The sequence below is a fragment of the Pseudomonas sp. GW821-FHT09E04 genome (genome assembly GCF_059416185.1).
On sequence record NZ_JBWKOR010000002.1, the window covers coordinates 113,468 to 171,138 of the forward strand.

Sequence of the window (57,671 nt, forward strand, 5' to 3'; positions counted from 1 at the left end):
CTTTTGCGGGAACGGGGAATAGAGCGATTTGAACAGTTTTATGGCGCGCACTTTACGACTTGGTGGCCGCAAGGATCTGTTGTGGAGGGATATCCCCAAATTGCAGTCCTGTGGGGTTTATATACAAGGTGCCTTCACGCATCTGCGTATCGCCGACCGGAACCATATCCTCCCCCATATACCCCAAAGTCCCACGCTCGAAAGGCGCGTCTTGCGCCGGGTCATCATGAGCCTCGAAAAGCGTGAAGGCCCATTCGAACAGCATTAGAGGAAGGTCTTTGATTGTGATTGGAGGTGATGTGGACTGCCCCTCCAGCGGAGGGAATTTATATTTGCGGCCCGCAGTGATGACCAAAGGGTTTTGCATCAGGCCGAACCGAGGTTTGGCGACATACATTTGAAACGGCCACGAGGTAAACCAGTCCGCATCGTAATACAAGGGATCGCTGATCAAACCGAACAACGCCGCGGCAGAATCGATTGACCTTGTGACATCAGCGTACGTCCCAAACACCCCTAGCCCGGTCATCGGAACCCTGATCCTGTTGAGCCCGGAGTCGAAATACGCGGGGATCAATTCATTGGCCGCTTCCTTGAAGTAAGTAAAATCCAGAAAGGCGTGAAACGTCATCGTGTAACCAATAGCCGCCTCGTCTGGATAATCCTTCAGTTCGCCCGCCACAAATTGCAACTTCATGCCTTTGAGCTGTTTGTACTCGGACACGCTCATGATCCACACCTCCAAACGCCGGGGTAATTCCCGACACTCAGCAGACGCCGAGGGACACCAAACGTCTACTGTCAGAACTTACAGGTTCAGAGGTTGATCAGACGAACGGCACTGCGTGGAGATATCAGGATGCGGCCTGCTCGCGAGGAGCTCAGAGAGGGCAGCAAAAAGTGTCTTTTAAACTCAGGTGTTTAAAAGACACCTTCAGACACGCCTTACAGGCTACGAATCCTTGCGCCGTTGCCTACAGCTACGCCAGAATCCGCCGGCTTGTGCGCCTTGGGGGCGGGTTCTATTGTGGGTCGGTCGCTGACGAATCAGCGATCGGGTTTAGCGACTCGAATCATAAATAGGTGCACCAGCGCTCCATGCCTTGTCGCAGACTCGATGTCTGCAACTCCGCTATGGTGGCTGTATGCGGGAGACCCTCGGGTCTGCCGGGTGCCTATAACCGGTTCGCTAACCTGCGTACAGCCGCCACCTTTCTGTTTAGCGACAGTTCAGGGCGGCTCCACCTTATAGGAGCTTCACCATGATCAAACCAACACCCAATCCACCCGAAACCGACCCCGCCTCGCCCTACGAATCCCTCGATTCCAGAAAGCTTCACGAAGCCGCCGACCGCGCCCTCGATCACTATCTCTGCCCGCCCGGCTCCACGCCACCACCGCGCAAAACCCGCAGAATGTATGCCGTCACCGCGGACTTCAAAAACGAAGAGCTGCTGGTCGAGCTCTGCGAAACCCTCGCTTCCGCCAGAACCATCGCCAATGACTTCGCCCATCTCATGCCCGCCTCGCAGCGCAGGACATTGATGGGCATCGGGCAACTGATCATGCTCGGGGAGCTGGCAGCGAATCGAGTGCTGAATAATCTGGAACTACCGCCGTCGCAGATGTGATGTGTCGTGGCTGCTGATCGCGAAAGCGACCGCACAAGCAACACAGGTCACCAGGCATAAAAAAACCGCCACCGGGTTCAACCCGAGGCGGTTTTTTTACTTCATCACCATCAGGAATCGCGCCGCAGATCCGGCGGGATAGGCAGATCGTCCTTGAGCGGTTCCGGGAACTTGCCCTTGCCTGCGCGGTGCTGGCGGATCTGGTAGACGTAGGCCAGTACCTGAGCGACCGCCAGGTACAGACCGCCGGGAATTTCTTCTTCCAACTCGGTGGAGTAATAGATCGAACGCGCCAGGGCCGGCGATTCGAGCAGCATGACGTTGTTGGCCACGGCGATTTCGCGGATTTTCAGCGCCAGGAAGTCGCTGCCCTTGGCCAGCAGCATCGGCGCCCCGCCCTTCTCCGAGTCGTATTTGAGCGCCACGGCGTAGTGCGTCGGGTTGGTGATGACCACGTCGGCATCCGGGATCGCCGCCATCATCCGGCGCTGCGACATCTCGCGCTGGACCTGACGAATCCGCTGTTTGACCTCCGGCCGACCTTCCTGATCCTTGTGCTCGTCGCGCACTTCCTGCTTGGTCATCTTGAGCTTTTTAATGCTCTCCCAGAGCTGCACCGGGACATCGACTGCCGCGATGATGATCAAACCGCAGGCCATCCACAAAGTGCTCCAGCCCACCAGTTGCAGACTGTGAATGATCGCTCGGTCCAACGGTTCATGGGCAATGCGCAACAGGTCGTCGACATCCCCGGACAACACCACCAGCGCCACCGCCAGAATGATCAGGAACTTGGCCAGCGCCTTGAGCAGTTCGATCACCGACTTCATGGAGAACATGCGCTTGAGACCCGCGCCAGGGTTCATCCGACTGAACTTGGGCGCCAGGGAACCCGCCGCAAACAGCCAGCCGCCGAGGGCGATCGGCCCGAGAAACGCCGCCAGCAGCAAGGTGATCATGATCGGCTGGATCGCCACCAGTGCGATCACCCCGGAATTCATCAAGAACTTGCCCATGGAGCTCTGATCCATGATCACTTCGCGCGACAGCGTGAAGTTCAGGCGCATCAGCTCCATCAAGTCCTGCGCCAACATCCCGCCGAACACCAGCAGCGCACCGGAACCGGCGAGCATGATCGCCAGCGTGTTGAGTTCCTTGGAGCGCGCAATCTCGCCCTTTTCCCGGGAGTCCTTCTTGCGCTTCTCCGTGGGGTCTTCTGTTTTATCCTGACCGCTCTCGCTCTCTGCCATGACTCAGCGCGCCTGTGCCAGTTCGCGTAGCAACTGCAAGGCCTCGACGGCCAGCGGCTGATACTGATTGAGAATGTCCGCCAGCCCAACCCAGACAATGAACAGGCCGAGCACGAGGGTCAGCGGAAAACCGATCGAGAAAATGTTCAGCTGTGGCGCCGCCCGGGTCATCACACCGAATGCAATGTTGACCACCAGCAGCGCAGTGACGGCCGGCAGCACCAGCATCAATGCCGCGCCCAGCACCCAGCCGAGCTTGCCGGCCAGCTCCCAGTAATGCGCGGTCATCAGGCCTGCGCCGACCGGCAGCGTGGTGAAGCTTTCAGTCAGCACCTCAAAGACTACAAGGTGACCGTTCATGCCGAGGAACAGCAGCGTCACCAGCATGGTGAAAAACTGCCCGATCACCGCCACCGACACGCCGTTGGTGGGGTCGATCATCGAGGCGAAGCCCATGCCCATCTGAATCGCAACGATCTGCCCCGCGACCACAAAGGCCTGGAAGAACAGCTGCAAGGAGAAGCCCAGCACGGCGCCGACCAGGATCTGCTCGGCAATCAACAGCAAGCCACTGAGATCGAGCGGGCTGACGGCCGGCATCGGCGGCAGGCTCGGCGCGATCACCACAGTGATCGCGAGGGCGAGGTATAAACGGACACGCTTGGGAACCAGCGTGGTGCCGAACACCGGCATCACCATCAGCATCGAGCCGATGCGAAACAGCGGCAGCATGAACGTCGCCACCCAGGTGCTGATCTGCGTGTCGGTCAACTGAAGCAGCGACTGCATGACTCAGCCGATGACCAGCGGAATGTTTTTGTACAGCTGGATGATGTATTCCATGAAGGTCTGGATGATCCACGGACCGCCGACAATCAGGGTCACCAGCATCACCAGCAGACGCGGCAGAAAGCTCAGGGTCTGTTCGTTGATCTGCGTGGCGGCCTGGAACATCGACACCAGCAGGCCCACCAGCAGACTCGGGATCACCAGAATCGCGACCATCATCGTGGTCAGCCACAAGGCTTCGCGAAAAATGTCGACCGCTACTTCTGGCGTCATGGCGATACACCTCCGAAACTGCTGGCCAAGGTGCCGATGATCAGCGCCCACCCATCCACCAGCACAAACAGCATGATCTTGAACGGCAGGGAAATGATCAGCGGCGACAGCATCATCATACCCATCGCCATCAGCACACTCGCCACGACCAGGTCGATGATGAGGAACGGAATGAAGATCATGAAGCCGATCTGGAACGCGGTTTTCAGTTCAGACGTGACGAAGGCCGGCACCAGAATGGTCAGCGGTGCCTGATCCGGCGTCGCGATATCGGTGCGCTTGGACAGGCGCATGAACAGCTCCAGATCGCTGGAACGCGTCTGCGCGAGCATGAAGTCCTTGATCGGCACCTGAGCCTTTTCCACCGCTTGCTGGGCGGTGAGTTTCTCCGCCAGATACGGTTGCAGGGCATCGTTGTTCACCCGGTCGAACACCGGCGCCATGATGAACATGGTCAGGAACAGCGCCATGCCGGTGAGGATCTGGTTCGACGGCGTCTGCTGCAGACCGAGGGCCTGACGCAGGATCGAGAAGACGATGATGATCCGGGTGAAGCTGGTCATCAGAATGACGGCGGCCGGAATGAAGCTCAGCGCCGTCATGATCAGCAGGATCTGCAGGCTGACCGAATATTCCTGGGCACCGTTGGCGTTGGTGCCCAAGGTGATCGCCGGGATCGACAACGGATCGGCGGCGAACGCCAGTGGCGCGGCCAACATCAAGGCCAGGGTCAAGACGATGCGCAACGCACCCATTACTTCGTATCCTTTTGATCCTTGCCGAGGATCTTCAACAGATGCTGGGCAAATTCCGGAGTCGCTTTTTCGGAGGTCGCCGGGACGTCCACCGGTTCCTTGAGTACGTGCAGCGCGGTGATCGTGCCGGGGCTGAGACCCAGCAGGATCTGCTCCTTGCCGACCTGCACCAGCATCAGACGATCACGCGGACCGAGCGCGCGGGAACCGATCAGCTCGATCACCTGGCCCTTGCCCGCCGGGCCTGCCTGCTGCACCCGGCGCAACAGCCAGGCGAGGAAGAAGATCAACCCCAGCACCAGCAGCAGACCGAACACCAGCTGCGTCAATTGCCCGGCGACACCGCTGTTGACCGCAGGCGTCACCGCCGCAGCGGTGGCAGCCGCCGGCTCGGCGGCCATCACGATCGATGGCAGCGCCAGCGCCGAGGCCAGCAAAGAACCCAGAACCTTTTTCACTCAGCGCAGCTTCTTGATGCGTTCGCTTGGGCTGATCACGTCGGTCAGGCGGATGCCGAACTTTTCGTTGACCACAACCACTTCGCCGTGAGCGATGAGGGTACCGTTGACCAGCACGTCCAGCGGCTCGCCGGCCAGACGATCGAGCTCGATCACCGAACCCTGGTTGAGTTGCAGCAGGTTGCGGATGTTGATGTCGGTGCTGCCCACTTCCATCGAGATCGACACCGGAATGTCGAGAATCACGTCCAGGTTCGGACCGTCAAGGGTCACCGGATCGTTGTTCTTCGGCACGCTGCCGAACTCTTCCATCGGCAGACGGTTGGAGCTGGAAACACCAGCGTCGGCGGCCAGCAGCGCGTCGATGTCGGCCTGCCCGGCTTCACCGGTTTCTTCCAGGGCGGCAGCCCACTCGTCGGCCAGTGCCTGATCGTCCTGGGCGTTCATATCGTCGTTCATCATTTGTCCTCGGCGGGCAACAATTCAGTTAAATGCGAAAGGGGTGTTGCGCCGCTTCAGCGGCGCTCGATCGGCTCGATCACCTGCAACGCGAGGTTGCCTTTGTGCGAGCCCATCTTGACCTTGAAGGCCGGCACGCCGTTGGCGCGCATGATCATGTCTTCCGGCATCTCGACCGGGATCACGTCACCCGGCTGCATGTGCAGGATGTCGCGCAGTTTCAACTGGCGGCGAGCGACGGTGGCACCGATCGGCACGTCGACATCGAGGACGTCCTGACGCAGGGCGTTGACCCAGCGCTCGTCCTGGTCGTCGAGGTCCGACTGGAAACCGGCGTCGAGCATTTCGCGCACCGGCTCGATCATCGAGTACGGCATGGTCACGTGCAGGTCGCCGCCACCGCCGTCGAGTTCGATGTGGAACGTGGAGACCACGATCGCTTCGCTCGGGCCGACGATGTTGGCCATGGCCGGGTTCACTTCCGAGTTGATGTACTCGAAGTTGACTTCCATGATCGCCTGCCAGGCTTCTTTCAGGTCGACGAACGCCTGTTCCAGCACCATGCGCACCACGCGCAGTTCGGTCGGGGTGAATTCACGCCCTTCGATCTTGGCGTGACGGCCGTCGCCGCCGAAGAAGTTGTCCACCAGCTTGAACACCAGTTTGGCGTCGAGGATGAACAGCGCGGTGCCGCGCAGGGGTTTGATCTTGACCAGGTTGAGGCTGGTCGGCACGTACAGCGAGTGCACGTATTCGCCGAACTTCATCACCTGTACGCCACCGACGGCAACGTCCGCCGAGCGGCGCAGCATGTTGAACATGCTGATGCGGGTGTAACGGGCAAAACGCTCGTTGATCATCTCAAGAGTCGGCATGCGTCCACGGACGATGCGATCCTGGCTGGTCAGGTCGTAGCTTTTGACACTGCCGGGTTCGGCAGCGTTATCGGTCTGTACCAGACCATCGTCGACGCCATGCAACAGCGCGTCGATTTCATCCTGGGACAGCAGATCCTGCACGGCCATGTCGTGTTCCTACTGCAGTACGAAATTAGTGAAAAGCAACTGTTCGATCACCACTTTGCCCAGCTCTTTCTGCGCCACTTCCTGGACGCTGGCCGTGGCCTTCTGGCGCAACATCTCTTGACCGACCGGCGTCGCCAAAGTGGCGAAATCCTGACCGGAGAAGAGCATCACCAGGTTGTTGCGGATCACCGGCATGTGCACTTTGAGCGCTTCAAGATCGGCCTGATTGCGCGCCAGCATGGTGATGCTCACCTGCATGTAGCGCTGACGGCCGTTCTGGTTGTAGTTGGCCACGAAGGCCGGCGCCATCGGCTCGAAAATTGCCGGCTGCTTGCCGACCGGAGCGGTTTCCGCGGCAGCCGCAGGTTTGCTCTGGGCGCTGTGCATGAAGAACCACGTCGCCCCCACAGACGCGCCGATGGCCAGCAGCAACCCGAGCACGATCACAATGATCATCTTGAGTTTGCCTTTGGTTGCGGGGTCTTTTACTGCTGCTGCTTCGCTCTTCGCCATGCCAATAATCCGTCACTAATCGGGTTTTCACAGTCGCACGGCAAGGCAAGAGCAAGTGTTATGCCAGAAGTGTCGGAGGGGAATGGAGAGCGGTGGCAAAACAGACGAGGGAGCGGACAGGGCCGCTCCCTCGGGGGAGGATGAATCAGGCGTAGTAGTCGACGGCGCTGCTGCCGATCACGCTGGTGGTTTGAGCGGCGGCTTCAGCCACGGCCGCAGGCGTCAACTCTTCTTCCGAGGAGTCCAGGCGACCGCCGGCGGCGCTGGTGCGACCACCCTGCTGCCCCTGTTGCGCCTGTTCCTGGCCTTGCCCCTGCCAGCCACGGTTCTGGTCGGCAACGTTGACATCGACCTGCCCCATGCCTTGCTGGGTGAACATGTCACGCAGACGATGCATCTGGCCGTCGAGCGCTTCGCGAACACTCGGGTGTGCGCTCATGAAGGTCACCTGGGTCTGCTGGTCCGGCACCATGTTCACCCGAATGTCCAGACGACCCAGTTCAGCCGGCTGCAACTGGATATCGGCGGCCTTCAGGTTGTTGCTCGACAGGTACATGACGCGGTTGACCACTTCTTCGGTCCAGCCGCTCTGATGCATGGCGATCGGCTGGTTCACCGGCACCGCGTTGGCGGTTTTCGGTGTGGCCGCCTGAGTCAGCGCCGCCAGACGGTTGGCGAAGTCATCCACGCGGGTATCGCTGGTGGCGGATTTCAGGTCTTTCAAACCATCGTCGATCAGACCACTGAAGGCCTTTTCCCCGCCCTGGCTGGTGCTGTCCTTGTCAGCCTGCACATCCAGCATGCTGGCCATGCCGGCGGCGAAGGTCTGAGCCGAGGTCAGCTCGCCATCAGCCTGGGCCTGGGCCGGCGTCGCCTTGGGCTGCGACTGGCTGGACGCGGAAATGTGACCACTCTGCTCCATCGCCATACGCACGGCCGGCATCGAGTCGAGCGGATCGGCCTCGGGATCGAAATCACTGTCGACGGCAGGCGCCGCCGTGGCGGCCGCCGGCAATGCAGCCACCGCTGGCGCCTGGGTTTCAGGCTTCACTGGTGTTTCGACGACGGGCGCCGCCACGACCGGCGGCGTGACGACCGGCTGCGCGACTTGCATCAGCGCCGGATCCAGCGTCGAATCTACGACAGGCGTGGTGTCGGCGACCGGCGTGGTCGGTGTATCGGACGTATCGTCGCTGGCCACCGCGTCATCCGTTGCGGTTGACGAGGTTTTGTCGGCGGGCAAGGCATTGCCGCTATCGGCAACGGCCGGCTCGGGGGCGGCAGACTGATCCTTGCCGCTGTCCTTCTTGCTGACGCTGCCAGTGTCCTTGTCGCGTGCAGGTTTCACCGAGTTATCGGTCGCAACGGAAGGCTTGTTCTGTCCCTGATCGGCAAACACCTGAGCGAAGCTTGAAGCCTTGTCCCCGGGGCCTGCGGCCACCACTGACGGTTTGGCAGAGGCGGCTTGCGCCTTGGCCTGGGCGGCAGTCTGAATAAGAATGTTAGGGGTTGCAGGCATGGCACGGTCTCCGCTGCACTGGGATCGTAGGTACAGTTGAACGAGATGACTGCAAGTGCCGGGCCAGTTTCGTCCGGCGCCGAATAAAAACGCCGGACGGCTGGCTCAATGGGCGGGAGAGCGCTGTCGCTCGGCTTCATAGACGGGGCGCACATCCGCAAACTCGTTATGGATGTCGGCCACCAGCTTGATGATTTCGGACGGGCTCTTGTCCCTCGCGTGCAGCTCCAGCTCCTGGCAAAGCTCAGCCAGACGGGTCGCCCCCATGTTGCTGCTGCTGCCTTTGAAGCTATGAGCCACCGACGACAAGGCGTCGGCATCCGCGGTCTTTTGCAATTCACGCAGGCGCGCTTCGGAATCTGCCAGGAACGTATCCAGCAACTCCGGATAGCCATCCTCCATGACTTCTTGCAACGCACTCAGTACGTCGCGATCTACACAGGCATCAGTCACTTGTTCACTCCTTGATCAAGAATGCGCGGATTATGCCAGAGCCTCCCAGAAAAACTCCACGCGAGCACTGCGACCATCGTCTGACCAGCTCGGATTCCTGCTCAGTTGCCGGATCAGGCTGACGCCACGCCCCGACAAACGGACACCGTCGAGTGGCCGCTCCATTACCCGGGCCACGTCAAAGCCTTTGCCACTATCTTCCACCCGCACGATCAGACAACCACCCTCGCCCTCCGGACGGACCTGCAAGTGCACGCGCACATAGCCATCCTGCAAGGCATCCAGTCGAGCATTACGCTGCTCATAATAGCGGGCAAAGCCTGAAGCATCGCGTTTGAGACTGGAGTCCAGCCCCAACACCCCATGCTCAAGCGCATTGGAGTAAAGCTCGGCGAGCACGCTGTACAACGCCCCGCTCTGCGTGCGCAAGCCATGCACTTCGAGCAGCAATTGCAGCAGGTAGGGTAACGGATTGAAGCGTTTCAGGGTGGAACCGCGAAATTCGAAGCTCACCGACCAGTCCAGCGGGCACGACTGACCGCTGTCGGAATACACCGGCGCCGACGGATTGACCTGCGCCATTTCCAGCAGGCTGACCTCGACCATGCTCACATCGTCCCGGGCTTCGCCGCGAAAATCCTGCAACGCCTGCTCGATCTCGGCAAACAGCCGATCCGGCTGGCGATTGTCGGCAAACACCCGCTGCAAGCGCTCGACGCCGAACAACTGATCATTGGCATCGCAGGTGTCGATCACGCCGTCGGACAACAGGAACACACGGTCACCCACCGCCATCGACAGCACTTCGGTTTGATCGTCGAAGGCCTGCGGACTGAGCACACCCAGCGGCAGATGCCGCGCCGCAAGCGGCACCCGCTCGCCCGTGGCGATGCGATGCAGATAACCGTCGGGCATGCCGCCGTTCCAGATTTCCACGCTGCGGCGCTGAAAACTCAGGCAGAGCAGCGTCGCGCAGCAGAACATGTCCACCGGCAGGATACGCTTGAGCTTGGCGTTCATTTCCCGCAGGGTTTCGGCCAGGCCATAGCCCTTGGCCGTCATGCCGTAGAACACTTCCGCCAGGGGCATGGCACCGACCGCCGCCGGCAGACCGTGCCCGGTGAAATCACCGAGCAACACATGCATGTCACCGGCCGGCGTGTAGGCCGCCAACAGCAGATCGCCGTTGAACAACGCATAGGGTGATTGCAGATAGCGGATGTTCGGCGCACTCAGGCAACCGGAATGCGCGACCTTGTCGAATACAGCCTTGGCGACCCGCTGCTCGTTGAGCAGGTAGTCGTGGTGCCGGGCAATCAGGTCGCGCTGCTCAAGCACCGTGGCTTGCAGGCGGCGCAAGCGATCCATCGCCTTGATTTTGGCGGAGAGGATCACCTGGTTGTAAGGCTTCGCCAGAAAATCGTCACCGCCAGCCTCCAGGCATCGCACCAGGGCTTCGCTCTCGGTGAGCGAGGTAAGGAAAATGATCGGCACCAGGTTTTCACCCGCCAGCACCTTGATCTGCCGCGCCGCCTCGAAGCCATCCATCACCGGCATCATGGCATCCATCAGCACCAGATGCGGTTGCTGAGCAGAAAACACCGCGACCGCTTCAGCCCCATTGGTAGCCGTCAGCACGACATGCCCCTGACGGCGCACGATCGTCGACAACAGCAGCCGGTCGGCGGCGCTGTCTTCGGCGATCAGGATCGTCAGCGGTTCTTGCGGCTGCATGGCCGTCAACTGATGTCGAACAGTTTGTCGAAGTTGGAAATGGCGAGGATCTTGCGCACATCCGAATTGCTGTTGATCACTCGTACGTCCGAGTCGTCGCCACCCGCGTGATCGCGCAGCAGAAGCAGCATTCCCAGAGCCGAACTGTCGAGATAGGTGGCATCCTTGAGATCCACCACGATGGCGTCGGGCTTTTTATTGAGTCGCTCGTAGGACTCGCGAAACTCCTGATGGCGTCCGAAATCGAACCGGCCCTTGATCGAAATCGTCAGTTTTTGCCCATCCGGAGAGACTTCTGTAACGACTGACATGTACTGGCTTCCTTGTCATTGACGAACCTGTACAAGGTTTAGCACTTGCAAGGGTAAGGGGCAAGGCAGGAAGTCGCCGGAAACTGTCAGAGATCAACCCGTCAGTAGGCATCACGGCGCGGCAGGCGTTGGGACAACTCGTCCAGCAGCTTCTGCTCGCGCTTGTCTTCGGCGCGCTGGGCTTCGTCGCGGTAGCGTTGTACAAGTTTTCGCAGCCCCTCGACCCGGGCAAACGCCTGCTGCCAGGCGTCACGCGCCTTGTCCAGATTGTTCTGGTGCCATTGCAGGCTTTGCCGCTGTTGATCGACCGCGGTGTCGAGTTGCGCCAGAAAGCCCTGAAAACCCAGCAGCCATTGCCCGGACACGCCCGTGCTGCCGCGCACGATCCATTGTTCGGAGTAATCCAGACGAAAGGCATGCAGGTCGGCGAGTTTGCTTTCGGCCACCTTCACCTGACCCTGGAAATACCCCAGGCGCTGCACGGCGGTTTTCTCGGCTTTTTCGGCCATTTCCACCACCGGCGCCAGACGCGCGGCTCGGCTCTGGGCCATGGCCGGTTACCCGCCGGCCGCAGGGGCGAAAATCGTTTCGAGGTACGCCTCGCTTTCACCCAGGCTGATGCTGTCGTTCAGGCCCTGACGCAAGTATCTGACCAGTTGCGGCTGCAGATTGATGGCAAGGTCCGTTTCACGATCACCGCCGGCAACATAGGCACCGACGCTGATCAGATCGCGACTCTGCTGATAGCGCGACCACAACTGCTTGAAGTACTGCGCACGGGTCATGTGCTCCGGCGATACCACCGCCGGCATCACCCGGCTGATCGAAGCTTCGATATCGATGGCCGGGTAATGACCTTCTTCGGCCAGACGCCGGGACAACACGATGTGGCCGTCGAGCACGCCTCGCGCCGAGTCGGCAATCGGGTCCTGCTGGTCATCGCCCTCGGACAATACAGTGTAGAACGCAGTGATCGACCCCCCGCCCTTCTCCGCGTTACCGGCGCGCTCCACCAGTTTCGGCAGTTTGGCGAACACTGAAGGCGGGTAACCCTTGGTCGCCGGCGGCTCGCCGATGGCCAGGGCGATTTCCCGCTGGGCCTGGGCGAAACGGGTCAGGGAATCCATCAGCAACAGGACGTTCTTGCCCTTGTCGCGGAAATACTCGGCGATCCGCGTGCAGTACATCGCCGCGCGCAGACGCATCAGTGGCGCGTCGTCCGCTGGGGATGCAACCACCACCGAACGCTTGAGGCCTTCTTCACCGAGGATGTGCTCGATGAATTCTTTAACTTCTCGACCCCGCTCACCGATCAGGCCAACGACGATGATGTCAGCCTCGGTGAAGCGGGTCATCATGCCGAGCAAGACCGATTTACCGACGCCGGTACCGGCGAACAGGCCCAGACGCTGGCCGCGACCGACCGTCAACAAACCGTTGATGCAACGAATGCCGACGTCCAGCGGTTCGCTGATCGGGTCACGATTTAGCGGGTTGATGGTCGGGCCGTCCATCGGCACCCAGTCTTCGGCCTTCATGCCGCCCTTGCCGTCCAGTGCACGTCCGGCGCCGTCCAGCACGCGACCGAGCATGCTCATGCCCATCGGCAAGCGACCGGTATCGGCCAGCGGCACCACACGGGCGCCCGGCGCAATACCGGCAACACTGCCAACAGGCATCAGGAAAACTTTGCTGCCAGAGAAACCCATGACTTCGGCTTCAACCTGCGACGGATGATAGCTGTCGTCGTTGATCACCATGCAGCGGGTGCCCATGGCGGCGCGCAGGCCTTCGGCCTCGAGCGTCAGGCCGACCATGCGCAGCAGGCGCCCTTCGAGAATCGGCGCACCGGGAATTTCGGCGGCTTCAGCGTAGGTGCTCAGGCGCTTGGCGAAACTGGTGCGTTCAAGGCGCATCGGGGGCGTCCGCGAGCGGCTCGTCGGTGACAGGTGCCGGCTTCGGCGCTTCCGGCAGATCCAGGCTCATGTCCGGCGCGGCCGGGTGCAGGGCTTGTTCGTGCAATTGATCGAACAGCTTGGCCATGATCTGGCTGACGCGGGTTTCGATGCTCGCATCGATCCGGCTGTGTTCGGTTTCGACCCGGCAACCGCCCGGCAGCAGCGATTCGTCCTCGACGATACGCCAGGTTTCCTCATGACGTTCGCGCAGGGCTTTGACCTGTTCGAAGTCCTGCGGATTGACGTACAGCCGCACATTGCCCACGCCCAGCGGCAACAGCTTGAGGGCGTCGCGCATGACATGTTCGATCTGCGTCGAGTCGATGGCCAGTTCGCGCTGAATCACCTGTCTGGCGATGTGCTGCACGAGGTCGACCAGGGATTTTTCGATCTGGGTGTCTTGTTCGGCGATGGGTTCGAACAGGTTCGCCATCAACTGCTCAAGGCCGTTGACCTTGGCCGTCAGGACCACCTCGGCTTCCTGGCGCACCTTGAGGGTGGCGCTGTGGAAACCTTCTTTTTCGCCGATGGCGAAGCCCTCGTTGTAAGCCTCCTGACGGATGCTTTCGAGTTCTTCCAGGGTCAGTGGCTGGACTTCCTCCAGCGGCACTTCTTCCATTTCCGGCGGTTCGGGCTCCGGTTCCGGCTCGGGTTCCGGTGCCGGCGGATCGAAGCTTGGGATCGCCCAGGTTTCGAAACCGCGGACGTCCCGGGCACGGATCAGGTCCGTTACATCGTCGTCGTTCTTGCCCATGGTGTTAGATCATTTCCTCGCCGCCCTTGCCACCGAGCACGATTTCTCCGGCTTCGGCCATACGGCGGGCGATGGTGAGGATTTCCTTCTGCGCGGTTTCCACGTCGCTGACGCGCACCGGGCCTTTGGCCTCGAGGTCGTCGCGCAGCAGTTCGGCAGCACGTTTGGACATGTTCTTGAAGATCTTTTCCTTGACGCCTTCGTCCGAACCCTTGAGGGCCAGCACCAGCACATCGGAGGACACTTCGCGCAACAGCGCCTGGATACCGCGGTCGTCGACATCGGCCAGGTTGTTGAACACGAACATGAGGTCTTCGATCTGACCGGACAGGTCTTCGTCGACTTCGCGGATCGAGTCCATGAGCTGGCCTTCGATCGAGCTGTCGAGGAAGTTCATGATGTCCGCCGCACGCTTGATACCACCCAGGGTGGTGCGCGAGGCATTCGAGTTGCCGGAGAACTGCTTCTCGAGGATCTGGTTCAATTCTTTCAGTGCCGCCGGCTGCACGGTGTTCAGCGACGAGACACGCAGGATGATGTCCAGACGCACCTTGTGGTCGAAGTTGCCCAGCACTTCACCGGCCTGATCCGGATCGAGGTACGCGACCACGATCGCCTGGATCTGCGGGTGCTCGTAGCGGATCACGTCGGCAACGGCGCGCGGTTCCATCCATTTCAGGCTGTCGAGGCCACTGGTGTTGCCGCCCAGCAGAATGCGGTCGATCAGGCCGTTGGCCTTGTCTTCACCCAGGGCCTGGGTGAGCATTTTGCGCACGTAGTCATCGGAGCCGACGCCCAGGCTGGTCTGGTCGCCGACAATGTCGACGAACTCGCTCATGACCTGCTCGACCTGCTCACGGTGGACGTTGCCCATCTGGGCCATGGCCACGCCGACCCGCTGAACCTCTTTGGGGCCCATGTGGCGCAGCACTTGTGCAGCATCGGTCGAACCCAGGGACAGCAGCAGAATCGCGGCTTTATCGACCCGGGACAGTTTGGCGACGGCGGCTCGGTTATCACTCATCTGCGTTAATCCACTCTTTCACGACCTGGGCCACACGACCCGGGTCTTCTGCCACCAGACTCTTGATTGCGTTCAACTGAGCGTCATAGCCTTCGCTCGGGCTCGGCAGCAGGATGCTGGTCGGGCCGCCGAGGCTGACACGATCGTTGGACAGTTCACCGTCCAGACCGCCCATGCCACCCAGTTCCACGTCACCGCCCAGACCGGCCAGTTCCTTGCCTTTGCCGCCACCGGTGATGTTGTTGAGCACCGGACGCAGCACGCCGAACACCAGCACCAGGATGAACAACACACCCAGCACTTGTTTGACGATGTCCCAGAACCATGGCTGGGAGTAGAACGGAATGTCGGCAATCACTTCGCCGCGCTCGGCGGAGAACGGCATGTTGATCACGCTGACGCTGTCGCCACGGCTGGCGTCGAAGCCGACCGCGTCCTGCACCAGGCGAGTGAAGCGCGCCAATTCGTCGGCGCTCCACGGCGCACGGGTGGTTTCGCCGTTGGCCGGGTTGATCTTGACCTGATCGTCCACCACCACCGACACCGACAGGCGATTCAGACGACCCTGCTGCTGCTTGGTGTGGCTGATGGAACGGTCGAGTTCGAAGTTCTTGGTGGATTGTTGACGCTTGTCTGCCGGGTACGGCGCGAGCATCGGCTGGCCGGTGGCCGGGTCCATGATCTGCTGACCGTTGGCATCAACCAGTGGCTGGCCCGGTTGCACCATGCTCGTCGAGGTTGCTGCACCGCCGGTGGTTTGTGGCGCCGAGGCTGGCGACGGCGGCTGGTTGCTCAGGGCACCCGGAACGCCTTGCGGGCCATTGCTGGCAGTACGCTGTTCGTTGACCGACTGTTCGCTGCGCAGCGCCGGCTGGTCCGGATTGAACTGTTCGGCGGTCGATTCGACGGCACTGAAGTCGACGTCGGCCGACACTTCAGCCTTGTAACGATCGTTGCCCAGTACCGGTTGCAGAATATTGTGCACACGCTGGGTGAGCATGCTTTCCATGCGGCGGCTGTAATCGAACTGCTTGCCGGCCATGGTCATTTCAGAGTTTTCCGCCTGATCCGACAGCAGGTTGCCCTTCTGGTCGACGACGGTGATCTGCGACTTGCTCAGCTCAGGGACGGAAGTGGCCACCAGATTGATGATGGCGACGACCTGACCCGGCTCCAGCGAACGACCGGAGTACAACTCGACCAGTACCGAAGCGCTTGGCTTGCGCTCGTCACGTACGAACACCGAGCTTTTCGGGATCGCCAGGTGAACGCGCGCGCCCTTGACGTTGTTCAGGCTGGAAATGGTGCGAGCCAGTTCGCCTTCGAGGCCGCGACGATAACGGGTCGCTTCCATGAACTGACTAGTACCCAGACCCTGTTCCTTGTCGAGAATCTCGAAACCGATATTGCCGTCGCTGGGAGTGACACCAGCGGCCGCGAGTTTGAGTCGCGCACGGGACAGGTCATCGGCCTTGACCAGCAAGGCGCCGGAATTCGGTTCGACGGTGTACGGAATATCGGCGGAGGCCAGAGTGTCCATGACCTGCTTGGCGTCCATACCGGCAAGGCTGCCGTACAGAGGCCGGTAGTCCGGTTGCTGCGACCACAGCACCACGGCAAAGCCAATCGCCACGCTCGCAGCCAGGCCGACCAACAGGCCCACCTGACGCAGCATGGTCATCTCGGAGAGGTTTTCCAGGAAGGACAGGCCGAACAGCGGCGGTTTGCCGTCTATCGGGGTGGCCTTGGCCGGAACGTTATCGGCGACTGCTTCTGCCATGACTCAATCTCGTCCTTAAACCGGCATCTGCATGATGTCTTGATAAGCCTGAACCAGTTTGTTGCGCACCTGGGTCAGAGCCTGGAACGACACGCTGGCCTTCTGCGAGGAAATCATTACGTCCGTCAAATCGACGCCGCTCTTGCCGATTTCGAACGCGTTGGCCAATTGGCTCGAAGCCTGTTGGGTATCGTTCACTTTGTTGATGGCCTGACCGAGCATGTCGGAAAAGCTGCTGCCCGCCACTTCTGGGACGGCGGCAGTCGATTTCGGCTTCGACATGGCGTCCATTTGCATGGCCTTCATGTCCGTCATCAACCGATTAATTTCAATACCTTGGCTCATGGTCTACTCTCTTGGGCGGCCCGCAATTTTTTGACACTCACTCGGCGGGTACTCAGGTGTTAGCAACAACGGTGCCAGCTCACGGGCACCGCTTCGAGAAATGCGTTTTCAAACGTTTGCGCCACCCGTCAGGTGGCGAACAGATACCCTTCGACGTCCATCCCGGCATCGCGCATTTGCGCCAGTTTGTAGCGCAACGTACGCGGGCTGATACCGAGTTTTTCGGCGGCTTCCTTGCGTCGTCCGCGCTCGGTGCGCAGGGTGTCGATGATCATCTGGAACTCGCGACGACGCAGGTCATCGCCCAGCGCGCCGGCCGAATCCGCCTCGATGTCGACTTCACGAATGACTGGCGCAGTCGGTACCGCCACCGGCAACGGGGCGAACAGCGCAGGCCCGGAGAGACAGAAATCCTGCGGCTGGATCAACCCGCCCTGCTGGAGAATCAACGCCCGCTGGACCGCGTTATCCAGCTCGCGTACGTTGCCCGGCCATGGATAACCGATCAGGCACGCCTGCGCCTCGGGCGAGAACTTCGCCATTGCATGCTTCATTTTATTGACGTGTTTGGCCAAAAGACGCTCAGCCAGCGGCAGGATGTCGGCGGTTCGCTCACGCAGCGGACGCCAGGCCAGCGGAAAAACCGACAGACGATAGAAAAGGTCTTCACGGAACCGCCCCGCCGCCACTTCGCCCGCCAGATCACGGTTGGTGGTCGCAACCACTCGGATATCGAGGCTGATCGGCTTGCGCGCGCCGACCCGCTCCACCTCGCGCTCCTGCAGAACGCGCAGCAGCTTGGCTTGCAGGCCCAGGGGCATTTCGGAAATTTCGTCGAGCAGAATGGTGCCGCCGTCGGCCTGTTCGAACTTGCCGGCCTGCGCCGCGATGGCGCCGGTGAACGAACCCTTCTCGTGACCGAACAGTGTCGCTTCGAGCATGTTGTCCGGGATCGCCGCGCAGTTGATCGCAATGAACGGCTGACGGGCGCGATGGGACTGCTGGTGAATGTAGCGGGCCAGCACTTCCTTGCCGGTGCCGGACTCGCCGGAAATCAACACGGTGGAATCACTGCGCGCCACCCGCGCTGCCAGATCCAGCAACTGCGCACTGGCCGGCTCGACCGCGATCGGCCCTTCCGTGTCGGCTGTACCGAGATTGCCCAAGGCATGGCGCGCGACCAGATCCAGCAGTGCCTTGGGCTCGAAAGGCTTGACCAGATAATCCGCCGCGCCCTGGCGCATGGCATCGACCGCGCGCTCGACGGCACCGTGAGCCGTCATCAGCAACACCGGCAGTTGCGGCTGGCGGGCGCGCAGCAGGCCGAGCAACTGATGACCGTCCATGCCCGGCATATTGACGTCGCTGACCACCAGGCTGAACGCCTCGCACTCCACTGCCTTCAGCGCCTCCTCGGCCGAACCCACTGCGTGATAATCGTGGCCGGCCAGCAGCAACGTATCGGCCAGTGCCTCGCGCAATGAACGGTCATCCTCGACCAGCAGAACCTTGATGCCCATGACCTTCACTCAGCTCCCTGTACAGCGGAAAACATCGGCAGGATCACCTGCGCGCACGTGCCGCGCCCGACCCGCGAGCGCAGCTGCAATTGTCCCTGATGAGCACGGGCCACGGCCTTGACCACGGTCAGGCCCAGGCCGGTGCCGGTGACCTTGGTGGTAAAAAACGGCTCGCCCAGCCGCGCCAGCACCGCCGGTTCAATACCGCCGCCGTTGTCACTGACGCACAGGCGAAGGGTGTTGTCGCGGGTGTAGCAATGCACTTTCAGGCGCACGTCACCGCCACTGGCCTGAATCGCGTTTTCAATCAGATTGAGGATGGCTCCGACCAGCGTATCGCGATTGCACAGCAACTCACCGGCATGGCTGTCGCACTGCCAGCGAATTGGCAGATCCTGCACATGGGTCAGCGCGGCGGCCTGCAACGACTGCATCAGGGCATTGGGCGTGATGCGGTCGGTCAGCGGCAATTCACCGCGAGCGAACACCAGCATGTCGCGCACCTGGTGCTCCAGCTCATGCAGACGCTCTTTGAGACGCCCGGCAAAACGCTGCTGAGTGGCGACCGGCAGCGCCTGTTCGGTCAAATGACTGGCATAAAGCAGCGCGGCGGAAAGCGGCGTGCGAATCTGATGAGCCAGCGAGGCGACCATGCGCCCCAACGACGACAGCCGCTCGTGGCGTGCGAGCTGATCCTGCAAGTGACGGGTTTCAGTCAGGTCGTTGAGCAGCACCAATTGCCCGGGCTCCGCATCCAGCGAGCGAGTGGCAATCGACAGGCGCCGACCGTTTCTCAGGGAGATTTCATGACCATCGTCTTCACGGGGCGCGAAGCAGCGTGCGATGACATGGCGCCACAGCTCGCCCTGGAGCGGTAAACCGAGCAGATCGATGGCGGCCGGATTGGCCTCGCACACGATGCCGTGACCGTCGATGACGATGACGCCACCAGGTAACAGATCAAGGAGATTTTGCAGACGGTTGGCCAGACGTTCTTTTTCCGCCAGCTCCTGCATGCGCTGGGCGCTGACCACGGCCAACTCGCCCTTGAGCTCGGTGACCCGCGCTTCAAGCATGCTGTAGGAATCGGTCAGTTGACTCGACATCTGGTTGAACAGCGCGAACGCCTGCTCAAGACCCTGCCGACTGGCCTGCTCTACGGACGGCAGTTGCCCCGAGGACTCGGGAACAGAAGACATCTGGGAGGCTTGGGGCATTGTGCTCTCTCGCTTGGCTGACCGTCAGTTAAACGGAACGTTGCGAGGGACGTAGCAATACCCGTGCCTAAAAAAAACTGCTTATAAATGAAGCAGTTGAAAAACAGGCGTCAATCATCCGCCTGTTCATCACCTTCACGTCGGCTCATGCCGTACTTGCGCATCTTCTCCACCAGCGTGGTGCGGCGAATACGCAGGCGTTCGGCCGCGCGCGCCACAATGCCGTTGGCATCGTCCAGTGCCTGCTGGATCAGCCCCTGCTCCAGACCACCGAGGTAGTCCTTCAGATCAAGGCCTTCCGGCGGCAGCATGGCGTTGGCGGTGAAGTCCGGCGTGTGGCCGTTGATTGCCACGCGCTCTTCCAGATCGCTGCGCAGGCTGTCGACCATTTGCTCGTCTTCGTCGTCGACGTAGCGGAACTTCTTCGGCAGCTCGACCACACCGATCACCCCGTACGGGTGCATGATCGCCATGCGCTCCACCAGGTTGGCCAGCTCGCGAACGTTGCCCGGCCAGCCATGGCGGCACAGGGACATGATGGCGGCGGAGTTGAAACGGATCGAGCCACGCTTCTCGTGCTCCATCCGCGAAATCAGTTCGTTCATCAACAGCGGAATGTCTTCGACGCGCTCACGCAGCGGCGCCATCTCGATCGGGAACACGTTCAGGCGATAGTAGAGGTCTTCGCGGAAGGTGCCGATCTCGATCATGCTTTCGAGATTCTTGTGGGTCGCGGCGATGATGCGCACGTCGACGCTCTGGGTCTTGTTGCTGCCCACGCGCTCGAAGGTGCGCTCCTGCAGCACGCGCAGCAGCTTGACCTGCATCGGCAGCGGCATGTCGCCGATTTCATCGAGGAACAGCGTACCGCCATTGGCCAGTTCGAAGCGACCGGCGCGGCTGGTGATTGCGCCCGTAAAGGCGCCCTTCTCGTGGCCGAACAGCTCGCTTTCCAGCAGCTCTGCCGGGATCGCCCCGCAGTTGACGGGCACGAACGGCGCGTCACGACGCTTGGAATGGTAATGCAGGTTGCGCGCAACCACTTCTTTGCCGGTGCCAGACTCACCAAGGATCAGCACGCTGGCGTCGGTGTCGGCCACCTGCTGCATCATCTGGCGCACATGCTGGATAGCCCGGCTGGTGCCGACGAGACTGCGGAACAGGTTGGGTTCGCGATGACGGCCGCGCTCACGGGCCTGGTCGTACATTTCGCGATAGACCTGGGCACGGTGCAGGGAGTCCAGCAGTTTGCTGTAGCTCGGCGGCATTTCGAGGGTCGAAAGCACCCGGCGGCGCTGGTCTTCGGGCAAGTCCACCGAAGAATTATCGCCCATCAGCAAAACCGGAAGGAACTCATCCCAGGTTGAGAGTGTCTTTAACAGGCCCAAGAGCGCACCAGGAGCATTGACCGTCCCGATCAGTACGCAAATGACCTCACGACTAGACGACAAAGAGCCGACTGCCTGCTGCCAGTCATGGCTTCCGCAGGGTAAATTTTCTTCGCCAAGAAAATTTAAAATCACCGCCAGGTCGCGGCGGCGGACGCTATCGTCATCGATCAGCAGAATTTTGGTTTCACGCCACATGCAATAGCAACTTCCCTAGTCAACTCAATGCCCGAAACGAGGGGCAAGCGAGACGCTTGCAGGACACCTTGTGCCTGTAGACGCCTGAAATCTGAAAACAGCCACTAGTTAAGTCAAAAAACCGTGCACAGTCAAATTTATGGCGCACATGTCTGGATTAACTGAGGGTTAATTAACCAAACAGATGGTAAACCTTTGCCGCGCTCTGCGCTTGGGTGATCTGCGACATCTCGTCGACTATCGCCTGACGCTCACCCATGGCGACCTCAAGAAGCTGCTTGTAGACATGCAGCAACTCCTCAAGATTGTCACGCAGTGCCACTTCATCCAGCGAAGCTTCACTCAAGACATCTTCCATGCAGGAACGGCAATCGAGATCCAATTGACCGATGGCCTCCCAGTTGCGCTCGGCCAGGGCACCGACCAACGCCTCTCGGGTTTCTTCGATTCGCTGCAATACAAGACTCATGGTGATCTCCTTAGAACTGAGGAGCGGGCGCAGGAGCGATCGCGTCCCAGCCTTCTTTTACCGTGCTCAGCAAGCCGGCGACCTCGTCCAGAATACGCGGGTCGCTGCTGATGTTCGCCTCGGCAAGACGCTTCATCATGTAGATATAAAGGCCATCCAGATCAGCCAGCGTGTCCGCGGACTTTTCCAGGTCCAGACCCTCACGCAGACCACTGACGATCCCGATCGCCTTGCTGATCGACGTGCACTTGGCTGGAATATCCTTGCGCTCGATCGCACCCTTGGCCTGAGCGATGCGGTCCAGGCCGCCTTCCATCAGCATTTGCACCAGTCGGTGAGGGCTCGCTTCGGACGTCTGAGCGTGGGCGCCAACTTTCTGGTATTGCCGAAGGGCTAACATCGGATTCATGTTCTACCTCATTTGCCACAATGACTCGTATGAACAGTGTATCGCCTGCGAGTCGAAAAACTTTAGACCATAAGACAAAAACCCGGCACACGCTCGAAAGCGTAGCCGGGTTTTTGTCGCGCTTGCATGTTACTTCGCAGATTGCTGAGCGTTCAGCGAGCTGAAGAACGAAGTAATGTTGCTCGCCGTGGCCTTCATCTGCCCTACCAGCAAATCCATGGCGTTGTACTTGGCAGTCAACGTCTTGGTCAGGTTGGCGACCCGCAGGTCCAGTGCCAGCTGCTGGTTGGTAAGGTTCCTGGTGTTGTTGTTCAGGATCGTCATGCGCTGATCAAGCAGACCCGTAGTGGTCTTGCCATCAGCCGATGGCTTGAGATACGGATCCACCGCCTTGCTCATGCGCGTCAACAGACCATTGGTGTCGTTGGTGCCGGTGAACATGTCCTGGACCTTGCCGGTCATGCCTGGCGTGGACATGACCTTGTTGAACGCAACGGTATCGAACGTCAGGTTACCGGTGAGCTTGTCGGTCATGACCCCCATCTGCGACAGATAGGCCATCGAGGTACCGGCCGTGGCGCTCGGAGCAGTCAACTGCGCACGAATGTCGGCAATCAGCGAACGCGGCAGGGAATCACCGGTGAACGCCGCCTGAACGGTCAGCTTGCCATTTTCGTCCGGCGTTGCCTTGGACAGCGTATCGATGGTGCTCTTCAGGGTGTTGTAGGCGTCGACGAAAGACTGAACGGACGTCTGCAAACCCTTGGTGTTGGCATCAACGGTTACCGTAACCGGTGTTCCGGCCGTAGCAGGAACAGTCAGCAGGTTCATCGTCAAACCGCTGATGGCGCCAGTGACCGTGTTGCTCTTGCTGCTTACCTGAAGACCGTCGATGGTCAGCTGCGCATCCTGTGCCAGGCCATTGACCGAGCCGGAGGCACCTGGTGCCGGGGTCGCCCCCATCGGCTGGGTTCCATCGATCTCAAGACCGGCAATACCGCTGACTGTCAGATCAGAACCCGCACCCGTCTTGCTCGAACTGATCACCAGACGCGAAGATCCGGAGCTGTCGGTCACGATGTTCGCGGAAATACCATTGACAGCCTGAGCCGAGTTGATTGCATCGCGAGTGCTCTGCAAAGTCGCGTTCGCCGGGATCGCGACATTGTAATCAGTGCCATTCTGACTGATTTTCAGGGTACCACTCGGAATGGCACTGGCAGCACCACCGGCAAAGGATGCACTGGCTACTTTCGAGCCTGTGGCCAGTTTCTGCACAACTACGCTGTATGTACCCGATACTGCGGTGTTATCCGAAGTCACGCCCAGAACAGTCGGAGTCGCCGACGTGGCGGTGTAACCGGAAAACGCAGGGTTGGTCTTGCTGCCCAGGTTGGCCATCGCCGTCTGGAATGTCGTCAGCGCACTCTTCAGCGTACCGATACCGGAGATCTTCAGCGTGTTGGTTTTGGTCGTGGCATCGATCTGCGTCTGCTTCGGCGACTTGTCGGCATTGACCAGCGCAGTAACGATCGCACCAATGTCCAGGCCGGAGCCCAGGCCCGTACCCGGTAAAATTGGACTTGCCATGTGCATCTCCCTTGGGGTTGTTGCCAGTCTTTTGACCCTTGTCGGCGCCTAAAGAACTTCAAACACTATTCATGCCAGCTATCAGACTTTGGCGTCGAACAACACGTGACTCGCGTTGGCGAGGCTGTCTGCCAGCTTCAGCGCTTCTGCGGAGGGGATCTGTCGTACGACCTCGCCCGTCTCGCTTGCAATCACCTTGACGATGACTTTCCCGGAATGCTCGTCAATCGAGAATTCCAGATTGCGCTTGATCGACTGTACGAACTTTTCGATCTCCTGCACCGCCAGCTTCAATTTGCTTTCATCCGTTTCCTGACTGTCTTTCACGGCAGTAACGGCGTCAGCAGCCTGCGGCTTCGCTTCCGAGGGCTTGTCTGTGACAGTATTGGCTGGCTTGGGAGCCGGATAAGTCACGTTAAGCTTTACGCTCATGTCCATGCTCATCACCTCCTAACGTGAAAAAGCGAGAGAGCACGACAAGCGCACTCCCCCGCCAAAACTCATTCCGAAATTACTGAAGCAGCTTCAGTACAGCGGAAGGCAGTTGGTTGGCTTGAGCCAGAACAGAGGTCGAAGCCTGTTGCAGGGTTTGCTGCTTGGTCAGGTTAGCAGTCTCTGCGGCGAAGTCGGTATCTTGTACGCGACCTTGTGCAGCAGTGGTGTTCTCGGTGATGTTCTGCAAGTTCTGGATGGTGCTGGTCAGACGGTTTTGCGAAGCACCCAGAGCGGCGCGAGTGGCGTTGATGTTCGCAATTGCAGCGTCGATCGCGGTGATCGCGTTGTCGATGTTCGAAGCGGCGGCAGCCGAAGTAGCACCGGTCAGAACAACAGTACCGCTACCTACCGACAGGCTGACGGCGTCGAACTTGCCGCTCAGTACCAGGTCGATGTGGTTGGCGGAGCCAGTGTTGGCGCCAACTTGCAGGGTCACAGTACCAGCCGAACCGTCCAGCAGGTTTTTGCCGTTCAGGTTGGTAGCAGCCGAGATACGGGTGATTTCGTCAGACATCTGAGCGAATTCAGCGTTGGTTGCGGTCTGGTCAGCAGTGCCGTTGGTACCGTTACGAGCTTTAACAGCCAGTTCACGCATACGCTGCAGGATGTCGGTCGAAGCTTGCAGAGCGCCTTCAGCGGTCTGAGCAACGGAGATACCGTCGTTGGCGTTCTGGATCGCCTGAGTGTTACCACGGATCTGCGAGGACATACGGGTAGCGATTTGCAGGCCAGCAGCGTCGTCTTTAGCGCTGTTGATTTTCAGGCCGGAAGACAGGCGCTGCATCGAAGTCGACAGAGCGTCGGAGGCGCGGTTCAGGTTCTTCTGAACGTTCAACGACGTGGTGTTAGTGTTTACTGTTAAAGCCATGACGAATTCCTCGTTGGTTGGGTACTGCGGCTTCCGGCCCTGGCAACCGCCGGGTATGGCCTAGAGAACCTTCGTAATAGTTATCGTCGGGTTTGCAGGTTGCTTGAGGGCTTTTTTGAAAATTTTTGCCATCACCCTGCCACCCCCCTGAAAACAAAGACTTAGCAGCACTTTACCTGCGAAAAAATGACGCCATAAAACCGTCCGCCGCGCAAACCTGCGGGCCAGCGCTGTCGGCTTTCCTCAAGCCGCAGAACTTTCCAGCAACCGGATCAACTCGTACTCCATGAAGTCGGCAAGCCCGAGCCAGTCCTGACGCTCCTGGCAATTGAGCATTTGTGTGAGCAGGTGCGCCCACGACTGCTGGATATCCGGCGAGGCGGACACCAGCAACTGCTGCGCCCCCTCGAACACATCGACCATGTCCAGCGCCGCTTCGACATCACGTCCCAGGCGAAACAGGCCTGCACACCGCCGGCATTCGTCGACACAGCCTTGCAGCGCACTCATTGCACGAACTCCTGGTTGAAGCGCGTCCCGGCAATCAACGCACCTGCGCGGCTACTGTTGAAGAACTCGACTTGGGGCTGGCTGGCGATGTAACGCTCCAGCACACACAGATAGCCGCGGAAATTGAGCTGCGTACTGACGCGCTCGCCGAAGCCGTCACGCACCCAGTGCCGTGCCTGGTTCACCGACGGCCCCAGATCACCATCACGCCAGCCGGCGTGGGTCTTGTTCATCGGAAACGCGAAGTCGGCACCGAACAGGGTGATCCGCGCCGCCCCCATCTTCACCGCCAGATCCACCGCCGGATGAATCACGCTGCCGCCCACATGCAGCAGCGCCCGTGGATGTTGCTCTCGCAACGCCGCATAGACCGGGCTGAGCGAATAGCCGCCGTAGCGCTTGCCCTTCCAGGCCCTCAATACCTCAGGGTCGCTCATGGGCAGATACACGAGCGGGATGCCGTCGGATTCTTCGAAAGGCAAATGCCGAAAGCTGATGCGCTGATCGATGCTCACCACATAGTCGGGCACGATCCCGTGCTCGCGCAGCGGTCGGTAAGCGGTATCCACGCAAATGAACAGCGGGCGTTCGTCGCGCTCACGGATCGCTGCGAGTCGCTCGAAATGCTGCTCAAGCGTCGGCCCGGTGCCGATCACGTAGACTTCCCGGCCGGCACAATTACCAAACAATTGCGCCACATCATCGTCAGCCAGCAGCACCGGCAGACAGTCCTGCAGACGCTGCAAAATGAAGGGCGAATGCGGATCGAACTCACGATTGTTGAAACTCAGGTGCACCTCACTGACCAGCCGATCACGAATCTTCGCGTTGAAGTCATCGGCCAGCAGCATTTCAGTCGGCAAGGCAAAAAACGGCGTGCAGATGTCCGTCAGGTCTCCGGCGTACAGAAGCTCTACCCGCGCCTCTTCCAGCCACTGCCGCTGATCGATCAGTTGCAACACCAGGGCGAACAGCGCGCCATTGAGAATGTGAACATACAGCCGCTCGAGCCCGGCGCGCTCCAGCAGTACCGCCGGCAAATCCCCGAGACCGGTGCCGTAGACGTGCAATTGCGGCTTGTCCGCCGGCAGGCTGGCGGCCTGGATCCGGGCTTCGTGGAGGCGGTCATGGCGACTGGTGAGCTGAATCCCGCCGATGCTCAGCGTCGAACCGAGCCCCTGCGTCAGCTCGGCTTCGATCGCCGAACTGTCTTCGTTCATCAACCGTGCGAACAGTGCCGGCCAGCGTCGCTCGATGACTTCAGCGTTGGCTTGGAAGAATTCGCTCATGGTGCCTCACGCTCCATTCAGGCAAAAAAATAGCGTTCAAGGTTAACCCTTGAACGCTATTTTTGTATCCGTCGTTTTTAGCCGTTTCAAGGACGATAGATAATCGCCGAACCCCACGACAGACCGACGCCGAAACCACTGATCGCAATGCGCTGCCAGTCGGAATCCAGCACGTGTTTTTCCAGCAGCAGCGGAACGCTGGACGACACGGTGTTACCGGTCTCGACCATGTCCTTGATGAACTTCTCCGGCTCGCCTTCGAAGCGTCGTGCCACGGCATCGACAATCGCTGCACTGCCCTGGTGAATGCAGAAAGCATCGATGTCATCGGCCTTGAGGCCGGAATCGTCGAGCAACTCATGCAAGTGCGCCGGGACTTTCAGCAGCGCAAAGTTGAACACCTGACGACCGTTCATGAAGAACACGCCATCGGTGACTTTCAGGTGCGGCGCACCGGAACCGTCGGTGCCGAACTTGGCCTTGCCCAGCGCCCAGGCCGGATTTTCGCCCATCCACGTCGCGGTAGCGGCATCGCCGAACAGCATGGTGGTGTTGCGGTCTTCCGGGTCGACGATCTTCGAATACGGGTCGGCGGTGATCAGCAGACCGTTCTTCAGGCCGGCGGCTTCCATGAAGCCCTTGATCGCGTAGATGCCATAGACGTAACCGGAGCAACCCAGGGAAATATCGAACGCGGCGACGTTGGTCGGCAGGCCGAGCTTGTCCTGGACGATCGCAGCGGTGTGCGGCAAGCCTTCTTCGTCACCGTTCTGGGTGACGACGATCAGTGCATCGATGGATTCACGTTTCAGTTCAGGGTTGTTGGCAAACAGCGCATTGGCCGCTTCAACGCACAGATCGGAGGTTTCCTGTTCCGCGTCTTTACGTGGGAGGAAGGCCGAACCGATCTTGCCGAGGATGAATTCTTCATCCTTCTCGAATTTTGCACCTTGTGCGTAATTGTCCACGCCGGCTACAGGAACGTAGCTCGCAATGCTTTTTATGCCAATCATTACGGCTTCCCAATAATAAACAGCCCAATACCACCGCTCGCAAGGATTTCGAGGGGCGCCGACAAACAGAAAACGGCCGCCACAACGGGCAGCCACGGGGAGCGCAAAGGGCTATCACTGCAACCGATAACGGGCCAGGCGCCATCTCCCCGGTCAATACAATACAGTGAAGATGCGCGTTATGACTCGCAGGTCACGCTATTTTGCCGAATCGGTGCAGATCGGGTTATTCGACCAGTGACCAGTCCAGCGGCGTGCCGCGCTTGATCGGCGCGCGCGCGCGGCGGCCGAGGACGGCGTCGGTGTGCTTGGGCGGCAGACCGAGACCAGGACGAATGGCGCGCACGTTGGCCGCCGTGAAGGGTTCACCGGCCGCCATGTCGGCCGTGACGTACAGCGACCGACGGTAGACCAGAGACTTTTTCTCAGCCTCGGTCACGCCGTAATGCACCTGACCCATAGCCTGCCAGGCGCGCTCGGTTTCCAGCACCAGAGCGGCCATTTCCGCAGGCTCCAGCGAGAAACTGGCGTCCACCCCGCCCGCCGCGCGGTCGAGGGTGAAGTGCTTTTCAACCACCGTCGCACCGAGTGCCACAGCCGCCACCGACACACCAACGCCCATCGAATGATCGGACAGCCCCACCTGACAACCGAACAACTCACGCAGATGCGGGATCGTGCGCACGTTGCTGTTGAGCGGCGTCGCCGGGTAGGTGCTGGTGCACTTGAGCAGCACCAGATCCTTGCACCCGGCTTCACGGGCAGCGCGCACGGTTTCGTCGAGCTCGGCGATGCTGGCCATGCCGGTGGAAATGATCAGCGGCTTGCCGGTCGCCGCAACACGGCGAATCAGTGGCAGATCAGTGTTTTCGAAACTGGCGATCTTGTAGGCCGGCACATCGAGGCTTTCAAGAAAATCCACGGCGCTGTCATCGAACGGCGTCGAAAACGCCAGCATGCCCAGTTCTTTGGCCCGGGCAAAGATCGGTGCGTGCCATTCCCAGGGCGTGTGGGCCTTTTCGTACAGGTCGTAAAGGGACGTGCCGGCCCACAGACTGTTCGGATCCTTGATGAAGAATTCGCCTTCCGCCAGATCCAGCGTCATGGTTTCAGCGGTGTAGGTTTGCAGCTTCAAGGCATGGGCCCCGGCCTTGGCCGCCGCCTCGACAATCTGCAAGGCGACGTCCAGCGACTGGTTATGGTTGCCGCTCATTTCGGCAATGATGAACGGCGGTGCGTCGGCACCGATCAGGCGATCGCCAATCTTGAAACTGTTCATGAACGGTGTTCCTTCAAATCCTTGGTGAACGCGCAGGCACTTTGGGTGAACCCGGCGTCACGAAATACATTCAATGAGGCCCGATTGGCCGGCAACACCTGTGCGCTGATCGCGGTCAATTGCGGCCAGTGCGCCGTGACGAACGCCTCGCCCCGCGTGAGCAGCGCCCTGCCCCAGCCGAGACCGAAACGCCCCTCCAGCAGATACAGCGAAACCTCGGCTTCAAAGCCGCGCAGATCGTAGCGCAACACACCGACCGGGCCCTCATCGGCCTCGGCGATCAACAACAGCCGTTGAGGATTGCGCAGACTGGCGCTCAACCAGTTCAGATGCTGCGACCACTCGATCGCGCCACTCTTCACCGACCAGCGCTGCACAGCGTCGGCGTTGCGTCCGTCGAACAACACCTGCGCATCGTCCAGCGTCGCGCCCCGCAGCGTGAGCACCGCGCCGGCCAGTGCCGCCGCAACCCGCAGCGCGCCGCGCCCGTCGACCAGTTGCCGCGAACGCTCGGCCAGGCTCTGGCGCAGATAAAAGTTGTCCACGACAAAACCGACGGCATTACGCAGTTGTTCGACGCTGACCTGCTCCCGCGCGCCCATGAACACATGCGCCCCGGCCGCGGCCATCACCTCGCCGTTGGCCTGCTGGTTGTTCGACACCGCGATGCAGATCGTCGGCAGGCCCATGGCCGCGCGCTCCCAACTGGTGCCACCGCCAGCGCCGATGAACAGGTCGGCTTCGGTCATGCGCCGATGAAAATCGCTGACGAAACTGTGCAGGCGCCAGTTCGGCCGGCTTGCGGCCAGTGCCTGCATCTCTGCCCATGCCGGGTTGTCGGCACCGGCGACGAAGTCCACTTCAAGCCCGGAAAAATCCGCCAGCGCCAGCATCGCGTGATGGGTCTGGCGGGCAGCGTCGAAGCCGCCGAAGTTCACCAGCACCCGTCGCGCCACGGGTTTGATCTCGATGACCGGGCCGCTGAACTCTTCGCGCAACATGGCAAAGCGCGGACCAAGCAGCGTTCGGCAACCTGCCGGCAGCAGTGGCTGATAGTTTTCGCTGAGACCGGAGAGGTTCTGATTGAGCAGCAGATCCACGCTGTAACGGCGGGTCGCCAGATCGTCGACGGCGGCGATCCGTGGTGCGAAGCGACGGGCCGCGGTCTGCCAGTGATGATCGAGGCCGTAGTGGTCGGCGATGATCCAGTCGAATTCGGCCTGACCTTCCAGTTGCGTCGCCAGTGCATCGATATCCGCCTGCCACGGCAGCATCGACTCGATGGCCTGTTCCGGGTCTTCACCGGCGTAGCGATCCGGCAAGGCGAACGTCTCGAAGCCTTCGCCCTGCAACGCATCGAGCCGATGCCCCGGCAATCGCCGACAGGCAAACGCGACGTGACTGCCCTGGGCGCGCAACACCCGTGCCAGCGTCAGGCAACGGGCGATGTGGCCGCTACCGATGGTGGGCGAGGCATCGGCGCGGATCAGTACTCTCATTGCAGCTCTCCGCCAGCCTTGAGTGCGGCGTAGAGGTATTCGGCGCGTTTCCAGTCTTCAGCGGTGTCGATGTCCTGCACTAGATGCCGGGGCAGGATCACCGGCAGGCTAACCGGCGAATACAGAATCTCGCCACGCAGCCAGGCCTCGCTGCGACCCCAGTAGAACTGGCCGGCATCCTGAAAGGCGGCCGGCAGATCCTGCGAACGGGTGTTGCGAAACTCGGGGTACAACGCCGTCAGCGCGCCCTGCCCGTCAAGGGTCAAGGCACGCTGCACCGGAAAGCCGAAATCGGTGACCGAAAAAGCAAAGGACTTGTCGGGATGCTGCTCCAGTAACTTAAGCCCCTGGCGCAGAAACCGCGCCTGCAACAACGGCGCCGTGGCGTACACGCAGCAGGCGTAATCGAAGGCAGGCAGTTGCTGCAAGGCATGCACGATCACCGCAGCCGTGCCGGTGAAATCATCGGCCAGCTCTGCCGGACGCAAGAACGGCACCTGCGCACCATGGGTCTGCGCCAGTTCGGCGATCTCTTCGTCATCGGTGCTGACCACCACCTGGTCGAACAACCCCGAATCCAGCGCCGTGCGAATCGAACGGGCAATCATCGGCACTCCGTCGAACGGTTTGAGGTTCTTGCGCGGAATGCGTTTGCTTCCGCCGCGGGCCGGGATGATTGCGACGTTGCTCAAGGGCGTTTTACCAACAGGAACCAGGTGACGTCGTCCAGCGGAAATTGCGGATCGCGGTGATAACCAAAGCCGTAATCCAGCAGTTGCAGATCGGGATAGCGATCGAGCATTTCCCCGGCGAAATCGCGCTTGAACAACTTGCCGCTGTTGCCGCGATAGGACACTTCCACCGGCGACGGATTGTAGTATTCGGCGATCAGGATGTAGCGCTGGCTCAGCTCGTACAATTGCGCATAGGCGGTCGGCAACAGCTCCGGGGCCAGATGAATCAGCACGCCTTTGCTGAGCGTCAGGTCGTAGCGGCGCTCGCGGGGGAAATCGAACAGCGAGCCGTGCCAGATGTTCGCAATCTCCAGCGCACGCGCCTGGGCACAGGCACTGGCATTGATTTCGACACCGAACAGTTCGCAGCGCGGCAACAGCTGACGCAGCGCCTGCAAATTGTTGCCGGCGTTGGTGCCCAGCTCCAGCAGGCTGTCGATCCGTCCGGCCCGGCTCAGCGCTTTGGCGAACAACGCCAGATTGGCCGCCACCAGCGGTTGCCCGACATTGCGGTCGACGTACTGGTTGCCGAACTCGCCCTGCCAGAATTGTTCCTGCTCGCTCAGATCACGCATTGCCGTTTTCCATCCACCGCCGCAGCGGCATTTATTCAGTCAACCGACGCAATTGCTCGACCACGTAATCCTGCTGCTGATCGCTCAACAACGGAAACAGCGGCAGGCTGATCGCTTCGGCGTAATAACGCTCGGCCTCGGGAAAGTCTCCCTCGGCGAAACCCAGTTCACGATAGTACGGCTGCAGATGCACCGGAATGTAGTGCAGGTTCACGCCGATGCCAGCCGCGCGCAAGCCTTCGAACACCTGACGGTGGCTGAGGTTGATGCGCTCGGTCTGCAAGCGCACCACGTACAGGTGCCAGGCCGATTCGGCGTCCGGCTGGATGCTCGGCACGGTGACCGGCAAATACGCCAGCAAGCGGTCGTATCGCGCGGCCAGTTCCCGACGACGGGCGATGAATTCGTCCAGCTTGCTCAGCTGTGACAAGCCCAGCGCAGCTTGCAGATCGGTGATCCGATAATTGAAACCCAGCTCGACCTGTTGGTAATACCACGGCCCGTGACTGGGCTCGGTCATCTGCTGTGGATCGCGGGTCATGCCGTGGCTGCGCAGGCGTTGCAGACGCTCGGCCAGCTCCGGGCGATTGGTCAGCACCATGCCGCCTTCGCCGCTGGTGATGATTTTCACCGGGTGGAAGCTGAACACCGTCATCGCCGCGAACTCACCGCAACCCACCGGGAGTCCGGCGTAACTGGCGCCGACCGCGTGGGAGGCGTCTTCGATCACCGTGAAGTTGTAGCGTTCGGCCAGCTCGGCGATTCGCCGCATGTCGCAGCTCTGCCCGGAAAACGCCACCGCCACCAGCACTTTGGGCAAGCTGCCGTCGCGCTCGGCAGCGTCGAGTTTGCTGGCCAGCACCTCGGCATCGAGGTTCCAGGTCAGCGGATCGATGTCCACGAAGTCAACGTCGGCGCCGCAGTAACGGCCGCAGTTGGCCGAGGCCAGAAAGGTGTTCGGCGTGGTCCACAAGCGGTCGCCCGCTCCCAGCCCCGCCGCCAGGCAGGCAATGTGCAGCGCCGCCGTGGCGTTGCACACCGCGACCGCGAAATCGGCCTGGCAACGCTCGGCCATCGCCTGCTCGAAGCGCTCGATAGTCGGCCCCTGAGTCAACCAGTCGGACTGCAACACCTCGACGACCGCGTCGATGTCCGTCTGGTCGAGGCTTTGCCGACCGTAGGGAATCATACCGACAGCTTCGCGTGCAGGTCGGCGATCTGCCCCACCGAGAGGAAATGCGGGTTGGTGTCGGAGCGGTATTCGAAATCTTCACCGACCGGCACGCCACGCTCGCCGAGTTTGTCCTCGGCGAAATCCACGTCGACGCTGGTGAAACGAATCGACGGCTGGATGGTGTAGTGATCGGCGAACTCCAGGGTCATCCGCGCATCGTCCAACGGCACCATCAGTTCGTGCAGCTTCTCGCCCGGACGGATGCCGACGTTCTTGTGCGGCAGATGCTCGGCCATGCCGCGAGCCAGATCGACCACACGGATCGACGGGATCTTCGGCACGAACACTTCACCGCCGTGCATCCGCGCAAAGCTGTCGAGGACGAATTGTACGCCGTGATCTAGGGTGATCCAGAAACGGGTCATGCGCTCGTCGGTGATCGGCAGCTCTGTCGCGCCATCGGCAATCAGCTTGCTGAAAAACGGCACCACTGACCCGCGCGAGCCCGCTACGTTGCCGTAGCGAACCACGGCAAAACGCGTCTGTTGCTCACCGGCAATGTTGTTGGCGGCGACGAACAATTTGTCCGAGAGCAACTTGGTGGCGCCGTACAGGTTGATCGGGCTCGCCGCCTTGTCGGTGGACAGCGCCACGACTTTCTTCACGCCGTTGTCGATGGCAGCGGCGATGATGTTCTCCGCGCCATTGACGTTGGTGCGAATGCACTCGGTCGGGTTGTATTCCGCCGCCGGCACCTGTTTCAACGCCGCGGCGTGCACCACGTAATCGATGCCGCGCATGGCCTGGCGCAGACGCTCGGCGTCGCGCACGTCACCGAGGAAGTAACGCATGCACGGCGCGTTGAACGTCTGCTGCATCTCGTACTGTTTGAGTTCATCCCGGGAGAACACCACCACCCGCTTGGGCTGGTATTGCTCGAGCAGGCGCGCAATGAACTTGCGCCCGAACGAGCCGGTGCCACCGGAGATGAAAATCGATTTACCGTTGAACATGTCTAGAGTCCTGTTTCCTGTGCCCCAAGGCGTCAGCCGAGCCACTGCGCCCAGTTCACCGCAGCACGCTCGTTCAGAGCAAAGTCTTTGCCGTTCAGGATCAGGTTCGGGTTGCCGGCCGGGTCCTGAGCGAAGACGGAGAACCACTTCTCAGCCAGTGCTTCCAGCGCCTGTGGCGCTTGTGGCAATTGCCCGCCATGAAGCACCTGTACCAACGGCGTCCACACGGTGAGGTAACCGGCCTGACCGGCCTTGAGGCACAGGTCGACATCGCTGAAACCGTCGCCGAAGCTTTCGGTGTCCAGGCCGCCCAGGGCGTCGAACAACTCTTTGTTCACCATCAGGCACACGCCCGATACGGCCGAGTAGTTCTGATCAACCTGCAGACGGTGCATGTAACCTTCGGCGTCGTGCTTCTCGCCAATGAAGGCCGAACCGACGGTGCCTTCCTTGCCGAGAATCAGACCGGCCTGGGAAATTTTCCCGTCGCGATCGACCAGTTTCGGCCCGACGATACCGACTTCAGGACGCTGGGCATGGTTGAGCAGCGACTCGATCCAGTTCGGGTTGACCACCTCACTGTCGGCCGCCATCAGCACCAGGTATTCACCCTGTGCCTCTTGGCTGGCAGCGTTGCACAGGGCCGCATCGCCAAGCGGCTGATCGGCGTGCAGAACGCGGACCTTGGCGTGGTTCAAGGTGCCCAGCCAGTCGTTGACGGCCGCCGACTGATTCGGTCGGGCTGCGAGCAACACTTCATAGCGGGTGTAGCGGGTTCTCAGCAGCACACCGTCCAGGCAGCGTTGCAGGGCCGGCAGATCATCGCTGGCCGGCAGGATGATCGACACCAGTGGCTGTTCGGCATGGCGATAATCGATCTGATAGGTGCCCGGTTCCTTCGAGGTGATCTTGGCCTTGTAGCCACGATTGCCCAGGTGACGCAGCAGGGCCTGACGCTCGTCGGCGTTTTCTTCCAGGACCGAACTGCGAGTGATCAGCAGCGGCTCGTCGAGGTGCGCCAGACCGCCCAGGCCACCCTGTTCGATGATGCGCAGCAGCAGATCGAATTCCAGCGCCTTGCTGAAGTCCGCCTGATAACCGCCCGCCTCGATCAGCACCTCGCGACGGATCAGCCAGTGCCGCGCCATCAGCGCCGGCAGGCTTTGCAGCAGGTCGAGGTTGAAGCCCGGACGGAACACATCCACCAGGGCGCCTTCGGCGTTGCGCTGGATTTCATCGGTGGCCACCGCGCGGCAACCTTCGGCCGACGCCAGTTCCAGACCGGCGCGCAGCAGACCGCCAGCGGTGAACTCGTCGCCCGCTTCGGCCAGCAGCAGCCAGTCGCACGGCGACTGACGAACGCTCTGGTTCAGCTTGTCGACGAAGTTGCCGGACGAGACCCGCACAAAGTGCAGGGTGTTCTGCGCGGTGGTCGCCGCCGGCGGTTCGCCCGTGGTGAACACCACCACTTTGAACGCCTTGCTGTGGCCTTCGAGCAAGCTGTCCAGGGTGACCTGCAACTTGTCGATGTCGTTATCCAGGTCGAGCAGGAAAATACCGAACTGCGGACCTCCGCCATTGGCTGCCAGGTCGCGGGCAATCGCCCCGGCCTGTTCGTCATCGGGCTGACGCGCATCGAGCCATTTGAGCAACCGGCCAGTGCGCATTTTGCTGAATGTCGCCTGATTGCCTTCCAGCGATGCCGCTTCCAGACGCGCATTCCACTCACGCAGTTTTTCGGCGTCCTCGTCTTCACCCAGCAATTGCAACTGCGCCACCAGACGTTTGATCACGGTGCGGTTGAACACGTTGCTGTCGTGGGCTTGCCACAAACGGTCCACCACGCTTTCCGGCGTGTCGTTGTTGCGGGCCAGCATCAGGTTCTCCTGACGGGCCCAGATGCCCTCCAGCCCTTGCAACTGAATGCGCCCGGCCGGCATGGCGTGCAACAGAAACTCGAAGTGGGTCAGTTGATCGAAAAACGCCTGATTGTAGAACGGCATTTCGACGTACTGTTTCGGGCCGAAGCGGCGCTGCGGGCCGGCCTCGATGTTGGTCCACGCCGATTCCAGAATCAGCTCGGCGGTCAGTGCGCGACCGGTGCGCAGGCTGTCGGCCAGCGCTTCGAAACTCTTCAGGACAAAGGCTTTGCCTTGCTCCGGGCTTTCATGCCGGACTTGCGTCGGCAGGCCGGCCAGAAACTCGGCAAAGGCCTCGCGCTCGGCGACGGACTTGGCGTCGGTGTACGCCAGCGAGTGGAAAATTTCGGTGCTGTGGTCGGAGTGCTGATAGTTGATTTCACGCACAACGTAAGGGATCGGCAGAATCCGTGCCTTGCCCCGCGCCAGCATGTAGTACGTGTGACCGACTTCCTGCCACTGGAAGATCGTGTCTTCGGGCATCGCCTTGTACCAGTCGCGCATGATGTCGGAGCGCTGCACCGCGTAAAACGGTGGCAGGTACTGGTACATGTAATCCACCAGGCGATCCTGGGCCAGGTCGGCCGAGTAGTCCTCGCAGACTTTCTTGTCACGACGGTAGTAGCTGACGCCGTTGGCCAGCGCCAGGTACATCATGCTGTAGCCGTGGCACATGCTGTAATCGGGGTTGGCGTCCATGAAGGCAACGGCTTCGTGCAAGGCATCGTGCACCAGGAAGTCATCGTCGGCGGCGAACACCATGTAAGGGGTCTGCAACTGCTCGATACCGTAGGCCAGTTTGGCGCGAATGCCCCAATAGCCGAACTGCGGCAGGTGCTGATAATCCACGTTGGCAAATTGCCCGGCCACACCCGGCAATGCCTCGGCGGACGAGTCCAGCACCAGAATCCTGCACGGCAGGGTGCTGTAGAAACGCACGGCCCTGCGCAGAAACGCCGGGCGTTCGTGAGATATCAGCACAACGGTCAACTGTTCGTTGAGTGCCAAACCGTGTCCAGAACTGTTCTTGCCTTGCATATATTCCCCACAAGCGGCGAGTCGCCGAAAACTCTACGTTGTTTGTCGATTAACGTACGCGGCGCAGATAACCATCCGGCGCGACTGTGATCAGCAACTTGCTGTGTATGGCCTGATCGATTTCGAAATCACGGTTCTCTTCCAGGTACGCCCACACGGCGGTTTTCGGGTTGTCACCCTTGCCCCACGGACGATCCGGGAACGCGTCTTCCGGCATGTCTTCGACCACGGTGTCCATGACCACGCAGTAGCTGCCCACCGAAACCATCGGTGCGTACAGGCGCAGCTCTTCGAGGACGTGCTCGTGGGTGTGGTTGGAGTCCAGCACCACCAGCACTTTCTTGCCCTGCACGCGTTCACGCACCTGGTCGACAATCGCGGTGTCGATGCTCGAACCCTGGATCATGCTGATCCGCTTGAACATCGGGTGCGCTTCGATGGCTTCGCGGTTGTGCTGGCGGATATCGATGTCGACACCCAGCACTTCGCCGTGGCCGATCAGTTCCAGGATCGAGGCGTAGAACACCAGCGAACCGCCGTGGGCAATACCGGTTTCAACGATCACGTCCGGACGCAGGTTCCAGATGATTTCCTGCATGGCGACCATGTCCTGGGGGAACTGAATGATCGGCCGGCCCATCCAGCTGAAGTTGTAGGTGTATTTGTGCTTGGCAGTGGTGGCGACCCAGTCCAGGGACTCGGTTTGCAGTGCCTTGTCTTCCTGCAGGCCTTCGATGTTGGCTTTTACTTCTTCGCGAAACTGCTCATGTGGATTCATTGCAACTCTCCAAAAATTCGGGAAACGGCTTACTTGAACACCTTGGCGTCCGGGTAAGGCACCGTGTTGTTCTTGATGATCCTGGCGGGATTGCCCACCACGACCGAAAAATCCGGGACATCTTTCGTCACCACGGCACCGGCGCCGATGGTCACCCAGCGACCGATGCGCAGGCGCGGCAGGATCGTGGCGTTGGTACCGATGAAGGTGCCGTCACCGATCTCCACGCAACCGGCGATACAAACGCCGGGGGCCATGAACACCGAGTGGCCGATCCGTCCCTCATGCCCCACCACACTGCCGGCGCTGATGCTGGTGTTGTCGCCGAGTTCGACCTCAGCCTGCATCAACACGCCTTCCTGCAGGTAACTGCCCTGCCCCATGCGAATCATGCTCAGGTCGATGCCGGGGTGGATGAACTGACCCAGTCGCGCACCAGCCTCGACCAACTGGCAGGTGGTTTCGTAGCGTAAACGGGTACTGCCGGTGATCAGATTGACGAAGCGCACGTCCGGCCCATTGAGTTCGGCCACCCGCTCCGAACCGCCGACCACCGGCACGCCATAAAACAGCGTGCCGTGCTTGCGCGGATCGTTGTCGAGAAACGCAAACTCGATGTTCGGCGTGCTGCGCCTGACGGCCTGCAGCATGCGCACCGCTTCCGGGTTGGCGGCGCCCAGCAGATACATCTTCACGGTGCTTTCCTGCTGGCCAGCAAGTCGAGCACCACTTGCACCACGCGCTGCTGATCGGCGTCAGTCATTTCGTGATAACTCGGCAGGTTGAAGGCACGCTCGGGCAACGCGAACGCCAGCGGGGTGTCGACCACGTATTCGCTGAACATCGGCAGCGACGACAGCGGCCAGAAAAACACCCGGGCGTCGATATCCGCCGCCTGGAAAGCCGCAATCAACTGATCGCGATGGATGCCGGTGTCGGCATCGAACACCACGGTCGGCATCCAGTAACCATTGCGCCCATGGGCCGGTTCCGGATTGAGCGATACGCCCGGCACACCTTCAAGCGCCTGCGCATAGTTGGCGAAAATCGCCCGCTTGCGCTCGATCAACTCTTCGATGCGCTCGACCTGAGCGCAGCCGACCGCCGCCTGCAGGTTGCTCATCTTGTATTTGAAGCCGACGAATTCCGGCCAGAACTGCTTGGTACTGCCCGCGACCCGGCCATGGTTGGACAGGGTCAGCACGCGCTCGTACAAGGCCTTGTCCGAGGTGACGAACATGCCGCCTTCGCCGGTGGTCATGGTCTTGGTGCCGTGGAACGAAAAGGCGCCGAAGGCACCGAGCGAACCCGCTGCCTTGCCACGCCATTGCGAACCGATGGCTTCAGCCGCGTCCTCGATCACGGGAATGCCGAACTCCTTGCCGATGGCCAGCAAGGCATCCATGTCGCAAAGATTGCCGTAGAGGTGAACTGCCAGAATGGCTTTGGTGCGCGGGCTGATCGCGTTTCTGACCTGTTGCGGATCCAGACACCAGCTATCGGCCAGCACATCGACAAAGACCGGGGTCGCCCCCAGGTAAGTGATCGGCGCTGCCGAAGCGATCCAGTTGGTATTGGCCAGGATCACTTCATCGCCGGCGCCGACACCCAATGCCGCCATGCCCATGTGCAAGGCCCCGGTGCAACTGGAGGTGGCGATTGCATAGGTCGCACCCAGATGCTCGGCGAAGCCGTGCTCGAAGCGGGTCAGGTATTCGTAGCAACGCGCGCCCCAGCCGTTCTGCACGGCATCCAGGGCATATTGCGCTTCGAGTTCGCCGACACTCGGTTTGGTGTAGTGGATTCTGCTCATTGAATGCTCAACTCCGGAACGGCGACGACAAAGCGTGCACCCCATGTTTTGGCTTCGGCCAGTTGTTGCGTCACTTCGCTCAACAGGTTCCAGGGCAGAACCAGAATGTAATCCGGCCGCTCTTGCGCAATGCGCTCGGGTGCCACGATCGGAATGCGGCTGCCCGGCAGGAACTTGCCCTGCTTGTGCGGGTTGGCATCGGCAACCCACGCCAGCAGATCCGCTCTCACGCCGGCATAGTTGAGCAAGGTGTTGCCCTTGGCTGCCGCGCCATAACCGACCACACGCTTGCCCTCGGCCTTGGCCTGCAACAGGAAGCGCAGCAGCTGGTGCTTGATGTTTTCGGCGGCCGGCGCCAGCGTCGCGTAGTACCCGGCAGTTTTCACGCCAGCGTCGAGTTCGGCCTGCAACTGTTGCTGAACCGCCGGTTGCACGGCACGGCGTTCGCCATCCTTGCGCTGCACGAACACGCGCAGCGATCCGCCATGGGTGGTCAACGGGCTGACGTCGAACACTTCCAGACCGTTGCGCTCGCACAGCGTTTGCACGGCGGTCAGGGACAGGTAGGAATAGTGCTCGTGGTACAGCGTGTCGAACTGCGCGCCGGCCATCAGCGTCAGCAGTTGCGGGAATTCGAACGTGGCAACGCCGGCGGGCTTGAGCAGCGCGGCGAAACCACCGAGGAAGTCATTGATGTCCGGCACGTGGGCCAGCACGTTGTTGGCGGCCATCAGATCGGCGCCCCAGCCTTCGCTTTTCAACTGGGCGGCGGTGTCGCGACCGAAGAACAGTTCACGAATCTCCAGGCCTTTTTCCCGCGCTGCCTGCGCGGTGCTGCGAGTCGGCTCGACGCCCAGGCACTGGATACCGCGACCGGCTACGTACTGCAGCAGGTAACCGTCGTTGGCGGCGACTTCCACCACGCGGCTGTCAGCCGTCAGGCCAAAGCGCTCGACCATCTCGGCCACATAACGCTCGGCGTGGGCCAGCCAAGTGCTGGAGAACGAACTGAAGTAGGCGTACTCGGCATCGAACAGGCTGTCGGCGCTGGTGTAATCCTCGGTCTGGACCAACCAGCATTGCTGGCACACGGCGACCTTCAAGGGCACCCATTGTTCGGCCTGTTCCAGCCGATCGGCGTGCACGTAGGCGTTGGACGGCGGCGAGGTGCCGAGGTCGATCAGCGGCAGACTCAGCGGTGCGGCGCACCCACGGCAGTTCATAGACGCACTCCAGCAAAGTGTTGATCGAGCGCGGGATGGCTGGAATCACGCGCTGACAAATTATTGACAGGCAACGGCCAGGCAATCGCCAGCCGTGGATCGTTCACCGACAGGCCGGCCTCGTGCTCCGGCGCGTAATCGGCGCTGTGCAGGTAAAGCAACTCGGCATCCTCGGTGAGGGTCTGGAAGCCATGGGCGAAGCCGGCCGGAATCAACAGGCTGCGACCGTCGCCGGCCTTCAGGTGCTCGGCGTGCCAGTGCAGGAAGGTTTCGGAGTCCGGGCGCAGGTCCACCGCCACGTCCCACACTTCACCGCGCAGGCAGGTGATCAACTTGGCTTCCGGCGCGTTGGCGTTCTGGTAATGCAAACCGCGCACACTGCCCTTTTCGCGAGTGCAGGAGTGGTTGATCTGGCGGATGTGAAACTCGGCGCCGAACGCACTCAGGCTACCCTCGCAGAACAGCCGGGCGAAGTGCCCGCGCTGATCTTCGAAGCGTTTGTGCTGGACGCTGAACAACCCGGCCAGCGGTAACTGTTTCAAGGAAAACTCGCTCACAGCGCGCCCCGGTACAGGTTCAGTTGACCGAGAGTGACGGTGCGCATGTCGTCGCCGTTCTGCCACGCCAGGTGCCAGTCGAGGGTCTGGGTCAGGCATTGCTGCAGCGACCAGCGCGGTTGCCAGCCAAGGACCTGACGGGCGCGGCTGCTGTCCAGACGCAGCAGACCGGCTTCGTGCAGTTCGCTCGGTTCGATGCGCAGACCACGGGCCTGTGGCCAGCGATTGGCGAGCAGTTCGACCACTTCGCCGACGCTGCACATGTCCGTTTCGCCCGGGCCGAAGTTCCACGCCCCGGCGTATTCCGGGCCCTCTTCGTAGAGCCCGGCGGCCAGTTGCAGGTAGCCGGCCAGCGGCTCCAGCGCGTGTTGCCACGGGCGCACGGCTTGCGGGTAACGCAGGGTCACCGGCTCGTCGGCCGACCAGGCTTTCAGTACGTCGGGAATCAGGCGCTCAGGGGCGAAGTCACCGCCACCCAGCACGTTGCCGGCTCGCGCGGTGGCCAGGGCCAGACCGTGTTCGGCGTACTTGTCGGCCGGGAAGAACGACGCGGCATAAGACTGCGCCAACAACTCGCAGCAAGCCTTGCTGCTGCTGTAAGGGTCGTGTCCACCGAGGGCTTCGTCCTCGCGGTAGGGCCACAGCCATTCCTTGTTGGCGTAGACCTTGTCGGTGGTCACCAACACACAGGCCCGCACACAACCGACCTGACGAATCGCTTCAAGCAGGTTCAGGGTGCCCATGACGTTGCTGGAATACGTGCCGAGCGGATCGCGATAACCTTCGCGCACCAGCGGCTGGGCCGCCAGGTGCAGGACGATCTCAGGCTCGGTGTCGGCGATGATCTCGAGCAAGGCACCGAGGTCACGCAGGTCGCCGCGCTGGTCGTTGATGCCTTCGTGCACCCGCGCCAGTTCGAACAGGCTAGGCTCGGTCGACGGGTCGAGGGAAAAACCGCTGACTTGCGCGCCGAGGCTTTGCAGCCACAGGGTCAGCCAGCTGCCCTTGAAACCGGTGTGACCGGTGACCAGAACCCGCTTGCCGCGCCAGAATTCCGGACTCAGTCCCATTGCTTCCATGGGGCCTCCCCGGTCTGCCACAGCGCTTCGAGGTGATTCTTGTCGCGCAGGGTATCCATCGGTTGCCAGAAACCGTCGTGCTGATAAGCCATCAGCTCGCCACGCTCGGCCAGGCCATCCAGCGGGCCGGACTCCCACGACGTCTCGTCGCCTTCGATCAGCGGCAGGACTTTCGGCGACAACACAAAGAATCCGCCATTGATCCAGCCACCGTCGCCACGGGGTTTTTCAGTGAACCCCAGTACGCGATCGCCTTCACGGTTCAGCGCGCCGTAACGTCCCGGCGGCTGTACGGCGGTGACGGTCGCCAACTTGCCGTGGGTCAGGTGGAAATCCACCAACGAGCTGATGTTCAGGTCCGAGACACCGTCGCCATAGGTGAAGCAGAAGGCTTTTTCGTTTTCCAGATAGCGTGCGGCGCGGCGCAGACGGCCACCGGTCATGGTTTCCTCGCCGGTGTCGATCAGTGTCACGCGCCACGGCTCGCTGTAGTTCTGGTGAACGTCCATGCGGTTTTCACGCATGTCGAACGTCACGTCGGAGGTGTGCAGGAAGTAGTTGGCGAAGAAGTCCTTGATCGCGTAGCCCTTGTAGCCAAGGCAAATCACGAAGTCATGAATTCCGTGTGCGGAATACTGTTTCATGATGTGCCAGAGAATTGGCTTGCCGCCGATTTCGATCATCGGTTTGGGCTTGAGGTGCGACTCTTCACTGATGCGAGTGCCCAGGCCACCCGCCAAAATAACTGCCTTCATGGTCTCCCCTCTCGTTCGTCACAGGGCTGCGCGCGGCTTTATGAGCTTTGCGGCCTTCTGGCTAAACCTTTCTGCCGGTCCGGGCGCAGGTGCAATGACCGCGAGCGCTCGTTTTATGGCGATTTGAGGGGGACTTGCAGGAAACGCGCCAGCTCCGCCGACGCTGCGTCGATGGGGACACGGGCATGAAAAAAGGGATGCGTCCGTTGCCGGACCCATCCCTTTCATCGAGCGGTTTCAGTGAATCGACCGGATCAACCGAACAGGGCAAACCCGTCGGCAGCGGTTGGCAGGTTGTAGGCCTGGCCGTCCGCGGTCTGGATGTGCTCGATGTTGTTGAAGCCCGCATACCAGCCTGCCAGTTTCACACCACTGGTCGGCGCACCGACGCTGCCGTCATTGGCGCTGTGCAAATAGGCGTCGTCGCCGATACGGGTCACGTTCAACTGGCTGGCATTGGCAATGGTGTTCAGGATCAGGGTGTCGTTCAGGCTGGTGCCGCCGTCCTGAATCACCACCAGACCGGAGGTGTTCACCACGTAAGTGTCATCACCTTCACCGCCATTGGCGAAACCACCGGAGGCCTGCTGGCCGGCCAGATTGAGAATCAACCGGTCGTCACCCTCGCCACCGAACAACGAGTAGGCGCTGCCCTTGCCGGTCAATACGTCGTCGCCAATACCGCCGATGGCGCTGCCGTTGAACACTGTCACGGTGTCATTGCCGTCCTCACCGAATGCATTGGTACCCAGATCATTTTCGGCACTGACAATCACATCGTCGCCCGCCCCGCCATACAACTGATCGGCCTGCGCATTATCGGCCACACCTTCGAGGCTGAACGGTCCGATGTCGGACACCAGGCCGCCGTAGATAACGTCGTTGCCGTCACCGCCATTGATCAGATCGCTGCCGCGCCCGCCTTCCAGGTAGTTGTCCGCTTCGTTGCCGGTCAAGGTGTCGTCGAAATGGCTGCCCATCACGCCTTCGACATTGGTCAGCGTATCGCCCTGCGCATCACCACCCAGGTTGATGCCGGTCTGCAGATTGATCTCTACCGCCGAGGCACTGGTGAGGTACCAGACGTTATCGATGCCATCGCGACCATCGATCGAATCACCGCCGCCACCTCCGATGAACGTTTCATTGCCGGCCGAACCGATGAAGTCATCAAAATACTGACTGCCCTCGATCAATTCGATGCTGGTGTATTCAGGCATCGGGTCCCAGGGCTTGTAGGCGGCACCGCTCAGGTCGATCGCCATCGGCATGGTGGCGTATTTGAAACTGAGCAGATCCTGCCCCTGTCCGCCATCCAGGCCGAAATACCAGGGCATGCCGGTCGCGTAAAAGGTGTCGCTGAAGTCACTGCCACGGATGATCTCGATGTTCTGGAACGTATCGCCGTCAGCGATCCCCGAAAACTCCCGGGTTGCCCAGTTCAGCGTCATGGCCACCGTGCTGTCGCCGTAGCTGAGCACATCGATACCGTCGCCACCGTCGAAGGAGTCACCCTTGGCACCGCCGAACAGCACGTCGTTGCCACTGCCGCCGACGATCGTGTTCCAGGTGTCATTGCCGTAGCCGGTGAAGTCGCCGGTCCCGGTGTACGTGAGGTTTTCAACGAACGGATCCAGGTGCATCACAGACAGCGTGGTGTACACCTGATCGGTGCCGCCCATGAAGCCCTCGACTTCTTCGATGGTCACACCGGTGCTGTTGATGAAGTACACATCGTTCCAATCGCCACCGGCCAGGGTCACGCCACCGATGCTGGCGGTGAACTGATCCGCATTGTTGGTGCCAATGATCTTTTCGACATTGCGAAAGGTGTCGCCCACTGCATTGATACCACTGCCGATCTCGATGGTGACCGGCCCCGCGGTCTGGAAATAGCTCACCGTGTCGTAGCCATCGGAACCGTCAATGATCATCGACCCTTCGGAGCGATAGATCAGATCATCGAACTTCGAACCTTCAATGGCTTCGATACCGGTGAAGGTATCTCCGTAGGCAATGGTCAACCAGTCATAGTTGCTCCAGTCCCCGACTCTCACCCCTTCGAGACTGTCGCTGTAGCTGACGGTATCGAAACCCTCGCCACCCACGAAGTGATCCGCCCCGTCGCCGCCCCACAGCCAGTCGTTGCCGGCACCGCCAATGATTTCGTTGTCGGTGTCACTGCCGTAGGCCTTGAAATCACCCGTACCGGTGAAGGTCAGTTTCTCGATGAAGGGGTCCATCTTGATGGTGTTGAGACTGGTGCGAAGTTCGTCGTAACCGCCGTAGCTTTCTTCGATGATGGTCACGCCTTCGCTGCCGACGATGTACACATCGTCACCCCAGCTACCGTCCAGCGTCACACCGGCAACGTTGCCGGTGAAGGTGTCGTTGAAAGATGTACCGATGACTTTCTCGACATTGAGCAAGGTATCGCGCTTGCCCTCGGCGCCGGTGACAGTCCACGCGTCATTGCCGATCTCGACATTGACTGCCGAAGACAGCACGCGATAGTCCGCCGTATCAAACCCCTCGCCCCCATCCAGCACGTCCGATCCGCCACTGCCGATCAACTGGTCATCCGACTCCAGTCCATAGAGTTCGTCATTACCATCGGTGCCCATCAGGTAATCCACATCACTCGTTCCATTTACTACTGACATTTGCTTCTTCCTTGCGTTGTTGTTGAGGCTGGAAACCTGCAATCCCGGGCACCGCTCGCCCCCTCTGCGTCAATCGTCCGAGACCGGCTATCAAGGGGTATCGACAGAGGATTGCGGCGGCTTGAGGTGCCGGGCAAAAAAAGTATCAGTGTTGATACAAATACGAATTTCGAGGTGAAAAAAAGGCGACTGCAAAAGTCGCCTGTTTTTTTGGGGGGTAGCGTCCGTGGACCGGTCAGTCCGCCAGCCAGCCGTTTTCCCAGTAACGCAGGTTGTCGCCGCGCAAGACGTAGTCGCGCAACACGACCTCGCGCAACTCGTCGCCCATGCGGTAGCTGGCGTCCGGATCGGCCAGGTGCATGCGGATCGCCTGCAGCCACTCATCCGTGGTGTTGGTCTTGATCCGGGTGCACGGCAGGTAACCGCGATAGGCCTCGGTGTCGGTGCAGATCACCGGGTAGCCACAGGCGCCGTACTCCAACAGACGCAGGTTGCTCTTGCAGTCGTTGAAGATGTGGAACTCCAGCGGTGCTAGCGCCAGATCCAGATTGAGGCTGGCCAGTTTCGCCGGGTACACATCGAGGCCGATCACGCCGTGGAACTCATGCATGTACGGCCGCAGATCGTCCGGGCACATGCCGAAAAACACCCAGTCGACTTCATTGGCCAATTCGCGCACCACATCGGCGATCACCGCCAGGTCACCGTGGTGGCTGGTGCCACCGCCCCAGCCGACCCGAGGTTTTTTCGAGGTACGGCGCTGGCTGCGCAAATCGCTCCACATGTTTTTGGCCAGCATGTTCGGGACCACGCGGATGTCGCTGTGCATGCTCGACAGTGCGTTACCCAACGGCGCCGTGGACACCACGACCCGGTCGCACATGCCGATCGCACGCCGGACCAGTTTTTCCATCTCGTCCTTGTTCGGCATGTTGCGGATGTGCGCATTGCGATGGGGAACGTCGATCACGTAGTCATCGAGCTCGTAGATCCGCCGGGCACTCGAGTACTTCTGCAAGCTTGGAATTTCGTTGATCGGTGCTTCGGCATAACGCCCCTGCAGAATGATCACGTCAGGGGACTGGCGCTCGACTTCGATGATGGTCGGCAGGTTGTAATGAATCCGTCCCAGTGCCCTGCCCGCCGCTTCCAGCTCGATCAGGGGCTGAGTCACACGGTAGTGACCGATCGCCGATGCGTTGACCGGCAATGCGAGAATCTTGGGCAATTGCGGCTGCGAAAACGGACTCCAGCCGGTACGCAGGCCAGGATCGAGACTGAAGCTCGAGCCCCCCAGGCCGTTCAGCGACAGGTTGGCGTTGTAGGCCGGATCCCGTGCGACGACCGGCAGCCAGCGCTTGTAGAAAGTTTCCTGCTCCTGGCCAAGCGCTGCTTCTTCGCCTTCCTTCGGGGCTTGCGCCGGTTGCGCGCCCAACGCCAGCTGCGCGTAAGGCGTCCACACCACCAGGTAACCTTCCTGGCCGACTCGCAGGCACAGATCCACTTCGTTGAGCGACTGCGCCAGCGCCTGCTCATCGAGCCCGTTGACGGCATCGAACACAGCCTTGCGCACCATCAGGCAATCACTGCCGACGGCGCTCAGGTCGTGAGCGACCAATAGCCGGTACATGTAACCCGTCGCCTGCAACGACTCGCCGTAAAACGGTACGCCGGCCGGCCCTTGCAGGCCGAGGATCAGACCGGCATGCAAGACCCGCCCGTCCGGGTTGAACAGTTTGGCCCCCACCACGCCGACTTCGGGGCGCTGGGCGTGATTGAGCATTTCCGCCAGCCAGTCGCCATGGGTGATCACGGCGTAAGGGTTGAGCAGCAAGACGTATTCGCCCCGCGCCTGGCTCACCGCGAGATTGCGCACGGCGGCCATGTTGTCTTGCTGCGGGCAATCGAGGACACGAATCCGCTCGCTGCCCAATTGCGCCATGCCGTCAAACCAGGTCTGCGCCTCGACGCCCTGACTGCCGTTGTCGACCAGCAGCAACTCGTACTCGGCGTAGGCGGTCTTCTCCAGCAGGCTCTCGACACAGCGCTGCACGGCGGCCGTCTGATCCTTGCTGACAATGACGATCGACACCAACGGTTGCCGGCCATGGTGGTAATCCACGCGGTTCAGCAGCGCCGAGGCGCCGTTGCGGATTTCATGGGCAATGCCCAGACGGTCAAGGTGCGCCGAGATCAACTGCGAATTGCCGTCAGCCATTTGCGGTTCCGACAACCACTTGGCGAGGTCGAATGCCGACTCCAGCAGCACTTCGGAAATATGGCCAATGACCTGCGTGCCGTCGTTCTCGACCATGCGCCACAACACATCGTGGGGCGCCAGCTCGCCAAACGCGGAATCGAAACCGCCGAGTGCCAGGAACCGTTCGCGCTCGAACGCCAGGGCCCGGCCCACATAGGGGTAGCTGCGCATCAGGTCCAGGTTGAAGTCCGGCTTGAACACCGGCTCGGTCGACTCGCCCTCGCTCAAACCACCTTCATCGCTGTAAAGGCAGGTAACGGTTCGCGAGAGCGCAATGCGCTCGGCCATCACCAGCAGCGCCGGCACCACCAGACGATCACCGGCACGCAGCAGGTAGAACCAGTCGGCACCTTCCAGCTGCGGCAAGAGTTCGTTGATCTGCTGTTGCCAGTCATCCTGCAACGGCATGCGCAAGACGCGCTCTTCGAGCTGCGTCTCGGTGCAGGAGGCGGACAACACAAGGGTCAACTCGGGCAGGTATTCCTGTGCCTCGAGCGATTGCAGGGTGAGATCCAGCGCCGAGCGACTGCCCTGCTCGTCAATGATCAGCGGCACGATTTTCGGTACGCGCGGCCATGCCGCGAGCGTGTCCGGCAGCAGTTCGCGCTGGCCTTCGGTCAAGTTGCGGCATGCCAGCCACTGCGCATACAACTCGGCAAAACTGACACTGGAAACGCCGACATGCCAATCCTGGGTAGTCTGTTTGGTGCCCAACGTCCGGCTCAGCGGCAACTCTTCCCAGACCCGTGGCGCTTCCTGCGCCTTGGTGATCGGCACATAACGCACCCAGCCCGGCGCCGGGGCCGATTCGCCACTGCGCGCCTTGAGCATCTGCGACAACCACTGGCGTTCGGTGTACGCAGCATCGCGCATTGCCTGTTGGCCACTCAAGCGCTCGGCGTACAGGCGCTCGACGCTCAGGACGTGATTCGAAACCACCAGGTTGCCGCGACGCAACAGGCAGACGTACAACGCAAAATCCAGGGTCGCGACAAAGCAGGTTTCGGGAGTGGTCAAGGCCGGGAGAAGCTCCAGCACATCGGCCCGGCGAAACAGTGCATTGCTGAAACCGCCGAGAATGTTGACCGGGAAATTCTCGAAAATCGCCAGCAGGTCATCCCCCTTGAACAGTCCGCACACCGGCGACAACGGGGTATTTTCCAGGCGTGAAGGCAACGGGCGGTCGTCGGCATCCCAGAACAGACGCTGGGCGAGCACCAGATTGACGTCCTGCTGATCGATGAGAACCTGTGCCTGGCGCTCGATGCACGTGCCGAACAATTGGTCGTCATCACACAGAAACTTGATGAACTCGCCCTGCGCCTGCTCAAGGCACGCATGCAGATTGCCGACCAGCCCGAGCGTGCGCGCATTGCGCACGTAGCGCACGGCCACGCCGGAACTCTCGATCACCGAGGCGACGGTGGTTTCAATCTCGTTGCCGCGACTGTCGTCGCAGACAATGACTTCAAGATTGCCATAGCCCTGGCTCACCGCACTGAGCAATGCCCGTTCGAAGAAACGTGGATTGAAGGCAGGAATGACCAGGCTGACGAGAGGAAGTGAATTCACGGCGGGCTCACAGGCGGTGCGAGCCCGCTCAGAAAAGCGAGCCCTTGAAACCGCTAAAGACATTGACTATTGAAGGGACAGGGCAAAACGGGCGCCAGCGCGCCCGGCTACCGTCAGATCTTGTTGAACAGACCCAGCTGGCTGATTTTGCTGAATGCCAGTTGCGAGGCCTGCAGCATGGTCTGCTGCAAGGTCAGGCGGGTCATCACTTCGGCAGGATCCGAATCACGGATCGAACCCTGAGTGGTGGTATTCGCCTGAGTCAGGCTCTGGTTGGTGGTGTTCTGGTCATCCAGCGACTGTCCGCGAGCACCGATCGAAGTCACCGCCGAACCAATCTGATTGGCCGCGCTGTCGATGTTGCCCAGCGCCGACTCCATGGCACCCTGGAATTTCTGCTTGGCCACCGGATTTCCGTCGATCGGCGCATTCAGTGCCGTGACCATCTGGCCCAGGGTGTCGAGCACGTTCTGGGTCTGGTGGTTGTTGGACTGGATCGAGAACTGATCACCCGCACCCGGCGTACCGCCGAATGTGAAGGTCACACCCGCTGCCGTGGCGTTGGCGCCGACCATGGTGCCCGACGACACTGGCTTGCTGTCAGCTGTCACTGGCGCTGCATACAGGTCGAAATTGGTGGCACTGGTGAACTTCAGGATCGCACCGCCGCCCGACGGGAATGCCGCGTCGTAGGCCGCCTGGTTGGTCACGCCGGAGCCGGTGATGACCGCCGTCGACGCATTGCCCGCGCTGCGCGAGGTGGTGAACGAGTCAGGCGTGGCCGCCAGCTGAAAGCTGTGGCCGGCAATGACCGCATCCGGGTTGGTGTCGCCAGGCTTGAGGTTGATGTTCAACTTCAGATCGACGCCACGGAAGCTGACGGTCTGGTTGGCGCCGTTGCTGTTGGTGATCGCGCCGTTCTGGCTGGCTTCGGTCGTCACGTCGTTGCCCAGGGCATCGGTGATTTTCAACTGAGTGCTGCTGATGAAATCCACGGTGTACGGCTGACCGGCCGCGAACTTGGCGTTGTACGTCGCGGCGGTGCCAACGATACCGTTGGTCAGCACCACGCGGCCATCATCGGGGGTTGGCGCGGTCATGCTGGTCGTGGTGCGGCTGGTGTTGATGGTCTGCTGGAACGCATCCCAGCCAGTGGTATTGGAGGCCACCGAAAGACCGTCGCCAATGCCCAGATTGATCTGGGTCTGGTCACCATTGTAGGTGTAAGTGCCATCGGCATTTTGCGAGTACGGCGCGGTATCGGTCTTGGAACCGGAAAACAGGTAATTGCCGTTGGCGTCCTTGGAGTTCATCAGGCCCAGCACTTGTTGCTGGATCTGGCTCAGCTCGGCCGCGTAGGCCTTGCGGTCAGTGTCAGTGGCGATGCCGTTGTTGGCGGCCAGGCCGATTTCCTTGGCGCGCTGCAAGGCCGTGGTGATGGAGTTCAACGTGGACTCCTGCACGGTCAGCGCACTCTTGGTGGTATCGATGTTGCCCTGATACTGCTCGAGCATCGAGGCCTGCTGACCCAGCTTGAGCAGACGCCCGGCGCCGATCGGATCGTCGGCAGCGGTGTTGATGCGCTGCAGGCTGCTCGCCTCGTTGGCGGTCGCGACAGTCTTGCTGTAGTTGCGCTGATATTGAGCAGCTTGTGTCGCGTAATACTGGGCGGTGGAAATGCGCATGAATTACGGCTCCTTAAAGACTGTTGATCAGCGTTGCGAAGGTTTCCTGCGCAGCCTTGATGATTTGCGAAGAGGCGGTGTAGTACTGCTGATACTTGACCAGGTTGCCGGTTTCTTCGTCCAGGTTGACCTGGGACAGCGAATCGCGCGCACCCTGTGCCTGATCCAGAATCACCGTGGTGGCGGCGCTGTCGGACTTGCTCTGAGCAGCCTTGGTACCGACGTTGGTCACCAGCTTGTTGTAGGCGTCAGTCAGGCTGATGCCCTTGCTCGCCGTGCCGGTATCCACGGTCTGTTTGGTCTGCAAGCCAACCAGCGCCTGCGCGTTGCGGTTGTCCGAAGAAGCCGCGCCGGTCAGGTTGATCGTGAAGGTTTCGCCTGGCTTCGGCGTCGCGCCCACGGTGGTCTGCACGGTAAAGGTTTTCTGCACGTTCGGCGTGACCGAGGTATCCATCACCGGAGCACCGGTGGAGTCGACCATGCCGATCTTGAGGTTCAGGGTGTTGGCCTGCCCCGGCACGATGGTGCCGGAACCGATGGTGTTGCCCTTGGCATCGACCATGTTGTACGACTGGCTGCCGCTGGCGACCGCACCCATGACCAGTTTGACCGGCGTCGAGTACTTGAGCGCATTCTGCAGCTCGGCCTGGGAGGCCGGGTTGGTGATGTCGAGGGTGTCGATCAGCGTCGGCTGCGTGTAGGTGCCGGAATTGTTGGCACTGGCCACACCGGTCAACGGTGCTGCCGCCGCGATTTTCTTCGGATCGGTGAGCACGGTCTGGATGGTGCTGCCGGCGTTACGGGTCGGGGTCACCTTGAAGGTGTCGCCGGCGCTCAACGCACCGCCATTGAGGGCCAGGGTGAAGCCGTCGATCACTGGCGGTGGCGTGGTCGTGGTGCTGAACGAACCCATGTCGGTACCGTCCGAGCGCTTGACCGAGTAGTTGGTCGCGCTGGTGAAGGTGACCTGGTAGTCGCTGGTGGTCAGCTTGCCGGTGTCCTTGATGGTGACATCAAGGTTGCCGGAACCTGCACTGTTGGTCGACTGGGCAATGCTGCGCTGGCTGATCAGTGCGGCACTGTTGATGTCGTTGAAAATGGCCGCGCCGAAGTCACCGTTCTTGTCGATGCCCTGGGCTTGCTGGCGATTCATCTGGTCGGCAATGACCAGTGCTACACGGCCCAGCTCGTTGAGCGAAGGGTTGAGCACTTCATTGCGATAGGTCAGCAGACCACCGATTTCACCGCCGCTCATCACCGAGGTGATGTCGAGGGTGCTTGAGCCGCGATCCATCTGGATGCCCATGCGCGACGGGTCGTCCTTGCTCGGCACGGTGCTCAGGGTGTTGGTGGTGTTGCCGATGACCAGTGGCTGACCGCTGCCGACGTAGACGTCGAAACTGCTGCCGCGCTCGACAACTTGCGCACCGGTCAACTCGGAGAGCTGACGCACGGCTTCGTTGCGGCTGTCGAGCAGATCGTTCGGTTGGCCGCCGCTGGTGGAAACCTCGCCGATCTTCTGGTTCAGGTTGGCAATCGCGGTGGCCAGTTTGTTCACCTGGGACGTCATGTCCGACAGGTTGCCGTTGATCGTGGTGTTCTGATCGTTCAGCTGTTTGGCCAGCGCGTTGAAGCGGCTGGTCAGGGCCTGCGCACCGGTCAGTACCGACTGACGGGAAGTGTCGTCGGTCGCCGAGGTCGCTACACCTTGCATCGAGGTGAAGAATTTCTGCAGCACACCGGTCAGGCCCGTGTTGGTGTCGGACAGCGAGGCGTCCAGCGCGGTCGCCTGTGCACCGTACGCGGCCGCTTCGCTGTTGAGCGAGGTGGCGGTGTGCAGTTGTGTTTCGAGGTAAGAGTTGTACACCCGGCGCACGTCGGCCAGGGTCGTGCCCGTGCCGATGAAGACGTTGCCGAACTGCTGCGAGGACTTGGTGCCCTGCACGGTTTGCTGGCGTGAATAACCGGCGGTGTCGACGTTGGCAATGTTGTTACCTGTCACAGCCAGAGAGGACGAACTCGCGGCCAACCCCGACATCCCGATATTGAGCAAACTCATGATTCAAACCTTACCTTGTGTTTATAAAGGCGTTGTTGAAACGCCGGCCGCAGCGTAGTTCTGATTTACCGTCATCTGCCTGGCAATCTGCGAAATCTTGCTTGCGTAGTTCGGGTCGGTTGCGTAACCGGCCTTTTGCAACTCGCGTACAAACTGTTCTGGGTTATCGGCCGACTTCAGCACATCTTGATAGCGATTATTGCTCTGCAGCAAAGTCACCAGATCGTGGAAGCTGTCCTTGTACGAGGCGTAGGAACGGAACTCCGCCGTCTCCTTGACCATCTGCCCATTGCGGAACTCGCTGGTGATCGCACGAGCCGAATCGCCCTGCCAGTTGCTGCTGGCCTTGATGCCGAACAGGTTGTGACTGCTGGTGCCGTCCTGGGCGCGCATGACCGACTTGCCATAGCCGGTTTCGAGCGCAGCCTGAGCCACCAGGTAACGCGGATCGACACCGATGCGCGCGGCCGCTTCTTTGGCCATCGGCAGCATGGTGCTGACGAATTCGTCGGCGTTGCTGAATGCCTTCTTCGCCGGCGCCAGCGGGATCTGTGCCATGGCGCGACCGTAAATCTGCATCTGCCCGCCAGAGGCCTTGTCCGCCTCGGCGCGGGCCAGCCAGTCGCCGTTGTACAGCGGACCGGAACCGGTGGCAGCGGCCGTCGTGGCGCGTTGCGGCAATTGAGTGGCCGCCGTCGGCGTGGCCGAAGGCACCAGACCGGCGAGCAAGCGATCAGCCAGTTTCGGCGGCAGCGCCAGGCGACGCTGGTTGATCATTTCCATGTCGTTGCGATGGGTCAGCTGAGTGTTCGGCGCATGCACCGAACGCGAAGCCCACAACGGACGTTCGCCATTGAGGCGCGACAGCGGACCGTTGGTGGCTACGGTGCCGGCGGCAATCGGCGTTTCCACCGCAGCGGCCTTGGCCAGGGCTTCCTGCTGCTTGGCAGCCGACGCGGCGGCGGCCTCACCCGGCGCCATCGGTTTGTTCTTCGACATCTGCTTCATCAGCACGTCGGCCAGACCGATACCACCGCCCTCGCGGGACAGGGAAACCGCCAGTTGCTGGTCGTACATTTCCTGATACTGCTTGGCTGCCGGGGTGTTGAGCGGGTTGTCCTGGCCCAGCGTTTCAGTGGCCGAACGCATCGACTTGAGCATTTCACCGAGGAACAGCGATTCGAATTCCTGCGCAACCTTGCGCATGTTCCCGTCGCTGTTCTTGTCGCCGACCTTGAGCTGGTTCAGACGATTGAGGTCGGAGTACGAACCCGAATCGCTGCTGCTGACCAGACCGCTTTTGCGCATATCCATGAGTGCCGTCCTCAGATCACGATCAGGTCGGCTTGCAACGCGCCGGCCTGCTTCAGTGCTTCGAGAATGGCCATCAGGTCACCCGGCGCCGCGCCGACCTGGTTCACCGCACGCACGATTTCGTCGAGGGTGGTGCCCGGGCCGAACTTGAACATCGGCTTGGCTTCCTGCTGAGCATTCACCCGCGAGCGCGGCACCACGGCTGTCTGACCATTGGACAGCGGGCCCGGCTGGCTGACGATCGGGTCTTCGGTGATGGTCACGGTCAGGCTGCCGTGGGTCACGGCGGCCGGCGAAACTTTCACGTTCTGGCCGATGACGATGGTGCCGGTACGCGAATTGATGATGACTTTCGCCACGGCCTGGCCCGGGTCGACTTCGAGGTTTTCCAGGATCGACAGATAGTCGACACGCTGACTCGGATCGAGCGGCGCGGTGACGCGGATCGAACCACCGTCGATGGCCTGGGCAACGCCAGGGCCGAGCATGTCGTTGATCTTGTCGACGATGCGCTTGGCGGTGGTGAAGTCGGAACGGTTGAGGTTCAGCGTCAGGCTGTTGCCCTGGTTGAAACCGCTCGGCACCGAACGTTCGACCGATGCACCGCCCGGGATGCGACCGGCCGACGGAACGTTGACGGTGATCTTCGAACCGTCACGACCTTCAGCATCGAAACCGCCGACCACCAGGTTGCCCTGAGCGATGGCGTAGACGTTGCCGTCGATACCCTTGAGCGGGGTCAGCAACAGGGTGCCGCCGCGCAGGCTCTTGGAGTTACCGATGGAAGAAACGGTGATGTCGACCTGCTGACCCGGTTTGGCGAACGCCGGCAGATCGGCACTCACCGATACCGCCGCGACGTTTTTCAACTGCACGTTGCCCGATCCCGGCGGCACCTTGATGCCGAACTGCGAGAGCATGTTGTTGAAGGTCTGCAGGGTGAACGGGGTTTGCGTCGTCTGGTCGCCGGTGCCGTTAAGCCCGACCACCAGGCCGTAGCCGATCAACTGGTTGGAACGCACGCCAGAGATGCTGGCGATATCTTTCAGCCGCTCGGCGTGGGCACCAAAGGCTGCGGACATCAACGCCGCAGCGAGCATGAGGCTCTTGAAATTCAACGTAGCCACCTAGAAAGGGAACAGCGGGCTGAGGAAGAAACGGTCGAACCAGCCTGGCTGACTCGCATCGGCGAACGAACCGGTGCCCGAGTAGGTGATGCGCGCATCGGCGACCCGGGTCGACGACACGGTGTTGTCGGTGGCGATGTCATCGGCACGAACAAGACCGGCGATCCGCACCAGCTCATCACCGGTGTTGAGGGTCATCCACTTCTCGCCGCGCACAGCGATGATGCCGTTGGGCAGCACGTCGGCGACGGTCACGGTGATCGAACCGGTCAGGGTGTTGCCCTGGGCCGCCTTGCTGTCGCCCTTGGTCGCACGGTCGCCGCTGTAGCCGACGTCCAGGCTCAGGTCGTTACCGCCCAACGGGTTGTTGGTGGTGCCGCTGCCGCCGAACAACGAAGTCAGGCCGATGCCGGTCTTGCTGTTCTTGGCCACTTGCGAGTTGGCGTTCTTGCTGGCCTGAGTCTTCTCGTTCAGGGTGATGGTGATGATGTCACCGACCCGGAACGCCTTGCGGTCGCTGTACAGGTTCTGTTCGAAACCGGCCTGATAGATCGAGCCGTTGTTGGCGGCCGCCGGCAACGGCGTCCGCGGCAACACCGGGGCGTAGTAAGGGTCATTGGGCTTGGGCGTCGGAGCGACGCAGCCCGCGAGCGAGACCACCCCACCCAATGCCAGAACAGATACGAAGCGTTTCATGACCCTTACCTCACGGTGTTGCAGGCGGCCTCATGGCCGCCTCATAGACTTGATTACAGATTCTGCGTTACGAACGAGAGCATCTGGTCGGCGGTGGAGATCACCTTGGAGTTCATCTCGTAAGCGCGCTGAGTGGTGATCATGTTGACCATCTCTTCCACGGTGCTGACGTTGGAGGTTTCCAGGGTGTTCTGCAGGGTGGTGCCGAAACCGTTCAGGCCCGGAGTGCCGATTTGTGGCGCGCCGGAAGCGGCGGTTTCCAGGAACAGGTTGTTGCCCACGGCTTGCAGACCGGCCGGGTTGATGAAGTCGGCGGTTTGCAGGTTGCCGATCACTTGCGAGGCGGCGTTGCCGGCAACGGTGATCGACACGGTGCCGTCACGGCCAACGGTGAAGGTCTGGGCGTTGTTCGGGATGACAATCGCTGGCTCCAGAGCGAAACCGCTGGCGTTGACGATCTGGCCATTGGAGTCGAGGTGGAAAGTACCGTCACGGGTGTAGGACGTGGTGCCGTCCGGTTGCAGGATCTGGAAGAAACCACGGCCGTCGAGGGCCATGTCCAGCGGCTGCTCGGTGGTTTGCAGGCTACCGGCGGTGAAGTTCTTCTGGGTGCCGACGATGCGCACACCGGTACCCACTTGCAGACCCGACGGCAGTTCGCTGTCCTGGGTCGACTGGGCGCCAGGCTGACGCTTGATCTGATACAGCAGGTCCTGGAACTCGGCGCGGTCACGTTTGAAACCCGTGGTCGACACGTTCGCCAGGTTGTTGGAAATGGTGGTCAGGTTGGTGTCCTGGGCGGACAGACCGGTTTTGGCAACCCATAGAGCCGGAAGCATTCGATTCTCCTCGTGCGCCTGTT

General features: G+C 60.9%; 53 protein-coding genes. 1 reads left to right on the forward strand and 52 read right to left on the reverse strand.

The window, feature by feature from the left end; translation table 11 throughout:
- Positions 1–52: 52 nt before the first annotated feature.
- The gene (locus tag AC07N4_RS06795) at positions 53–730 is read right to left on the reverse strand and encodes a hypothetical protein (protein ID WP_102620343.1); all 678 of its coding nucleotides are present in this window, start codon (positions 728–730) and stop codon (positions 53–55) included.
- A gap of 532 nt (positions 731–1,262) precedes the next feature.
- Between AC07N4_RS06795 and AC07N4_RS06800 the strand changes: the two genes are divergently transcribed.
- Positions 1,263–1,631, forward strand: a complete 369-nt coding sequence (locus AC07N4_RS06800) for a DUF6124 family protein (RefSeq protein ID WP_493065502.1) — start codon at positions 1,263–1,265, stop codon at positions 1,629–1,631.
- Positions 1,632–1,741: 110 nt separating this feature from the next.
- Here the strand turns inward: AC07N4_RS06800 and flhB are convergent, their stop codons facing one another.
- The 51 genes from flhB to flgG form a co-directional block, all read right to left on the reverse strand.
- Complete coding sequence (gene flhB, locus AC07N4_RS06805) at positions 1,742–2,881, reverse strand: flagellar biosynthesis protein FlhB (protein ID WP_096822168.1); 1,140 nt, start codon at positions 2,879–2,881, stop codon at positions 1,742–1,744.
- Between the two features lie 3 nt (positions 2,882–2,884).
- Complete coding sequence (gene fliR / locus AC07N4_RS06810; protein WP_096822169.1) at positions 2,885–3,670, reverse strand: flagellar biosynthetic protein FliR; 786 nt, start codon at positions 3,668–3,670, stop codon at positions 2,885–2,887.
- Between the two features lie 3 nt (positions 3,671–3,673).
- Positions 3,674–3,943, reverse strand: coding sequence for a flagellar biosynthesis protein FliQ (gene fliQ / locus AC07N4_RS06815; RefSeq protein WP_096822170.1), 270 nt, complete (start codon positions 3,941–3,943; stop codon positions 3,674–3,676).
- Entirely contained in the window at positions 3,940–4,698 is a 759-nt protein-coding gene (gene fliP, locus AC07N4_RS06820) for a flagellar type III secretion system pore protein FliP (RefSeq protein WP_096822171.1), read from the reverse strand. Before fliP ends, fliQ begins: the two co-directional genes overlap by 4 nt.
- Complete coding sequence (gene fliO / locus AC07N4_RS06825; protein WP_173861342.1) at positions 4,698–5,156, reverse strand: flagellar biosynthetic protein FliO; 459 nt, start codon at positions 5,154–5,156, stop codon at positions 4,698–4,700. The genes fliP and fliO overlap by 1 nt, the downstream gene beginning before the upstream one ends.
- Positions 5,157–5,615, reverse strand: a complete 459-nt coding sequence (fliN, locus tag AC07N4_RS06830) for a flagellar motor switch protein FliN (protein WP_096822173.1) — start codon at positions 5,613–5,615, stop codon at positions 5,157–5,159. It lies immediately after the preceding gene.
- Between the two features lie 56 nt (positions 5,616–5,671).
- A complete protein-coding gene (fliM, locus tag AC07N4_RS06835) occupies positions 5,672–6,640 on the reverse strand; it encodes a flagellar motor switch protein FliM (protein ID WP_003222890.1) in 969 nt (322 codons plus the stop codon).
- A gap of 9 nt (positions 6,641–6,649) precedes the next feature.
- Positions 6,650–7,153 (reverse strand): flagellar basal body-associated protein FliL, encoded by a 504-nt coding sequence (gene fliL, locus AC07N4_RS06840; protein ID WP_096822174.1) that lies wholly within the window; start codon positions 7,151–7,153, stop codon positions 6,650–6,652.
- Between the two features lie 145 nt (positions 7,154–7,298).
- Positions 7,299–8,672, reverse strand: coding sequence for a flagellar hook-length control protein FliK (locus AC07N4_RS06845; protein ID WP_493065501.1), 1,374 nt, complete (start codon positions 8,670–8,672; stop codon positions 7,299–7,301).
- A 105-nt stretch (positions 8,673–8,777) separates the two neighbouring features.
- Positions 8,778–9,125: an Hpt domain-containing protein gene (locus AC07N4_RS06850; RefSeq protein WP_096822176.1), complete on the reverse strand. Its 348-nt coding sequence runs from the start codon at positions 9,123–9,125 to the stop codon at positions 8,778–8,780.
- 30 nt (positions 9,126–9,155) lie between these two features.
- A complete protein-coding gene (locus tag AC07N4_RS06855) occupies positions 9,156–10,859 on the reverse strand; it encodes an ATP-binding SpoIIE family protein phosphatase (protein ID WP_096822177.1) in 1,704 nt (567 codons plus the stop codon).
- A gap of 5 nt (positions 10,860–10,864) precedes the next feature.
- A complete protein-coding gene (locus tag AC07N4_RS06860; protein ID WP_096822178.1) occupies positions 10,865–11,170 on the reverse strand; it encodes an STAS domain-containing protein in 306 nt (101 codons plus the stop codon).
- Positions 11,171–11,271: 101 nt separating this feature from the next.
- Positions 11,272–11,721 carry a flagellar export protein FliJ gene (fliJ, locus tag AC07N4_RS06865; protein ID WP_493065500.1) on the reverse strand — a complete coding sequence of 150 codons (450 nt, stop codon included), beginning with the start codon at positions 11,719–11,721 and terminating at the stop codon, positions 11,272–11,274.
- A gap of 6 nt (positions 11,722–11,727) precedes the next feature.
- Entirely contained in the window at positions 11,728–13,086 is a 1,359-nt protein-coding gene (gene fliI, locus AC07N4_RS06870) for a flagellar protein export ATPase FliI (RefSeq protein WP_096822179.1), read from the reverse strand.
- Positions 13,076–13,882 carry a flagellar assembly protein FliH gene (fliH, locus tag AC07N4_RS06875; protein ID WP_102620340.1) on the reverse strand — a complete coding sequence of 269 codons (807 nt, stop codon included), beginning with the start codon at positions 13,880–13,882 and terminating at the stop codon, positions 13,076–13,078. Before fliH ends, fliI begins: the two co-directional genes overlap by 11 nt.
- A gap of 4 nt (positions 13,883–13,886) precedes the next feature.
- Positions 13,887–14,906, reverse strand: coding sequence for a flagellar motor switch protein FliG (fliG, locus tag AC07N4_RS06880; protein WP_007958288.1), 1,020 nt, complete (start codon positions 14,904–14,906; stop codon positions 13,887–13,889).
- The gene (gene fliF, locus AC07N4_RS06885) at positions 14,899–16,686 is read right to left on the reverse strand and encodes a flagellar basal-body MS-ring/collar protein FliF (RefSeq protein WP_102620339.1); all 1,788 of its coding nucleotides are present in this window, start codon (positions 16,684–16,686) and stop codon (positions 14,899–14,901) included. The genes fliG and fliF overlap by 8 nt, the downstream gene beginning before the upstream one ends.
- 15 nt (positions 16,687–16,701) lie before the next feature.
- Positions 16,702–17,031, reverse strand: a complete 330-nt coding sequence (gene fliE / locus AC07N4_RS06890) for a flagellar hook-basal body complex protein FliE (protein ID WP_096822182.1) — start codon at positions 17,029–17,031, stop codon at positions 16,702–16,704.
- 128 nt (positions 17,032–17,159) lie between these two features.
- Positions 17,160–18,551, reverse strand: coding sequence for a sigma-54-dependent transcriptional regulator (locus tag AC07N4_RS06895; protein ID WP_493065499.1), 1,392 nt, complete (start codon positions 18,549–18,551; stop codon positions 17,160–17,162).
- Positions 18,552–18,556: 5 nt separating this feature from the next.
- Positions 18,557–19,768 (reverse strand): sensor histidine kinase, encoded by a 1,212-nt coding sequence (locus tag AC07N4_RS06900; protein ID WP_102620337.1) that lies wholly within the window; start codon positions 19,766–19,768, stop codon positions 18,557–18,559.
- A gap of 110 nt (positions 19,769–19,878) precedes the next feature.
- Complete coding sequence (locus tag AC07N4_RS06905; RefSeq protein ID WP_003222863.1) at positions 19,879–21,354, reverse strand: sigma-54 dependent transcriptional regulator; 1,476 nt, start codon at positions 21,352–21,354, stop codon at positions 19,879–19,881.
- 172 nt (positions 21,355–21,526) lie between these two features.
- Positions 21,527–21,823 carry a flagellar protein FliT gene (gene fliT / locus AC07N4_RS06910; protein ID WP_096822185.1) on the reverse strand — a complete coding sequence of 99 codons (297 nt, stop codon included), beginning with the start codon at positions 21,821–21,823 and terminating at the stop codon, positions 21,527–21,529.
- 10 nt (positions 21,824–21,833) lie between these two features.
- The gene (fliS, locus tag AC07N4_RS06915; protein WP_102620336.1) at positions 21,834–22,232 is read right to left on the reverse strand and encodes a flagellar export chaperone FliS; all 399 of its coding nucleotides are present in this window, start codon (positions 22,230–22,232) and stop codon (positions 21,834–21,836) included.
- Between the two features lie 129 nt (positions 22,233–22,361).
- Positions 22,362–23,822, reverse strand: a complete 1,461-nt coding sequence (gene fliD / locus AC07N4_RS06920; protein ID WP_096822187.1) for a flagellar filament capping protein FliD — start codon at positions 23,820–23,822, stop codon at positions 22,362–22,364.
- An 81-nt stretch (positions 23,823–23,903) separates the two neighbouring features.
- Positions 23,904–24,260: a flagellar protein FlaG gene (locus tag AC07N4_RS06925; protein WP_096822188.1), complete on the reverse strand. Its 357-nt coding sequence runs from the start codon at positions 24,258–24,260 to the stop codon at positions 23,904–23,906.
- Positions 24,261–24,333: 73 nt separating this feature from the next.
- Positions 24,334–25,185 carry a flagellin domain-containing protein gene (locus AC07N4_RS06930; protein ID WP_064594348.1) on the reverse strand — a complete coding sequence of 284 codons (852 nt, stop codon included), beginning with the start codon at positions 25,183–25,185 and terminating at the stop codon, positions 24,334–24,336.
- Between the two features lie 243 nt (positions 25,186–25,428).
- Positions 25,429–25,695 carry a hypothetical protein gene (locus tag AC07N4_RS06935; RefSeq protein ID WP_493065498.1) on the reverse strand — a complete coding sequence of 89 codons (267 nt, stop codon included), beginning with the start codon at positions 25,693–25,695 and terminating at the stop codon, positions 25,429–25,431.
- Complete coding sequence (locus AC07N4_RS06940) at positions 25,692–26,984, reverse strand: motility associated factor glycosyltransferase family protein (protein WP_493065497.1); 1,293 nt, start codon at positions 26,982–26,984, stop codon at positions 25,692–25,694. The genes AC07N4_RS06935 and AC07N4_RS06940 overlap by 4 nt, the downstream gene beginning before the upstream one ends.
- A gap of 86 nt (positions 26,985–27,070) precedes the next feature.
- Positions 27,071–27,997: a ketoacyl-ACP synthase III gene (locus AC07N4_RS06945; RefSeq protein WP_096822191.1), complete on the reverse strand. Its 927-nt coding sequence runs from the start codon at positions 27,995–27,997 to the stop codon at positions 27,071–27,073.
- Positions 27,998–28,223: 226 nt separating this feature from the next.
- On the reverse strand, positions 28,224–29,276 hold the full coding sequence (gene pseI, locus AC07N4_RS06950) for a pseudaminic acid synthase (protein ID WP_096822192.1): 1,053 nt from the start codon (positions 29,274–29,276) through the stop codon (positions 28,224–28,226).
- Positions 29,273–30,775, reverse strand: a complete 1,503-nt coding sequence (gene pseG / locus AC07N4_RS06955) for a UDP-2,4-diacetamido-2,4,6-trideoxy-beta-L-altropyranose hydrolase (protein ID WP_493065496.1) — start codon at positions 30,773–30,775, stop codon at positions 29,273–29,275. The genes pseI and pseG overlap by 4 nt, the downstream gene beginning before the upstream one ends.
- Entirely contained in the window at positions 30,772–31,467 is a 696-nt protein-coding gene (pseF, locus tag AC07N4_RS06960; protein WP_493065495.1) for a pseudaminic acid cytidylyltransferase, read from the reverse strand. Before pseF ends, pseG begins: the two co-directional genes overlap by 4 nt.
- The gene (locus AC07N4_RS06965; RefSeq protein ID WP_493065494.1) at positions 31,464–32,084 is read right to left on the reverse strand and encodes a pseudaminic acid biosynthesis-associated methylase; all 621 of its coding nucleotides are present in this window, start codon (positions 32,082–32,084) and stop codon (positions 31,464–31,466) included. The genes pseF and AC07N4_RS06965 overlap by 4 nt, the downstream gene beginning before the upstream one ends.
- Before the next feature lie 31 nt (positions 32,085–32,115).
- Positions 32,116–33,273, reverse strand: a complete 1,158-nt coding sequence (pseC, locus tag AC07N4_RS06970) for a UDP-4-amino-4,6-dideoxy-N-acetyl-beta-L-altrosamine transaminase (RefSeq protein ID WP_493065493.1) — start codon at positions 33,271–33,273, stop codon at positions 32,116–32,118.
- The gene (pseB, locus tag AC07N4_RS06975) at positions 33,270–34,271 is read right to left on the reverse strand and encodes a UDP-N-acetylglucosamine 4,6-dehydratase (inverting) (protein WP_096822197.1); all 1,002 of its coding nucleotides are present in this window, start codon (positions 34,269–34,271) and stop codon (positions 33,270–33,272) included. The genes pseC and pseB overlap by 4 nt, the downstream gene beginning before the upstream one ends.
- A gap of 32 nt (positions 34,272–34,303) precedes the next feature.
- The gene (locus AC07N4_RS06980) at positions 34,304–37,228 is read right to left on the reverse strand and encodes a glycosyltransferase family 2 protein (RefSeq protein WP_493065492.1); all 2,925 of its coding nucleotides are present in this window, start codon (positions 37,226–37,228) and stop codon (positions 34,304–34,306) included.
- 49 nt (positions 37,229–37,277) lie between these two features.
- Positions 37,278–38,006 (reverse strand): cephalosporin hydroxylase family protein, encoded by a 729-nt coding sequence (locus AC07N4_RS06985; RefSeq protein WP_102620328.1) that lies wholly within the window; start codon positions 38,004–38,006, stop codon positions 37,278–37,280.
- Positions 38,007–38,035: 29 nt separating this feature from the next.
- On the reverse strand, positions 38,036–38,701 hold the full coding sequence (locus AC07N4_RS06990) for an acetyltransferase (RefSeq protein WP_493065491.1): 666 nt from the start codon (positions 38,699–38,701) through the stop codon (positions 38,036–38,038).
- Positions 38,698–39,819: a DegT/DnrJ/EryC1/StrS family aminotransferase gene (locus tag AC07N4_RS06995; RefSeq protein WP_096822201.1), complete on the reverse strand. Its 1,122-nt coding sequence runs from the start codon at positions 39,817–39,819 to the stop codon at positions 38,698–38,700. The genes AC07N4_RS06990 and AC07N4_RS06995 overlap by 4 nt, the downstream gene beginning before the upstream one ends.
- Positions 39,816–41,042, reverse strand: a complete 1,227-nt coding sequence (locus AC07N4_RS07000) for a methyltransferase domain-containing protein (RefSeq protein ID WP_493065490.1) — start codon at positions 41,040–41,042, stop codon at positions 39,816–39,818. The genes AC07N4_RS06995 and AC07N4_RS07000 overlap by 4 nt, the downstream gene beginning before the upstream one ends.
- Positions 41,039–41,599, reverse strand: a complete 561-nt coding sequence (gene rfbC, locus AC07N4_RS07005) for a dTDP-4-dehydrorhamnose 3,5-epimerase (protein ID WP_096822203.1) — start codon at positions 41,597–41,599, stop codon at positions 41,039–41,041. Before rfbC ends, AC07N4_RS07000 begins: the two co-directional genes overlap by 4 nt.
- Complete coding sequence (rfbG, locus tag AC07N4_RS07010; RefSeq protein WP_096822204.1) at positions 41,596–42,678, reverse strand: CDP-glucose 4,6-dehydratase; 1,083 nt, start codon at positions 42,676–42,678, stop codon at positions 41,596–41,598. Before rfbG ends, rfbC begins: the two co-directional genes overlap by 4 nt.
- On the reverse strand, positions 42,660–43,433 hold the full coding sequence (gene rfbF, locus AC07N4_RS07015; protein WP_096822205.1) for a glucose-1-phosphate cytidylyltransferase: 774 nt from the start codon (positions 43,431–43,433) through the stop codon (positions 42,660–42,662). Before rfbF ends, rfbG begins: the two co-directional genes overlap by 19 nt.
- Positions 43,434–43,687: 254 nt before the next feature.
- The gene (locus AC07N4_RS07020) at positions 43,688–46,096 is read right to left on the reverse strand and encodes a calcium-binding protein (protein WP_493065489.1); all 2,409 of its coding nucleotides are present in this window, start codon (positions 46,094–46,096) and stop codon (positions 43,688–43,690) included.
- A 235-nt stretch (positions 46,097–46,331) separates the two neighbouring features.
- Positions 46,332–49,928: a glycosyltransferase gene (locus tag AC07N4_RS07025; protein WP_495077479.1), complete on the reverse strand. Its 3,597-nt coding sequence runs from the start codon at positions 49,926–49,928 to the stop codon at positions 46,332–46,334.
- 113 nt (positions 49,929–50,041) lie between these two features.
- Positions 50,042–51,613 carry a flagellar hook-associated protein 3 gene (locus tag AC07N4_RS07030; protein ID WP_096822207.1) on the reverse strand — a complete coding sequence of 524 codons (1,572 nt, stop codon included), beginning with the start codon at positions 51,611–51,613 and terminating at the stop codon, positions 50,042–50,044.
- 13 nt (positions 51,614–51,626) lie between these two features.
- Positions 51,627–53,672 (reverse strand): flagellar hook-associated protein FlgK, encoded by a 2,046-nt coding sequence (gene flgK, locus AC07N4_RS07035; RefSeq protein ID WP_096822208.1) that lies wholly within the window; start codon positions 53,670–53,672, stop codon positions 51,627–51,629.
- 21 nt (positions 53,673–53,693) lie between these two features.
- Positions 53,694–54,986 carry a flagellar assembly peptidoglycan hydrolase FlgJ gene (gene flgJ / locus AC07N4_RS07040; RefSeq protein ID WP_493065488.1) on the reverse strand — a complete coding sequence of 431 codons (1,293 nt, stop codon included), beginning with the start codon at positions 54,984–54,986 and terminating at the stop codon, positions 53,694–53,696.
- Positions 54,987–54,997: 11 nt separating this feature from the next.
- On the reverse strand, positions 54,998–56,086 hold the full coding sequence (locus AC07N4_RS07045; protein WP_080593281.1) for a flagellar basal body P-ring protein FlgI: 1,089 nt from the start codon (positions 56,084–56,086) through the stop codon (positions 54,998–55,000).
- Positions 56,087–56,113: 27 nt separating this feature from the next.
- On the reverse strand, positions 56,114–56,809 hold the full coding sequence (flgH, locus tag AC07N4_RS07050) for a flagellar basal body L-ring protein FlgH (RefSeq protein ID WP_007965503.1): 696 nt from the start codon (positions 56,807–56,809) through the stop codon (positions 56,114–56,116).
- Between the two features lie 53 nt (positions 56,810–56,862).
- Positions 56,863–57,648, reverse strand: a complete 786-nt coding sequence (gene flgG / locus AC07N4_RS07055; RefSeq protein WP_096822210.1) for a flagellar basal-body rod protein FlgG — start codon at positions 57,646–57,648, stop codon at positions 56,863–56,865.
- Positions 57,649–57,671 lie beyond the last annotated feature (23 nt).

Bases quoted from the DNA above. Each gene is read 5' to 3' on its own strand.
- AC07N4_RS06795 (WP_102620343.1), bottom strand. From the start codon at position 730: ATGAGCGTGTCCGAGTACAAACAGCTCAAAGGCATGAAGTTGCAATTT.
- AC07N4_RS06800 (WP_493065502.1), top strand. From the start codon at position 1,263: ATGATCAAACCAACACCCAATCCACCCGAAACCGACCCCGCCTCGCCC.
- flhB (WP_096822168.1), bottom strand. From the start codon at position 2,881: ATGGCAGAGAGCGAGAGCGGTCAGGATAAAACAGAAGACCCCACGGAG.
- fliR (WP_096822169.1), bottom strand. From the start codon at position 3,670: ATGCAGTCGCTGCTTCAGTTGACCGACACGCAGATCAGCACCTGGGTG.
- fliQ (WP_096822170.1), bottom strand. From the start codon at position 3,943: ATGACGCCAGAAGTAGCGGTCGACATTTTTCGCGAAGCCTTGTGGCTG.
- fliP (WP_096822171.1), bottom strand. From the start codon at position 4,698: ATGGGTGCGTTGCGCATCGTCTTGACCCTGGCCTTGATGTTGGCCGCG.
- fliN (WP_096822173.1), bottom strand. From the start codon at position 5,615: ATGAACGACGATATGAACGCCCAGGACGATCAGGCACTGGCCGACGAG.
- fliM (WP_003222890.1), bottom strand. From the start codon at position 6,640: ATGGCCGTGCAGGATCTGCTGTCCCAGGATGAAATCGACGCGCTGTTG.
- fliL (WP_096822174.1), bottom strand. From the start codon at position 7,153: ATGGCGAAGAGCGAAGCAGCAGCAGTAAAAGACCCCGCAACCAAAGGC.
- AC07N4_RS06845 (WP_493065501.1), bottom strand. From the start codon at position 8,672: ATGCCTGCAACCCCTAACATTCTTATTCAGACTGCCGCCCAGGCCAAG.
- AC07N4_RS06855 (WP_096822177.1), bottom strand. From the start codon at position 10,859: ATGCAGCCGCAAGAACCGCTGACGATCCTGATCGCCGAAGACAGCGCC.
- AC07N4_RS06860 (WP_096822178.1), bottom strand. From the start codon at position 11,170: ATGTCAGTCGTTACAGAAGTCTCTCCGGATGGGCAAAAACTGACGATT.
- fliJ (WP_493065500.1), bottom strand. From the start codon at position 11,721: ATGGCCCAGAGCCGAGCCGCGCGTCTGGCGCCGGTGGTGGAAATGGCC.
- fliI (WP_096822179.1), bottom strand. From the start codon at position 13,086: ATGCGCCTTGAACGCACCAGTTTCGCCAAGCGCCTGAGCACCTACGCT.
- fliH (WP_102620340.1), bottom strand. From the start codon at position 13,882: ATGGGCAAGAACGACGACGATGTAACGGACCTGATCCGTGCCCGGGAC.
- fliG (WP_007958288.1), bottom strand. From the start codon at position 14,906: ATGAGTGATAACCGAGCCGCCGTCGCCAAACTGTCCCGGGTCGATAAA.
- fliF (WP_102620339.1), bottom strand. From the start codon at position 16,686: ATGGCAGAAGCAGTCGCCGATAACGTTCCGGCCAAGGCCACCCCGATA.
- fliE (WP_096822182.1), bottom strand. From the start codon at position 17,031: ATGAGCCAAGGTATTGAAATTAATCGGTTGATGACGGACATGAAGGCC.
- AC07N4_RS06895 (WP_493065499.1), bottom strand. From the start codon at position 18,551: ATGGGCATCAAGGTTCTGCTGGTCGAGGATGACCGTTCATTGCGCGAG.
- AC07N4_RS06900 (WP_102620337.1), bottom strand. From the start codon at position 19,768: ATGCCCCAAGCCTCCCAGATGTCTTCTGTTCCCGAGTCCTCGGGGCAA.
- AC07N4_RS06905 (WP_003222863.1), bottom strand. From the start codon at position 21,354: ATGTGGCGTGAAACCAAAATTCTGCTGATCGATGACGATAGCGTCCGC.
- fliT (WP_096822185.1), bottom strand. From the start codon at position 21,823: ATGAGTCTTGTATTGCAGCGAATCGAAGAAACCCGAGAGGCGTTGGTC.
- fliS (WP_102620336.1), bottom strand. From the start codon at position 22,232: ATGAATCCGATGTTAGCCCTTCGGCAATACCAGAAAGTTGGCGCCCAC.
- fliD (WP_096822187.1), bottom strand. From the start codon at position 23,822: ATGGCAAGTCCAATTTTACCGGGTACGGGCCTGGGCTCCGGCCTGGAC.
- AC07N4_RS06925 (WP_096822188.1), bottom strand. From the start codon at position 24,260: ATGGACATGAGCGTAAAGCTTAACGTGACTTATCCGGCTCCCAAGCCA.
- AC07N4_RS06930 (WP_064594348.1), bottom strand. From the start codon at position 25,185: ATGGCTTTAACAGTAAACACTAACACCACGTCGTTGAACGTTCAGAAG.
- AC07N4_RS06935 (WP_493065498.1), bottom strand. From the start codon at position 25,695: ATGAGTGCGCTGCAAGGCTGTGTCGACGAATGCCGGCGGTGTGCAGGC.
- AC07N4_RS06940 (WP_493065497.1), bottom strand. From the start codon at position 26,984: ATGAGCGAATTCTTCCAAGCCAACGCTGAAGTCATCGAGCGACGCTGG.
- AC07N4_RS06945 (WP_096822191.1), bottom strand. From the start codon at position 27,997: ATGATTGGCATAAAAAGCATTGCGAGCTACGTTCCTGTAGCCGGCGTG.
- pseI (WP_096822192.1), bottom strand. From the start codon at position 29,276: ATGAACAGTTTCAAGATTGGCGATCGCCTGATCGGTGCCGACGCACCG.
- pseG (WP_493065496.1), bottom strand. From the start codon at position 30,775: ATGAGAGTACTGATCCGCGCCGATGCCTCGCCCACCATCGGTAGCGGC.
- AC07N4_RS06965 (WP_493065494.1), bottom strand. From the start codon at position 32,084: ATGCGTGATCTGAGCGAGCAGGAACAATTCTGGCAGGGCGAGTTCGGC.
- pseC (WP_493065493.1), bottom strand. From the start codon at position 33,273: ATGATTCCCTACGGTCGGCAAAGCCTCGACCAGACGGACATCGACGCG.
- pseB (WP_096822197.1), bottom strand. From the start codon at position 34,271: ATGTTCAACGGTAAATCGATTTTCATCTCCGGTGGCACCGGCTCGTTC.
- AC07N4_RS06980 (WP_493065492.1), bottom strand. From the start codon at position 37,228: ATGCAAGGCAAGAACAGTTCTGGACACGGTTTGGCACTCAACGAACAG.
- AC07N4_RS06985 (WP_102620328.1), bottom strand. From the start codon at position 38,006: ATGAATCCACATGAGCAGTTTCGCGAAGAAGTAAAAGCCAACATCGAA.
- AC07N4_RS06995 (WP_096822201.1), bottom strand. From the start codon at position 39,819: ATGAGCAGAATCCACTACACCAAACCGAGTGTCGGCGAACTCGAAGCG.
- AC07N4_RS07000 (WP_493065490.1), bottom strand. From the start codon at position 41,042: ATGAACTGCCGTGGGTGCGCCGCACCGCTGAGTCTGCCGCTGATCGAC.
- rfbG (WP_096822204.1), bottom strand. From the start codon at position 42,678: ATGGAAGCAATGGGACTGAGTCCGGAATTCTGGCGCGGCAAGCGGGTT.
- rfbF (WP_096822205.1), bottom strand. From the start codon at position 43,433: ATGAAGGCAGTTATTTTGGCGGGTGGCCTGGGCACTCGCATCAGTGAA.
- AC07N4_RS07020 (WP_493065489.1), bottom strand. From the start codon at position 46,096: ATGTCAGTAGTAAATGGAACGAGTGATGTGGATTACCTGATGGGCACC.
- AC07N4_RS07030 (WP_096822207.1), bottom strand. From the start codon at position 51,613: ATGCGCATTTCCACCGCCCAGTATTACGCGACACAAGCTGCTCAATAT.
- flgK (WP_096822208.1), bottom strand. From the start codon at position 53,672: ATGAGTTTGCTCAATATCGGGATGTCGGGGTTGGCCGCGAGTTCGTCC.
- flgJ (WP_493065488.1), bottom strand. From the start codon at position 54,986: ATGGATATGCGCAAAAGCGGTCTGGTCAGCAGCAGCGATTCGGGTTCG.
- AC07N4_RS07045 (WP_080593281.1), bottom strand. From the start codon at position 56,086: ATGCTCGCTGCGGCGTTGATGTCCGCAGCCTTTGGTGCCCACGCCGAG.
- flgH (WP_007965503.1), bottom strand. From the start codon at position 56,809: ATGAAACGCTTCGTATCTGTTCTGGCATTGGGTGGGGTGGTCTCGCTC.
- flgG (WP_096822210.1), bottom strand. From the start codon at position 57,648: ATGCTTCCGGCTCTATGGGTTGCCAAAACCGGTCTGTCCGCCCAGGAC.